Here is a 57,671-nt window from a genome sequence, read left to right on the forward strand (position 1 = left end):
TTTAAATCGTTTACTTCGTTGAAATAATTGATTTTGTCTTTCTTCAAGACTTTTACAAGTTTATCATTTCTTTTATATTTTGTCAAGAAGTTTTCTATAATTTCTTAACATTCAATATTTTGAAATGTTTGATTGTTCGCCTTCTTCTTGAGAAGACTTTTACTATTTTATCATCTGTTTTAAAGCTTGTCAATAGTTTTTATATTTTTTCAAAAACTATTTTACATAGTTTATTTTGATGAAATTATCTTTACAAGACAGTAATCATTTTAGCATTTCTATTATCTTTTGTCAAGCTTTTTCTTAACATTAGTTATTTAGAAACTCTTTATTGTTCGTCTTCTCTATCAAAAGACTTTTATTATTCTATCATCACTTTCATATTATGTCAACAAAATTTTTAATTTATTTTCATTTTATTTTTCCACACCATCTAATACGCTAATTAAACCTTTATATAAGTAAGAAAGAGAGAATAGTTCCCTATCCTCTCCTTCTATTATTTCTACTATATATTGTAAAAATCAAACACAGTAACTGGTAAGTTTCTCTTATGTTCTGATCTTAAATAATGTCCTTCTATTATTTCTTTTACATTATTAGGAACTTCTTTTCCTTCTAAGTAATCATCTATATCATTATAAGTTACTCCAAGTGCAACTTCATCTTCTAAAGCAGGACGATCTTCTTCTAAATCTGCAGTTGGTTGTTTCAGATATAAGTGTTCTGGACAATCTAACATTTTTAATAATGCTTTCCCTTGTCTTTTATTTAATCTATATAGAGGTACTATATCTGCTCCACCGTCTCCATGTTTTGTAAAGAATCCAGTGATAGCTTCTGCTGCATGGTCAGTACCAACTACTATACCTTTATTCATAGTAGCAATAGAATACTGAGCTTTCATTCTTTCTCGTGCTTTCTCATTACCTTTCGCAAAATCAGTAATTTCCACACCTGCTACTTTTAAAGAATTTACACTAGCGTCTACTGCGTCTTTTATATTAACAGTAAATACTTTGTCCGGATTAATAAATTTTAATGCGTCGTTACAGTCATCTTCATCAAATTGTTGTCCATACGGTAGTCTAACGGCGATAAAATTATACTCTTCACCTGTCTCTTCCCTTAATTCAGTAATCGCCATTTGACATAGTTTACCGCAAAGCGTAGAATCTTGCCCACCTGATATACCTAATACTAAACTCTTTATGAAGTTGTTTTTCTTTATATAATCTTTTAGAAAATTGATTGTTAATCTTACTTCCTCTTCTACATTAATTTCAGGTTTACATCTTAATTTTTTTATTACTTCCTGTTGTAATGTCATATTATCACCTAATTATCTTGATTTTTTTGTTACTCTTTCCAATATTTCTTTTCTATTTTCCCAACACTTAGTACTTAAGTCTACTGGATAGAATTCTGGATTTAGTAAACGAAGATACTCACTCCATAATAATTCTTTATTTTGTTGGAAGTACTTAGCACTTTCTTGTACTGTTGGAACTTCATATACTTGCTTACCATTAACAAAAATATCTTCATGGATATCTATTGCTTTAAAGTTCTCCACTTCCTTAGCTAAATATGTATGAGTCGGATGGAAAAGTTTTATACTCTGTTCTGCATTCACATTTTCATTCTCCAATGCAATGTAATCCCCTGCTGCCATACCTGTGTCTGTATTTATTATTCTATAAACTCTTTTTACACCTGGAACAGTTAATTTTGCAGGATTTTCCGAGACTTTTAGCCTGTCAATCATCTCACCTTTATCATTTTCTAAACATGCAAGTTTATAAACAGCACCTAATGCAGGATTATCAAAAGCAGTTATAAGCTTTGTACCTACACCCCACGCATCAATACATGCACCCTCTTGTTTTAAGTGAGTAATTGTATCTTCATCTAAATCATTTGAAGCTACTATTTTCGCATTAGGATAACCCGCTTCATCTAACATTTTTCTTGCTTCTTTTGATAGATATGCTATATCTCCTGAATCCAATCTAATACCATGGAAATTAATCTCATCTTTTAATTCATCCGCTACTTTAATAGCAGTAGGAATTCCAGAGCGCAATGTATCATAAGTATCAACTAAGAAATAACAATCTTTATGCGCAGCTGCATATTTCTTAAATGCAACTTCTTCATCTTCATAAGCCTGAACAAATGAGTGAGCATGCGTTCCGCTACATGGAATGTTAAACAATTTTGCAGCTTTTACGTTACTAGTAGCATCAAATCCACCGATAATAGAAGCTCGCGTTCCCCATATTGCCGCATCAAATTCATGAGCACGACGAGTACCAAATTCCATACAAACTTCATCTGGACATAAGTGCTTGATTCTAGCAGCCTTCGTAGCTATTAATATTTGATAGTTAACAATATTCAAAATAGCCGTTTCCATTATTTGCGCTTGAATAAGTGGAGCTTCAATTCTCAAGAGTGGCTCATTAGCAAAAATAATTTCTCCCTCTTTTACAGAACGAATATTACCTGTAAATTTCATAGCACTTAGATATTCTAAAAAGTCTTCTTCATATCCTAATTCACGTAAAAATTCTATATCAGAGTTTGAAAATTTAAATGAATTTACATAATCTATAATTTTGGCTAGTCCAGCGAATACTGCATATCCTCCACCAAAAGGAATTTTTCTAAAATACACATCAAAATATGACTTTCTTTCATGTATTCCGTCTTTAAAATATGCATATCCCATATTAATTTGATAAAGGTCGGTATGCAAAGCATCACCTAGATATTTATTCATAATCTCCTCCGATTTATGTATATAATTAAATTTATTACCTATTATATTAACATTTTAATACATTTTTAACAAATATTTAAACTTAAGTATTGTAAATTTAATACTAAAATCCCATTTCGCTATACATTATCTTTTCTTTTATATTAATCATTTCTTATATTAATAGTCAGAAGTATTTTTTTATATAATAACATTTCAGAAATCTGTATCATATAAAAGTCTGAAAAAAGAAGCAACAGAACGTTATCCTCTGTTACTTCTCTGATTATTAGTGTTTGAATTTTTATTATTAGTTGCTCTTTGAGGTTGATTTCCCTCTTCTTTATCATCTTCCTTTTCAGATGAATTATCTTCTGTTCTTCTATCACTAGTTTTCTTAGCATTTTGTTTATCAGTATTTTTCTCTGATTCTTTTGTAGAAGCTGATTTTTTATCATCTTTTTTTGCTAGTTCAGGGATTTTACTATCATCAATTCTACCATTATTATCTCCAGATTTTTCTAAATTTCCATCCATTATAGATTTTATCGTCGCTTGCAAGAAATTATCTTGTAATGGAATATTGAAAATCAACTCACCTTGATAGCTTAACCCATACTCCTGTCTTACCAAGTCCGTTATAAAGTATGGATCTTTTAGTTTATCTATAACTAACTCATTTACTTTATTTTCTTTATCAAGATTTTCAATCGTCTGATTTTGTTCAGCTAATTGAGCATTGATTTGTTTCTTATCTCGGATATATAAAAATGTTTGCAGTAAAGTTACAGCTAAAGCAAAGGTCATTATAGCTAATATAATAAACTTACGACGTTTTCTATACTTAGCTTTTGCTTTTAAGACGTCTTTTTTGAATTGACTATTCTGCTCTCTCATCTTCTACTTCTCTTGATTTTTCAGATAAGATTTTAAACATTTTGGTTGCATCTTCTTTCTTAGTACTGTCTTTTAATTCTAATACTTCATATACAACTTCTTTCTTAGCAAAGTAAATAGTAATCTTATCTCCTATTTTTAAAGTGCTAGATGGCTTTGCCTTTTTATCATTAATCGCTATATGCCCTTCTGATGATATTTCATTAGCAACTGTTCTTCTTTTTATAATTCTTGATACTTTTAAAAATTTATCCAAACGCATTTAATCACCCCTAAATATTAGTACAATCTATTATCACATATTTAGCCTCTTTTCGCAAATAAAATCCACGATAATCTATGAAATTTTGAAAACTTCTACCAAATAAAACAAAAGATATACAATCGAAATTTTTTTCAACCGTATATCTTATATATTACTAAGCCCAGTTTCCGTCTTTGAAAATCGCTACTTCTTTACCATCTGCTGTATACCCAGTGATATTTGTTGTTGCTTCTCCAATCATAAAATCAACGTGAACTAAACTATCATTAGCACCAACTTCCGCTAATTGTTCATCAGTCATTTCTGGTCCACCTTGAACACATGTTGGATATGCTTTACCAAGAGCAATGTGGCATGCTGCGTTCTCATCAAATAATGTTTCTAAGAATAGAATTTTTGTATTTGAGATTGGTGAATCATAAGGTACTAATGCCATTTCCCCTATTCTTCTTGAACCCTCATCAGTTTCTAATAAGTTTTTAAGAACATCATAACCACGATCAGCTCCGAAGTCTACGACTTTACCATCTTCAAATTTCAACCAGAAATTATCAATTAATACCCCACTATAGTTCAGAGGCTTAGCATTATAAACAATACCACTTGTCTCATCTTTATGAGGCATTGTAAATACCTCCTCTGTAGGGATGTTAGCTACGAAACGATCAGCTTTTTTAGCATAACTTCCTGCACTTTGCCAAATATGATTTTTAGGTAATCCTACATACAAATCAGTTCCTAAGTCATTTGTGATATGCAATTTAACTAATTCATTTTCGTGTAAGAATTTTGCTTTTTCATCTAAAACTTTAATGTGTTCTTCCCATTCAGCTACAGGATCATCTCCAGTTGAACGACAAGCACTTAAGATTTGATCCCAAAGTTTTAAGTAAGCCGCTTCATCGTTTAATTCAGGATATAATCTCTTCGCCCATCCAACAGTTGAAGCACTGACTACACACCATGGACATTCGTCACTCATAATTGATTTCATGTAGTTACGCATAGCTTTTGAACGACCTACCATAGACGCTTTTAATTTCGCACTATCTGCACCTGCTAATCCATCTGGATCATCTCCGATAATAGATAAGAATGCTGCACCTTCATCTAATTCGTCTTGATACTTATCAATGTACCATTGACCAATCGTACTTAGAGTTTCTTCAGTTTGATATTTTAAATGTAGTTTAGTTAATTCTTGATCACGCCACTCTACTGATACTCTTTTTGCTCCTAATTCATAGCAAGCTTCTACAACTTTCGCTACAAACTCACGTGTTTCAGTACTAGCACGAACTAATACAGGTTGACCTTCTTGAACATTTAATCCAACTTTCGCGATAAGTTGGGCATATTTTTTTAATTGTATATTTAAATCCATTTGATTTCCCTCAACTTCTTTTCTTTATTTACTAATTATTTCTTTAATTGCACATAATCTATTATATCACTTTTTCTTAGAGAATATTAGTAGGGAGTGACTCAAAGATCATGATTTCTTAAGAAACAAGATTTTGTTGAGTCACCCTGCACAGTGTATTGATATCTAAAGCAAATTTAGATATCAATACACTGCGTCCATGAGTTCTCATATAAACTTTATTAAATTTTAGGACTTTTAGATTAGCCTCATGAAAATTAAACTTCTCTAGTTGCTTGTTTTAACCATTCTAACTCATCACCTTCAAAGTGTGGAGCTAATACTTCGAATACTTTCGCATGATATTTATTCAATTCATATTTATCTTCAATTGTAAGCATATCTAGATTAATAGCATCTAAATCCCATGGTACAAATGTCATTACTTCAAATTCCATAAATTGACCATATTCATTTTTTACTGTTTTTCTAACAATAAGTTCATTCTCCAAACGAATACCATGAGAACCCGAGATATATAATCCCGGTTCATTAGTAACTACCATTCCGTGTTTAAATGGTTCAGCTGCACGATAGATTCCCCAGTGAATACCATGAGGTCCTTCATGAATATTACCTAAGTAACCTACACCATGACCTGTTCCATGGTTGAAGTTCTCATAATCTTGCCATAATGGAGCACGAGCGAATAAGTCCACATTAGCTCCAGAAACACCTTCCATGAATTTTAATCTTGATAAACGAAGGTGACATTGAAGTACTCGTGTATAATCGTATTTTAATTTATCACTAACTTCTCCCATTGCTGTAGTACGCGTAATATCAGTTGAACCTTCTTCAAAGTGTGCACCAGTATCTGTTAAGAAGAAAGTACCCGTACGTAACGGAATAGAAGTTTCTTTAGAAGATGAATAGTGCACAATAGCTCCATTTTCACCATGACCGCAAATCGGAGAAAAACTTGGACAGATAAAGCCACCTTGCTCTTTTCTAAATTCTACAAGTTTCGCAGATGCCGAAAGTTCATCTTCTTGTTCACTCGTACCTTGTTTTACCAGTTGTTTTAACCAATAAATAAACTTCGTATGAGCAATACCATCTTTCACATGAGCTTTAATAGTATGCTGTAATTCAACCTCATTTTTTATAGCTTTCATTAAAATTGTCGGGTTACGTCTCTCCACTAGTGTTATCTCTTTTGGAATATTGTTAAACACTGCATAGTTTAAGCACTCTGGATCGACTAATACTACATCGTTACCTGAAAATTGTTTCACTTCTTCATAAATATCATTATATGGCTTAATGTGTACATTATGGTCTGCCAAGTGTTTTTTGATTTCATCAGATAGTTTTCTCTCATCTACATATAAGTCAACACTATCTTCATAAACAACTGCATAACTTAATAATACCGGTACATAATCAACATCCATACCACGAATATTTAATAACCATCCAATATCATCAAGCGTAGTTATAACATGGATATTTGCTCCTACTTCATGCATTTCTTTACGAACTCTCTCAAGCTTACTAGCTACAGATTCTCCAGCTCTTTCTAAACTCATATAAAATGCTGGTTCTTCTGATAGCGCCGGACGATTTTCCCAAACCTCATCAACTAAATCAACATCATATTTTACCGTAGCATTTTTACGTTTTAGTTTAGTAGCTAAGTCTTTCCCTTCACCAAAAGTCACAACACGACCATCAAATCCTAATACCCCATTCTCAGGTGTATTTTCGACAACAAACTCCTCAATAGTCGGAACTCCAGGTTCACGCATTTTTTGCAACTCTATACCAGTTCCTTCTAATTGTTTTTCTCCTTGTAAGAAATATCTCCCATCTGTCCATAAACCTGCAAAATCCTTAGTAACAATTAATGTCCCTGCAGAACCAGTAAATCCACTCATAAATGCACGAGCTTTAAAATGTTCTCCTACATATTCACTATTGTGAAAATCTGCTGTTGGAACCATATAGATATCAATTCCATTTCTTTCCATTAATGCTCTTAACTTAGAAACTCTTTCTTTTATCTCCATTATCCTAACTCCTTCGTTATTTCATATATAACTTCTTTATGAATTTTCTAACTAATCGTGAAAAACCTCATCGATAAATAATCCTCACAATTATCATACTTATCATTCTATCACATTATAATATACATTTCACTAGGGAGTGACTCAAAAATCATGATTTCGGAGAAATCGATTTTGTCGAGTCACCCCCGCACAGTTTATTAGATATCTAAAAAGCTTTTCTAAAGCGATTTTAGATATCAATAAACCACTGCGTCTATGAGTTCTCATATGCACTTTATTAAAATTTAGGTCTTTTTTTGCCCCCTAGATTTTTAAAATTAGTTAATTTTTCAATAAAATAATGTAGACTATAGAATCAACATCTATAGTCTACATTATTTTATTATTATTATTATTTTAATAAATCTTTGAAATAATCAGTTGCTTTTACCAATGAATCCACTATCGCTGGTTCCCCTCCTGAGTGGCCAGCCACAACAATATCCAATTTACAATTATTTAACTTTTTACTTAATTCGTAAGCACCTACAACGCGACAGTCAACATCATAGCGCCCATGAGTTATTGTTGTAGGAATATCTTTTATAACATCGATATTATTTAATATCCAATCATCGTCATTCCAGAACATATTATTCATCCAAAAGTGGCATTCAATAGTCGCCATTGAAACGGCATAGTGGATATCACCAAAACTTTGTTCCAAGTTAGGGTCTGGATGAAGTGTAACAAGACTTCCTTCCCACATGCTCCACTCTCTTGCCGCGATTTCTCTCGTTTCCCTATCTTCACTTGTTAGACGGTTATAATACGCACGGACCATATCACGACGTTCATCTCTAGGGATTATACTTTCATATCTCTCGAATGCTTCCGGTTGTATATTACTCGCACCACCTTTTTCATAAATCCATAATATATCCTCTCTACGCCCTAAGAAAATACCACGTAGTACTAAACCTAACACACGCTCTGGATGTTTAATAGCATAACAAAGAGCTAAGGTAGAACCCCAACTTCCACCAAATACTAGCCATTTATCAACGTTTAAATCCTCCCTTATTTTCTCCATGTCATCAATAATATGCCAAGTATCATTATTCTCTAAGCATGCATGAGGCGTAGACTTTCCGCTTCCTCTTTGATCAAATAATATAATTCGATAAAATTCCGGATCAAAATATTGTCTACCACTTGCTGATGTTCCACAGCCTGGTCCACCATGTAAAAAAACTACCGGAACACCTTGAGGATTCCCACTCTCCTCATAATAAATAGTATGAGTCTCATCAACCTTTAACATTTTAGAGAAATTTTCTTTAATCTCAGGATATAAACTCCTTAATTCCCCCATAATAATACCTCCTGTTGTGTATTTGTTTACATTTTTTTGTATCGCATAACAGTGTTATTTTTCACTTCTTAAAATAACTTAATTCACGATATTTATAATCCTCTTCTATTATATCTCAATATTTTTTAATATTCAATTACTTTCTTAAAATCTATAATAATCATCTATATAACAATTTTGCAATCGATTAATATTAGTGATATAATTATATTAAAGATTATAATATAGTTAAAGGAGTCGAGAAAAGTGAAACTTTCAAGAACTAACAAGATTTTAGAAAAAATGAAACAACAAGGAATCAACCAAGCTTTAATTAGCAATCCTTATTCAATTTTCTATCTAACGGAATACTTAGAGCATCCAGGTGAAAGATTTTTTGCAGTGCTACTTGATGAAAATGGTGATCACAAACTATTCATCAATGCTCTTTTCCCACTTGAAAAAGATTTAGGATTAGAAAAAGTAGTTTATTCTGATACTGATAATCCTATTGAACTGCTAGCAAAAACCATACCAAATGGTTCTGTTATAGGTATAGATAAAGTCCTTCCTGCTCGATTCCTATTACCTCTTATGAATCATCTACCAGAAAACAAATTTGTAGATGTATCTCAAATCGTCGATCGTGTTCGCATGATTAAAGATGATGAAGAAAAAGAACTTATGCGCCGTGCTTCTATTCTAAACGACGCGGCCTGCCAAAGAGTTATAAATAGTATTTCTGAAGAAAAATCAGAAAAAGATGTAGCTAAAGATTTACTTGCTATTCATGAAGAATTAAAAGTCGACGGATTATCATTCGATCCTATTATCGCTTATGGAGCTAACGGAGCTAATCCTCACGGTACTGTAGGAGATAGATATGTAAAGCCAGGAGACGCTATAATTATCGATATGGGTGGAATTAAAGACAATTATTGTTCAGATATGACACGTACTGTATTTTGGAAACAACCAAGCGAAAAAGCACGTGAAGTATTTGAAATAGTATTAGAAGCTCAAAAACGAGGAGTTGCTGCTGTTAAACCAGGTCTTAGATTCTGCGATATAGACGCGGCTTGTCGTGATTACATTACAGAAAAAGGATATGGAGAATTCTTTACACATCGTACAGGCCATCACATCGGATTAGAATGTCATGAATATGGAGATATCTCTAGCATCAATGAAACTAAATGTGAGCCGGGTATGATTTTCTCTATCGAACCAGGTATTTATCTTCCAGGAGAATTCGGTGTTCGTATCGAAGACCTAGTTCTTGTTACGGAAGATGGTTGTGAAGTTTTAAACAAACTTAACAAAGAATTAGTTATTATCGGTGAATAACTAATTATATTAAATTAATATGTTCATATTTACTCTTTCTTTATAAAAACAGACGATTGAAATTATGGTCAATCGTCTGTTTTGTTTTTATTCAAAATGTTTCTTTAGAAACTCTCCTACAATATTCCAATATTGTTCTCTGAATTTTCTTTCAGCCTGAACATGTTTCATTCCTGGAAAACTATGAAATTCTTTATCTGAAGTTATTAGATCATAAGCAGCTTTCCCATGTTCTAACGGAACAAAACCATCTTCTTCACCATGTAGTACTAAGGCTGGAAGTTTAGTTTCTTTCAAAGCTTTTGTTGCATCTACATCACCAAAGAAATATCCAGCTCTTATCTTCGTCACCGTATTTGCCGCCGGAATTACAGGGAAACTCGGTAAATTAAATAATTTTTTCAACTGATATGTGAATTCTACTTTTAAATTCACATAACCACTATCTTCAATAAAAGTTTTTACGTTAGATGGTAAATCCTTACCTACTGCGTTCATTACTGTAGCTGCCCCCATGCTGATTCCGAATAATGCAGTATCAGCATTATTATTTTCTGATGATATTTTCTTTACCCAATTAACTAAATCATCAGAGTCGTAACCACCCATAGAAATAAACTCACCTTCACTATTACCGTGAGCTATTAAATCTGGTGCGAAAACACTATAACCCATATCATAGAATTTCTTGATATAATTAACCATTTTCTTAGCATCACTAGTGTATCCGTGTACTACAAATATCCATTTTTTAGCATCCGGATTAACGAATTTATATCCTACAAGTTTATTTTTAGTAACAGACTCCATCTCAACAGTTTGCTTCATTTCATCAAACCACTTGTTTAAAGCTGTTTTATCTTCTTTACTTCCATCACTATCTTGATTAACAATCGCACTCTTATCTACCTTCGGATTCAATCCAAAGTTATAAAAATAATTTCCAACAAAACCAAACGCAACAACTACTAAAATCAGCAGTGTCGCTAATATTTTTTTAAAATGTTTTTTCACTTTTCTTTACCTTTCATCTTTAAATTCAATAAAACTATTATACTATCACTTTTAATAAAAGTAAACAAAAAATAACACTAATAGAGACTTAAGATATCTCTATTAGTGTTATTTTTAATTATTAATTTGTACCAAAACCTTGTCTCCAATATTAAATCTTTCTGCTGTTGACATCGTTAAGACTTTTAAAGTATTCCCATCTGGAGTCTCAACTAAATATTCAACTGTAGCTCCTAGATAAGTTACATCAACAACTTTACTCTCTCCCGAGTTATCTAATTTTATGGATATTTCTTCTGGTCTAATTACCAGGCTTTCATCGATAATATTATTTTCACCTATAAAACTCGAGATAAAGCTGTTCTTAGGCTCTTTATAGAGTTCTTCTGGAGTACCTACTTGCTCTATATGTCCTTCATTTATTACGATTACTCGATTAGCAAGCTTAAAGGCATCCTCTTGATCATGAGTAACTATAATCATTGTAACTCCAAATTGTTTTTGAATTCTTTTAATCTCTTTTCTCATTACATCCCTAAGATGCACATCTAGGTTCGATAAAGGTTCATCTAGTAACAACAATTTCGGATTCAGCACCATACTTCTTGCTATAGCAACGCGTTGCTGTTCTCCTCCAGACAACTCTTTAATCTTTTTCTTTTCATAGCCCGCTAACCCTACTTTTTCTAGCATATCTCGTGCTCTTTTTTTCCTCATATGCTTATCAATTTTCAATAGTTTCAGACCATAACTTACATTGTCTATGACATTTTTATGAGTAAATAAGCCATAAGATTGGAATACGGTAGCAATCTCTCTTTTTTCAGGTGGTATATTATTAATATTCTCATCGGATAACAATACATCACCTGAAAAATCTGATACGAAGCCTCCTATAATATTTAACAGCGTAGTTTTCCCACATCCAGAGGGCCCTAGTATACAAATCAACTCTCCCTCTTTTATATCAAAACTAATATTCTTTAGAATTTCTTTATCTTTATATTTTTTTGAGATATTTTTTAAACTTAAGTACATACTCTATCTCCTTCTATTTACTATCAGGTAATACGATATATTTATCACTAAGCATATCATAATTATGTAAAACGCAATAACCGAACCTATGTCGTATTTTCCACTTTCTATTACATCAAACATAACTATAGTCGCCACTTTTTGACTAGGATATATTAAGAAAATAATAGACCCAATTGTTGTCATCGTTGCCGTAAAACCATTAATAAAGCTTATATAAAAACCTTCATAACTCATAGGAAACACAACATCCTTAATCTCATTGAACCTACTTCCTCCTAAGTCCCTCACTGATTTCAACTGGTCTTCAGACACTTGACTTATAGAGCTATAACCTATTTTTGTGGCAAATGGCATCTGCTTAAACACCAAATTCAATATTACTATTAATGCTGTTCCTGTTAATTTCAAAGGATATGAGTTAAAAGCTAATACGTAACCTAGCCCAAAGAATGTACCAGGTAGTATATAAGGTAAAGTCGCTACGAAATCAATCATTTTTAAGACTTTGACATTTCTTATGTAAATGTAATATTGAAGAACATGACCTACTACCGAAGAAATCAATCCAGCAATAAGTGAATAAATCACACTTCTTACAAAAACATCAGTTATATAATCATTAGCATCTATAAAATTCTGCAATGTAAATATTAATTTCCCATATTCCATAGTTGAAAATGCCGAAATAACTATCGCGCTATATAAACTAGCTAACATCAACACAATAATTACAGTAACTATTAAAGAAATATAGTAAATAATACCCGATTTCTTAATATTAGCCTCTAATACACCAACATTTTTACTACCTAGTGTAGTATTTCTAAAACTCTTAAAGAATATCAAAAATATAAGAAGTGAGGGGATTAGAATAATTAAATTCATTACTACAGCTTTACTAATATTTCCTTCAGCAATAAATGATAAATAACCTTCAGTGGCAAGAACATTATACTTACCTCCTATTATAGCCGGTGTTGCAAAATCAGCCATACTCCTTAAGAATGTCAGCAGAATAACTACTTTAATAACAGGTCTCATTAGCGGAAGAAGAATATCGAGTATTATTCTATTCGTATTTGCACCTAAAGACCTAGCTGAGTTAATCACACCTTTATCAATCCCTTTTAAAAATCCAACTAAAAGTAAGACATTTATAGAAATATGCGTCACACTTTGCATACTGACAATTCCGAAGAAACCATAAGGATCATAATTTAATTTCAGCAGATTGTAACTTATTAAGCCGCGTCTTCCAAATAAATTAATATACGATAATGAAGTTACAAAAGGTGGTGAAATCATAGAAATCATAAATATAAACACTATTATATTTTTGAATTTCGATGTTCCGATAAAATAATAAAGTGAAACAGCAACCGATATAAAGACAGTAACTATAGTAGTTGCTGATGCTACTTTAACAGTATTTAATAGTAAATGAGAATAACTAGGAAGATTAGTTAGTAACTCAGAAAACAACTCACCTTTATACCCATAATTAAAAACAGCAACAAACGGATATAGTACAAAAAGTATAAAAGAAGTAATAATGAGTCCTATGACAATACTGTCAAATAAATTTATTTTTTTAAACATACTATCTCCTTTAATATTTTTAAAATGGGAGTGACTCAAAAATCGTGATTTCGTAGAAATCAATTTTGTCGAGTCACCCCCACACAGCTTATTAGTAAAAAGCTTTTTGAAGCGAATTTAGATATCAATAAACCCACTGCGTCTATGAGTTTTCATGTAAACTATTTTAAAATCTAGTGCTTTTTGGTCAGTCTCAATCCAATTTTATTTATCTCCCACTAATTCTTTCCATTTTTTAAGAATAGCGCTACGTTCATTACCAAATGAAGCTAAATCTTCTTTAAGAAGTCTATCTTTAGGTAATCCTAAATCTGCTCCTTTAGAACCATCGATTACCATTTGAGCTCCATCTTTACCATCAAGTTCAGCAATTAGTTGTTGGTTTTCAGGTTTTAAGATAAAGTCTTCAAATGCTTTAGCTATATCAGTAGCTTGAGAATTTTTAAACATTGCTACACCTTCAGGAATCCAAGGAATACCATCTTCAGGATAAACAACTGTTAAATTGTGTTTTTTAGCTGCATCAAATGCTGATTTATCAACAGGAATAATACCAATTCCGAATTCCCCTGCAGCTGTTTTTTCTTGTGGATCTTTACCACGTTTACTGTAGAAATCAACATTTTTATTGAATGCAGTCCAGTATTCCCAGCCTTTTTCGTTACCTTTTTGTCCTAAAATTCCTGCTACAGCACCGAAGTTAGTACCAGAAATTGCCGGGTTACTCATTATGATAGTACCTTTGTATTTTGGATCAGTTAAATCTGACCATTTTTTAGGAACTTCTAATCCTTTTTCTTTTAAGACTTTTTCATTAACTAAAAATCCAACTACAGTAATACCTTTTGATAGCCAGTAATTTTCACTATCTTTGAATCCTTCTTTGATTTTGTCAGAACCTTTAGCTTCATATTGCTCTAAAAGACCATCTTTTTTAGCAGCCATAAAAGCATCAATTCCTCCACCAAACCAAAGATCTGCCATCGGTTTACCTTCTGCTTTTGTTCTTGAGATTACCTCTCCACTTGACATAGATAAAAATTCAACTTTACTATTTGTTTCAGCTGCGAATTTATCAAAAAGTTTTTTGTATTTTTCAGAAGTTGCCACAACATTCATTGTTTTACCACCGAAATCAATTTTACTAGCTTCTTTTTTACTTTCAGTCGCTTGTTTTTGACCACAACCTAATAAAATTAGGGAAATTGATAAAATAATAGTTAATACTTTTAATATTCTTTTCATATTTATTGTATCCTTTCTTTAACTATAAGTTTATACAAAAATTATACTAAGAAATAAAGATACTTTCAACCTGTCCAGGCTCACTTGATTTTTATTATTTTAACATTTTTATATAAACATTCTAATTATCTTTTAAAGTGTTATATAACTATTTTTACAATATTTGTATAATTAGAATAATAAAAATTTTTTATTCTATTCCGTACTTCTCTTTAATTGCATCTGCCACAATCATCCCTGTGAACCAGGCAACCATAAGATTATAACCTCCAATTTCTCCATGTAAATCTAGAATTTCTCCTGCAAAATATAAATTCTCTATTTTTTTATGACTACATGTCTTCGGATTTACTACTTTAAGATCTACTCCACCTGCTGTAGTAAAGGCATATTCTAATGGCATCGTCATAACATCAACCAATTCATAGCGCTTGATTTTCGTTACAAATTTTCTTAACTCTTTTTTACTAACATTTTCTGGGAAATATTTTTCAATCATGAAGTTATAAAAACTCTTTGGCAATTTTCCTTGTAAGAATTTGTTATCTTCCCATAGCTTCGCAAAAAGTTCTTCCTCATTAAGGTCAGGATAAAAGTCTAGATAAAATTTATCTTCTAGATAACGAGCCACAAATTCTCCCATAGAAATTGATAAAGGTCCACTTAATCCTTTATGCGTGAATAGAAGGTCCCCGCTTCTTTCATTTTTCTTATGGAACATTCTTACATTTTGCAATGCAACTCCAGATAATTCTCTAAAGTCTTCAAAAACTAAGGCTACTTCACTAGGGTATATTTTAGTAATCTTCACACCATGTTTTTTCAGAATTCTATGTAATGAACCATCACTTCCACTCTGAGGGTATGTTTTCCCTCCAGCACAGACTACGATATTCTTTCCGTAATACGTATCAACATTTGTTTTTACACCAACTAGTTTATCATCTTCGAATACCAAGTCTTCCACTTTTTCTTTATAGTTAATCTTCGCGTGATCTATTTTAAACGCATTAACAACATCCCTAGACTTTTCACTAGCTGGATATAATCTTCTATTTTCTTGTTTTAATTTCAAATTATGTTTATCAAAGAACTTCTTAACATTGTATTTATGATATGCACTTCTTAAAAATCTACCATTATGCACTGCCGCGACAAAATCTTCAGCATTGTCGCTACTCATAACATTACAACGACCATTCCCTGTTAAAAGAAGTTTTATTCCTGCACGTCTATTTTGCTCAAGAACTAATACTTTCAAACCACTATCATTAAGTCTATCCGCTATCATAAGCCCTGCACTACCAAGACCTATCACAATCACATCGTATTTCATCTTAAACCTCAACTTTCTCTTAATTTAATCAAATATCATCTAAATTATAACATGTAATCAGATACTTTCAAATTTTTCTACGTCGAACTTAATCTCACACCTCATAATTTCAATGAAAATTCAGGGGAATTCCCAACTTAAATTCCAGTTTTTTATTTGAGCTGGAATTTACTTTAGGAAGTAACAGAAAAATTAGTTGCAACTTAAATCCCAATTTTTGCTTTGCGCTGGAGTTTACTTTGGGAAGCAACACAATTAAAAATTCTAAAATTTGCTTCCTTCTTATTGGAATTTTTCCTTATTTTGTAATATACTAAAAGGTATGTGTTTAAATGGAATTTTAATTTTATGTTAATATTCTAAATTAGACAATTTTAAAATAAAGGATTTTAAATAATGAGATTGAAAAAAATTAGCATTTTGATTTTACTTCTTGTATTTTTAGTTCCAAACTTCACAAAAGCTGATGATGTCTTTTTAGATAATAACGCAGTAACAAATTTAAGCGATGTTAATGCTCATCTTGTAGTTTCGGAATTAAACACGGGGAAAATCATTTCTAAACGTGGAGAAAATGAAAAAGTATCTGTAGGTAAATTACCAAACTATCTTGCACTTTACCTGCTTACTGATAATTTGAAAAATAAAAAAATAACTTTAGACGAAAAAATTAATATTACAACCAGCGATGACATTCTTTCTAAATACAAAATAGAATCATCAATTACAGTTAAAGATGCAATCTTCCTATTAGAAAATGAAAATTCTAATAGTCTTAATCAAGCTATATTCGCTCACTTTAACATAACTCTTGATAAAGCTAAGGACATATTAGCTTCTATGTCACTAAATGACACAAAATTAGAATCACTAGATAACAACGGAAATAATACTAGTACTGCGAAGAATATCTCTTACATTACTAGTTTAATTCTAAAAAATTATCCTGAGATTACAGAAATTACAAAAAATCCAGAACATACTTTAGCATCTGGAGAAAAAATTAACAATAGTATTGAGTTTAAAGAATCAGATAAGTTTAGAGTTTTAGGTTTAGATTACTCTGATAAAAATAGCGTAACTTACGCGTACAGTGGTAATACTAAATTAATTATCACCGTATTAAACCAAAGCGATGATAAAGCTACTTATTTTGATAAGCTTCAAAAAACTTACGATTACCTATTCTCAAACTACAACTACAAACTTGCCCTTAAAGCAGGAACATATACTATAAACAATGAACGTATTACTTTTAACGAAGATATTTACGACTTATTCTATGAGAAACATTCTATTAAGGATGTAACATATCTTCTTATGAATAAAAAAATACTTTTATTCCAAAAATACGGAACAATATCAGCAAACGAAGGGACAGTTTTCTCTGAATTCACTTCTAATGATAATATAGGAAATCTAGCAAAAATCAAATCAAACTTCATCAATGATTATAACTTTGATAAAAAAAATAATTATGAAAAAACTACTATCGTTATAGATCGTACGAAGTACTTCGCTACGGGTATACTTGCAATATATACACTTGTTTTTGCAGCGCTATACGTTATGAGACAAGTTGTTAGAAAGGATTAAATATGGAGCAAAACAATTTAGTTTTCGAAGTTGAAGGAACTATTTATGAGCTTATCTACAACTTTAAAGATGCATTCCAAAAAGAAACATTTGAAGAAAAACTAGTAGATGTGTTAAAAAATAAACCATATATCGTAGGAGATATTTCTCACGAAAAACTACGACTAACAGGATTTATTTTAACAAAAGATAGCAACAATCCGAAGAATATCAATAATCTTGAAGATTATATATTAGAATACATTAATTTCGGAGCACCTTTCTTCGTCGTTAAAAAACGAAATTCATAATAACAAAACCTAAGATGAGTCGATGCTATGCATCCTTTTACTGGCTTGCCCAGAATTTCGGTGCACATTGCATCCTCACCTTAGGTTTTCTTTTATATAAACTTAGCACAAACCGCCTCAGGTACAACTACCTCAGAAGCAACAACAGTTAGCTCTCCTGTTTTCTTGTCAACAGTGTACACAGTAATTGTTCCACTATTTTCATTTGTCGCAATTGCTAAAGTATTATCTTTTGATAGGTCAAAATCTCTTGGGCCTTGCCCTTCAGTACTAATAGTTTGAAGTTGTTTTAAGCCTGATTCTGTATTTTCAAAAACAACTATCGCATCTTGTCCTCTATTAGAAACATAGATAAATCTATTATCATTTGAAATTTTTATCGCACTTCCTTTATTTTCTAATGAAAAACCTTCAGGTAATGTAGAATAATATGTTGGATTTGTTAAGTTCCCCTCTCCATCATAATCAAAAGCAATTACCTCACTAGTAAGTTCTGTCATAACAAAAGCTTGTTTTTGATCACTACTAAATACTATGTGACGAACTCCACTTCCATCTTTAGCTTTAAAAGTAGCTACTTTTTCTAAAACTCCTTCATTAAGCTTATACGATGTAATTTCATCAGTCCCTAAATCACATGAGAAGACATATTTTTCACTTGGGGTAAATCCTGAAAAATGCACATGAGGTTTCTCTTGTCTTTCGTGTACTCCACTTCCTTCGTGATGATCTGTTGACAAGAGTTTTACAAGCTCACCATTTTCAACAGCATAACTATCAATCGTACCTAAATGATAGTTCGCTGATAGTAAAGTATTTTTATCCGAATTTAACTCTACGTAACAAGGAGGATTCCCTTCTTGAGCAACTGATGTTAATTCTTTCAAAGTTCCATTTTCTTCAACTTCAAAGCTTGTAACAGCACCTTTTCCATCTACTCTTGATACACTATATAAATATTTATTATCATTAGACAATGCTAAATACGTTGGATTGTCAACTTTTGCTACATTTCTAACTTCTAGTACTTTCCCTTCTTCAGATAACTCAACTAAGTATATTCCTTCGCTAGTTACTTTGGTATATGTTCCAATATATGCTCCTACCATTATTTTTCCTCCTACTTTCTATAAACTTATTATAACATTTTCAAAAAAAATTTAATAAAATTTTCTCTCACCTATAATTCGTATAAATCAAAATTTTCATTTTTTTTGAAAAACTAAAATCTTATTTCGCGAATTTTTTATCCTTTTTGTAAACTTAAAGTTCGTTTTTAACTATTTTTTCGTTAAAATATCAATATTCTGTCAAAAAAATCCACGAAATTTCTAACATTTAAGATTTTACATATCTTCAACTTCTTGATATAATAATTTATATTAATAAAAGTATATTTTAGGAGGAAAAACGTGAAACACGAATTTATATTAGTTCTTGACTTCGGTAGTCAATATAACCAACTTATCACTCGTCGTGTACGTGAACTTGGTGTTTATTCTGAGCTACATGACAATGAAATTTCTATTGAAGAAATTAAAAAAATGAACCCTAAAGGGATTATCCTTTCAGGTGGACCTAACTCAGTATATGAAGAAAACTCTCTTACAATTGATGACGAGATTTTCAACCTAGGTATTCCTGTATTAGGAATTTGTTACGGAATGCAACTTATGCAACACAAACTAGGAGGAAAAGTAGAATCTGCTACAAGTAGAGAATACGGAGCTCACAATGTTGATGTAGTTTCAGGAGCTAAATTATTCGAGGGTACTCCTACAACTCAACAAGTATTAATGAGTCACTCTGATAAAGTTGTTGAACTTGCTGAAGGATTCAAAGTAGTAGCGACAAGCGATAACTGTCCAATCGCTGCTGCTGAAAACGTAGAAAAAGACTTTTACTGCTTCCAATTCCATCCAGAAGTACGTCACTCAGAATACGGTTATGACTTAATTAAAAACTTCATTCGTAATGTATGTAAATGTACTGAAAACTGGACTATCCAAAACTTCATCGATGAAAAAATTGAGGAAATCCGTGCAGAAGTTGGAGATCAAAAAGTTCTTTGTGCATTATCTGGTGGTGTAGACTCATCAGTTGTTGCAGCCCTATTAGATAAAGCAATCGGAGATCAACTAATCTGTATGTTTATCGATCACGGTTTACTTCGTAAAGGTGAAGCTGAAGCTGTAATGAACACATTCAGTAAAGAAATCGAAGGTGGATTCAACATGAATCTAATCAAAGTCGATGCCAAAGATAGATTCCTTGGAAAACTTAAAGGTGTAAGTGATCCAGAACAAAAACGTAAAATCATCGGTAATGAATTCGTTTATGTATTTGATGAAGAATGTGCTAAACTTCACGACGTACCATTCTTAGCTCAAGGTACTCTTTACACTGACGTTATCGAATCAGGAACTAAGAATGCACAAACAATCAAATCACACCACAACGTAGGTGGATTACCAGAAGACATGCGTTTTTCTCTAATCGAGCCACTTAATACTTTATTCAAAGATGAGGTTCGTGCATTAGGTGAAGCTCTTGGTCTTCCTCACGAAATCGTTTGGCGTCAACCATTCCCAGGACCAGGACTTGGTATTCGTGTTCTTGGAGAAGTAACAGAAGAAAAACTTCAAATCGTTCGTGACAGTGACTTCATCTTACGTGATGTTATCGCTAAACGTGGATTAGAAGGAGAAATCTGGCAATACTTCACATGTCTTCCAGATATTCGCTCAGTAGGAGTTATGGGAGATGTTCGTACATATGATTACACAGTTGCAGTTCGTGCCGTAACAAGTATCGACGGTATGACAGCAAGCTGGGCTCACATTCCATTTGAAGTACTTGAAGAAATCTCAGCTCGTATCGTAAACGAAGTTGCTCACGTTAACCGCGTAGTCTATGATATTACAAGTAAGCCTCCGGCAACAATTGAGTGGGAATAGATTACAAATATAATTTGAATGGAGAATCCTAATTTAACTGCGTTTTTAGTTGTTATAAATGTTGCAAATCTATTTAATTCAATTAGGTTCCCCACCAAAAACCCCACCAAAAATTATTGGTGGGGTCTTTTTATTAAAATCTTTGATTTCTTACCTTATCTATGCTAAAATATAAATATAAAAAAGAGAGAGCCGTTTTAAAGACGGTGGCTCTGGTTTAGTTATTATATAACCATCTTACCTTGCCAAAGTATAAAGATGGTTATTTTTTATTGTCTTTTTTTAATGCTACAATACATGCACTAACTACTGAAACAATCAATAGATTTATTCCAATAATCGTCTGTACAATTTCGTAAGCTGACAACTTGCTACTCCTTTCATCAAGATTTTAGTGTATGCGAGCATAGCACCATCCCCTTTCTTATTAAAGTAGCCACCATCTTTATCGGAAGTTTTACACTCCCTAACTTCTCTCTCCAGCTCTGATTATATCAAATTAAACTGAGATAATCAACAACTTATGAGGGATAACAATTTAACAAGTTCTCTTATTTTCCCAGGTGATAAACTTAGTTACGGAACAGTTGTTGCGAAGGCTGAGGAAGCCAAGTCAAATGGTTATTATACTGTAACATTAGGTGATACATTAGGTAAGATTTCTAGAAATCTTGGGGTATCAGTTAATGATTTAGTTCAGTACAATTCAATATCAAATCCTAACTTGATTTTCGTAGGGCAAGTTCTTAAGACGCAATCGGAACAAGTTAAGGTGGATAATAAAGTAGTAGAAACACCTGAGGTTAAACCGGTGTCTCTTGATGTGGTTAAAGAAGAAAGTAAACCTAAACCAACGGTTATGAATGCAACAGTTGCACCTAAACCTGTACCGGAAGTTGTGCAAAAAGAGGTTAAAAAAGAAGAGGTAAAACCTGTAGAGACTAAAAAGGTTGAAAAGGAAGTACCTAAAAAGAAAGTAGAAGAAGTTCAAGTTAAGAAAGATGAACCGAAATCGGTTGCACCTGTAGCTGGTGATAAAGCTAGTGCTATTTATAATGCAGCCTTAGCTCAAATTGGTAAAATCCAAGATTGCACAATGCTTGTAACAAATGCACTTAAATCTGTAGGTATTAACTTCCATGATTGGCCGGCTGGTTACATGAGTTTAGGTACTGTTGTTCCTGCTTCGGAGGCAGTACCTGGTGACTTAATTTATTATCCAGATGGTGGACTAGGTGTTGCTCATATTGGTGTATATGCTGGTAATGGACAAGCTGTTCACGGCGGATGGCAGGGTAACCAGACTGTTCTTAATACGGCTAATGTTGGGCATGGTGCAACGTACATCAGAGTAAGATAAAATGATGAGATTACCAACAAAAGAAACATTGGTTTACCTTGAGAAAGTAAATGATTGGATAGCATCGGAAGAAATAACAGATAATGGAGTTATTCTGGTGTTTAAACGAGATGTTCCAAGTGATGTAATTGAACTATTTGAGAAAATAAAGGATAAGATGGATTTCAAGGTAAAAGAATATAGAAAAGAAGACTAGCCTTTTGGTTAGTCTTTTTGTTTCAGTTGGTTTTGACAAATACGCTTTAAAATTGGAAAATTAAAGCGTAAATGTTGGGGTATTTTATGGTATAATTAAGCAAGAATAACGCAGGGTAGAGGTGATACAGTGAATGGTAATTTATGTTTTAGAATTGAGGGTATTGAACTATATTTAGAACAAGTATTAGTTGATTATATGGATATTCCTATATTTTTCTTATGCAAGGGTGAAAGTAATCATTATCTTGTTTTGTGTACAAATATAGATGAACTGAATTATATTATTGTAAGGTTATCTATGAATGACTTATATGAATTGTTACATGGTGAGGGGTCTATGCGAAATGCTATTTTGAAACAAAATGAATATTGGAATGTAATTTCTGGTGAGGAAATTTCATTAGATAAGGTTGGGAAATTAAGTATTTCCGAACTAGATGTAAGACTATTACCGAAAGAAGATGTTTATTTTGAAATTGTGAGTATGAAACTTGAAAATTATGTTAAAAAGTTTGATACGGAATATTTTGTGTGATATAATATGGGTAGTCGAAAACCTTGTTCGTCAAGGATAAGATATTTTATTAAAAGCCTTATAAGTTAAGGATACGCACAGGATGTGCCTTTGGTGCATCTTAATAAAAAAATAAGACTAACCTTTTTGGTTAGTCTTTTGTTTTGCTTTATGATCTGTGATAACTTTTTAATACCACACTAAACTTTCTTCATCAGGCATTTTCCCAGAATCGAACAGTCTTTTAACATACGCTTTGGCTTTGTTTGCATAAATAGGGTATCCTAGTTCTTGATCCAGAGTAGATTCAACAATTACATTGACATCTCCTGTTTTCTCGTTTATTTCTATCATTCCAGGTGTGTTATTGTTTTCTGGATAATACCAATACCCCTTACTTTTTGAATTAGAAATTTTAACAAATTTTATCATGATTTGATACCTCCTTTTATTTTCATTATACATCTTTTTACATTTATCTTCAATCATTTTCCTTGGTAAGACTTTCAGTTACCTTTTTGTTTCTAGTAGGTTGACAAATACGTTTTAAATTTTAGAAATTAAAGCATAAATGTTGGATATTTTGTGATATAATGAAAATAGAGAAGGTTTATCAATCAAAAACAGGAGAGGAGTTACAAAAATGGCAGTAGTATCATTGGAAAATAATATTAAAATATATAGTTCAGAATTATCTCATGCACTATTAAAAGTCTCTAATTATAAATTGGATGAGCGTATTGCTCAGACTGTTGCGGAAATTTATGCTCGTAATCTAGATTATTCTGATCCGGAATTGATGCATGTTGGGGTAACTTCGGTTGCTAAAAATCTGATTACAAAAATTAAACAAGAGTATTTTAATGCTTAGTAATAAAGAATTATATTAAAAAAAGAAAACCACCTCTGAAAAGAGGTGGTTATTATTTATGTCTTAAGGGCGCTCTGTACGAACTTCTCCAGTTTTTGTATTCACCCATACAGTGTAAGTTTCTTGTTTTTGCACTTTACGAACTTTAGTTACGGGTACAGTTTTTGTACCAACTTTAACTTTTTTAGTTTCACGAACTTTACGTTCAGTGTCTACTGATACTTTGATACCTTTTTCTGTAAAGATTTTAAGTTGTAAATCTCCTAGTACATTTCCTGGGAAATCATCGTACCAACCTAGTTCTTGGTAACGAACACCATTGTTAGATAGGTATAACCAATCGTCGAATAGTTGTTTAGTTTCGTAAACATCTTCAGTTGTATTTTCTGTATATTCTTCATCTACAGTCACTGTACGAGTACGAGTTTCTTCTTTCCAAGTTCCATTATCTCCTTTTGGAGTAGTTGGAGTAGTTGGTTCATCTTTTGGTTGTGTTCCTACTGGAGTAGTTGGTTTTTCAACTGGTTTAGCTGGGTCTGTTGGTTTTGTAGTATCTACAGGTTTAACAGGCTCAGATGGTTTAGTTACATCTACTGGTTTTGTTGGTTCAGTTGGTTTTACTGTGTCAACTGGTTTAGTAGGTGTAACAGGTTTAGTTGTATCAACGGGTTTTACAGGTTTAACGCTGTCAGTTGGTTTAGTAGGAACTGTAGGTGTTACAACAGGTGTAGTTGGTGCTACTTCCGCAGTTTCATATTCAAAGCTTACAGAACCTTTGATAGCGTGAGATTTCACAGTTTTAGCGAATTCCACACGGTCGCTAACAACAGCTGTGTTAGGTAATGTTTTTACTGTTTTAACAGCTGACTTCTGTGCTCCAAAGTTTACTTGAATGTCTTTTACTTGTCCTTTAGTTAAATTACCAAAGTTCACAGTTTTAGCTTGTGTTCCGTCAACTGTATATGTTGTTTTAACTTTTTGAACATCTTCATTAGCAGTAACACGGATTACAGCACCTTGTTTAGTTTCTAGTACAACAGCACTTACTTTACCAGTTTCTTGTTTTGGCTCAGTAGTTACTTTCACGTCGTTTTCAGCTTTAACATTTTGATTAACACTAGCTGTTGTTACTGTAGTTAATGCAGCCGCTGCTAGTAGGTAAGATAAGATTAATTTAGATTTTTTCATTTTATTGTTTCTCCTGTTTATGTGATTTATTTATTTGCTATAGTTTTATTATACCATAGTCTTTCTATGTTTTACAATTAATAATCTAGAGGTTATCACGGGTTGTGACAACCTCTATTATTTTATTCTCTTTATTATGGACGTGTAGTTCTCTCAGTACCTGAATCTACGTTCACCCATACAGTGTAAGTTTCTTGTTTTTGCACTTTACGAACTTTAGTTACGGGTACAGTTTTTGTACCAACTTTAACTTTTTTAGTTTCACGAACTTTACGTTCAGTGTCTACTGATACTTTGATACCTTTTTCTGTAAAGATTTTAAGTTGTAAATCTCCTAGTACATTTCCTGGGAAATCATCGTACCAACCTAGTTCTTGGTAACGAACACCATTGTTAGATAGGTATAACCAATCGTCGAATAGTTGTTTAGTTTCGTAAACATCTTCAGTTGTATTTTCTGTATATTCTTCATCTACAGTCACTGTACGAGTACGAGTTTCTTCTTTCCAAGTTCCATTATCTCCTTTTGGAGTAGTTGGAGTAGTTGGTTCATCTTTTGGTTGTGTTCCTACTGGAGTAGTTGGTTTTTCAACTGGTTTAGCTGGGTCTGTTGGTTTTGTAGTATCTACAGGTTTAACAGGCTCAGATGGTTTAGTTACATCTACTGGTTTTGTTGGTTCAGTTGGTTTTACTGTGTCAACTGGTTTAGTAGGTGTAACAGGTTTAGTTGTATCAACGGGTTTTACAGGTTTAACGCTGTCAGTTGGTTTAGTAGGAACTGTAGGTGTTACAACAGGTGTAGTTGGTGCTACTTCCGCAGTTTCATATTCAAAGCTTACAGAACCTTTGATAGCGTGAGATTTCACAGTTTTAGCGAATTCCACACGGTCGCTAACAACAGCTGTGTTAGGTAATGTTTTTACTGTTTTAACAGCTGACTTCTGTGCTCCAAAGTTTACTTGAATGTCTTTTACTTGTCCTTTAGTTAAATTACCAAAGTTAACAGTTTTAGCTTGAGTTCCGTCAACCGTATATGTTGTTTTAACTTTCTGAACATCTTCATGAGCAGTAACACGGATTACAGCACCTTGCTCATTTTCTAATACAACAGTACTTACTTTACCAGTTTCTTGTTTAGGTTCAGTAGTTACTTTTACGTCATTTTCTGCTTTAACGTTTTGATTGACACTAGCTGTTGTTACTGTAGTTAATGCAGCCGCTGCTAGTAGGTAAGATACGGCTTTTTTCGATTTTTCCATAATATCCTCCAAATTTCTATAATTTGTCTTCCTATGAAAATAGGAAAAAATTTAATTTATATAATTTAATTAAGACCATTATATCAAAAAAAAAAAACGCAAGCTTTTTTTACATGAAAATAATAAGATTATTATGAATTATTTTAGGTAATTTTAGAAATGATAACTAACTATTTTCTGTGCACACAAAAAGCACTTTTCTAAATTTTTTAGAATAGTGCTTTTCTTAATATCTTTAAAGCTAACATTAATGAAATTATTGTTAGCTTAATATTGTATTTTATCTATTGTATAACTAAATTTCTCCCTCTTTATTCAGCTTATCTAAAATTTGATTTCTTTTTCTATAAGTATATTTTAGAAAGTCTATATACATTTCTCCTGCTTCGATTATTTTACGCTGAAAATTAAGGTCTGCTTCTAAAATCTCATCTTTACTATAAGCAGAATATACTGTATCATATACTAACTCTCGTTCTATTAAAGAATCTAATTTAGATATATCTTTTTTCACGATTGAGTACACTCTGAATCCTATAGATTCTTCTGTTGGTATTTTATGATTTTTAACTATGTCTAGAAAAATCTCAACAATATTATCAGTATCGAACTGATTTTTAAATGTGATACCTTTATCAATATACACATTCTTTCCATTTTCTTTTGTTCGCACTATATTAGCAGAATCAAGAAATTTTATAAATTTTTCTAAGAATTCATCTTTTATATTTTCAAGTAACTCTTTTTCTGCTAAATATCTGGAAACAGGTATATCCTCAGATTCTAATTCTTCTATATTAATACCTATACGCGGAGCATTAATTTCATTCACTATCTCCTTATATGCTTTAGTCTCTGCAAAATATATATCATCTATTAATGTATCATCTAGTATTTCCTGCTGTTCTTCTGTCAGATTTTTACATATACATTTCATTAAATCGTAAATATACTCTGAGATTTCTTCATTATCTCCCCAGTAAAGCATTCTACTAATCCTTTTTCGCTCTAACTCTGATAATCCTTGTCCATATAAACTTTCTAATATTTTATTAGTGGATGTTTCAGTTAATAAATATGGATTTCTCTTTGTTCGCTCCCCTCTTACAATCCATGTTATAAGGGTAGCGTTATCCTCATAGACTTTAAAAGAATTCAAATTCTTTTTCTTAATAAGTTTTCCTATCCTATTTGATGCCTTCTCACAAAAAAAATCTTGCAAAGCTATCTCCATAATTCTTCACTCCTCAATTTTAGTATTTTGTTATTTAATATTTTAACATAATATGTTTTTTTACACAAGTGAAATGTAATATATTATTTACGGATAAGATAACTATAATGCCATTTACATGCTATTAGTATAAAACTATAAGGTTGTGTATTTACTCACTTAAAATTATACTACAATACCTTTGCAATACATAATATATTGAACTATAATAATATGTAAGGAGGTAACCTAGTGTTATTCAAATAACACTCATGATAATATCAAGCAATAGAAAGGAGTTGAAAATAAATGCTTAATTATAATCTTGAACGTTTTCAAGCACATATACTAGCTAATTATGGGAATGTTGCTTATCAAAGAATTTCAAAAGATACATATTTTAAAACTGTTCCTAACGAACTCTATGAAATATGGTATTCACCATACAAATTTTCCTTTAGGAGTTTTAAAGATGTTAAGGATTTGCCTTATTTGAAAGGGGAAGCACTTATAATATATTACTATAATATTATTATGACACATATACAACTAAAAATAATATTTAATAAATTGAAAGGAGGGCTTAGCAATGGCTAAACCTAATTGGAATAAAACACTATCAGAGGTGTTAAAACACCCTACAGTACAAGTTGTACTAACAAGTAAGACAACTGGTAAGGAGTATACAGCAGATGTAATTCGTCAACTTCCTGTATTTTCAACAGGGGGAATAGATGAAGTCGAAGGTGGATTTAAATATTCCATTGTAGATACAAAAAACAACTTAGAGTACACAATTAAAGCACCTCAAAAAGTAGATGTTAAATTTAGTACAGTTCTGGTATTTAAAAATGTACGTGGAGGTGCTACATCGACTGGAAATGGCTGGTACTCTGCGGAATCTGTCGAAGTAGCTCAACGAAATGAGTAAGTACCGTAGGATTATCAAGAAGAAGGATAGTAAATATCAAAACCATCAGATTATATCGGTGGTTTTGATAATAACTATTTTCCTTTCATTGGTACTTACATTTATAATATATAACTTCTTTAAAAAGTACTTACTTTACAATTTTATTTTATCTATAAGTCTATTATCATTAATTATTTTCTGCTTAGTAATTTCACTTAACCACAGAGAACAGGTTTCTGTATTAGAGATAGATAAAATGAATAAGGAAGCAAATAAATTAGCTACTAGAATAAATAAGTTATTTAATGATAAAACAATTACTGATGTGCTAAAACTTAGTAATTCTACTAGATACGGTGAAGAGATGCCAGAAATATACGTATTTCTTGATAGTTCTTTAAAAGAAGGTTTTATAGCTATAGAAAATATTTCAAATTTTGACAGGGCGGACCGTGATAAATTTGAACAAAAGATATCTGGAGTATTGTCTGGGAAATATCAAAAATATTCCGTTGTAAGCTCTGAGTTAACACTTGATGATAGTTTTATTCTATTTTATTTTGAAGACAGCATAACATCAGAAAGATTAATTATTGATAATACTGGTGATATAAAAGAAAATATCTCTGAATGTGAACACCATATTAGGCTAGCTAAAAATCTTGTATGGCAATGCAATATTACCGCTCATTTGTCAATAATAGCACGCACACGTGCAGGTAAGTCAGTTCTTGCTGGTGAATATATGGCTAGATTAATGCTCTTACAGAACTGGATTGTTGAATATAATTCAGCAAAATACGACAGATACGTCAAAGAATTCAACGGGAAAAGTGACCCTATTGAAATTGTTGAACGTGCTGAATATTGGTGTTCTGTAATGGATAATAGACTACAAGAAATCAATAATGCTGGGAAGGATAAATACCTAGATATGAAAGATATGCCTAATATAGCCATTTTCTTTGATGAACTCGGTAATTTAAACGCTTCTCTTGAATCACTTGATAAAACAGATAAAACACTAAAAATTACATCCAGATGGATAACAGCAATTAACAGACTTTCAGCTACAGGAGCAAGTGCTGGGATACATATAATTGCAATATCGCAATTTGCAACTAAAGAAGGATTTTTACCATCCTTAGCTAGAGTAAACTGTTCTGATGCTGTAATTATGCTTGGTGGGGCTGCTGATTCTCCAACGGAGAGACAATATCTAATGAGTGGGTTCGCAGACCTACCTAAACGAAGTTACAAGAAAGGGCAAGGAATTGCCAGAATACAAGGATCGGGAAGGAAATGGGAAACACCCCATTTTTATGAAACCCCGTTTTTTAAAAAATTTTAAGATATAAGATAGGAGAATAAGAAATGAGAAGAATAAAACAATATAATTTTGTTTTAAATGAAAAAATTTTAAGAGAATATGCACGATTATACGATGAATCACTTCGTGCACTTACGCGAGAAGAGGATTATAACAATGATAAAATCAGTGAAATAGAAGAATGGATATTTAATGAATATCTATTCCTTGTGGATATTGCCAAAAGTACGTTTGATGTGGAATTATTATCTAATGCTTTTATTAACTTATATATTTCTTCAGAGAGATTTTACGATGAAATTATGGAATATTTCTATGATACAAGGAGTTTGGAAGAGAAACAAATTCAAATGTCCGAATTTGAACATCGTTTCAAAATCAAATATAATTTTGCGAAATCATTAATGGATAGTTATGAATGTTACGACACTTTCTTCGCATAATTTACTATTTTAAAATTATGGAGTTAATTATTAATTAATTCCTAACGCCTGCGTGGAACAGGGCTTGTCAATGTTCCACGCAGTAAAAAACCAATAAAATCAATGCTTTAAGTCGATTTTCAAAAAAATAAAATCAAGAAAAATCAAGAGAATAATTAAAAGAATAATTAAAAATCGATTTTAAATATTCTCAGAATAGGAGATAATCCATGATAAAAAAAGAAGCAATTTTAAAAACAATAATGCTAGTTCAACAGTTAGACCCTGCTTATTGGGATTTATGGGAAAATAAAGACTCAATAACAACAGCAAATAATGGTGATTTAAGACCACTTTTAGATGAAATCATTTCAAAATTAAAAAGTAATGATATTATACCATCTGAAGTATATTCCATACTTCATGATGAAGACTTATACGAAGATAACAGTACACTTAAACCAAAACATATACATATACTATTTAAATTTGAAAAAGGTGCAACGCTTAACAATATAGCATTAGCTATTGGTATAAATCCACAATATTTAGAAAAGCTTAAATCTGGAAGGTATGGTTACGATAATTGCTTGGCATACTTGATTCACGCTAAAGATGAAAATAAACATCAATATAAACCAGAAGAAGTATTAACTATTCTTGGTGAAAACTATATGGATATATACAAAAAAAGAATTAATACTTGGTTTAAAGGAAGAGCAACGAAAACAGCTAAAGAAACAAATTTGAGTGTCGACTGGCTTATCTCTAAAATTGCAAATGGTGAGATAAATAAAGATAAAATATTGCTTACCAATGAATACTATACTATATATTTACATCATAAAAGAAAAGTTAATGAGGCGATAGACACATACAACGAAAAGAAAACTATAAAGACTATTAATGACTTAGAAGATGGACAATTTAAAAAGACTATTATTTATATACAAGGTCATAGTGGTATTGGTAAAACTAGATTTGCAAAAGAGTTAATAAAAACAATTAAACATCTTGCATTACACTATTCTGGAGAAATCTGGGAACACTGCATTACAGCATCAACTAACGCATTTGATGAGTTTAACTCACAAGAAATATTATTGCTTGATGACATACGAGGTAGTAGTATGAATGTTTCAAATTGGCTTAAACTCTTAGACCCTTTCTCTATTTCACCCATTTCTGCACGCTACCACAATAAGCAGGGAATTTCTAAAGTTATCATCTTAACAGCGCCTCACGCTCCCGGTAAGTTCTTTTACGAAGCTGAAGATTCAGCGGGCGAAGATTCTGACCAATTTTATAGAAGAATAGATTTACAAATAGAGGTTACTGACAAATTCCTATTATCTACCCCATATAAACGAGTAATTCCAAAAGAAGAACGGAAAGGAATATGGTATAGAAAAAATACAGAGTATCTATATATTTTCTCAAATCCAAAATCATACAAGAAAGATGAGCTAAAAAAAATTATAATTAAAAAAATTATAAGAAATATGAATTGGATAGAAAAAGATTATCCTTCCGCCGACCAAAGCAAAAAAGGATAACCAAAAGATTAAATAGCAATATTACTATTTATTGTTATTATCTCAAATTTAAAAATAAATATCAAGGAGATTATAATAAACATGTTAAATAATTGTACAATAAGTAAAACGGAATTAATGAAATTAGGTTATAAAGAACATACTTCAATATCAATTATTAGACAAGCGAAGCAAATTATGGTAAAACAAGGGTATGCATTTTATAACAATAAAAGATTAGGACGTGTTCCTAAATCAGTAGTTGAAAATATATTAGGAATTTCTATTCAAGTAAATAATACTTCGGAGGGAAATTCTAATGGCACAAACTAAAACTAAATATACAGGAGTATACAAGGATGAAAAAGGTAACTTCTTCTATCAGACTGAGCTTGGAATTGATAAAATAACTGGGAAAAGAATCAGAAAAAAAGGAAGAAAAGATAAGAATGGAAAACTATTTTCGTCAGCAGTTGAAGCATACAAAGAACTTACTAGAATAAAAAATGAGTATCATGAGGCACAAGGCTACTCTAACTATAGAATGTCTTATAAACAATATATGGATTCTATCTATATTCCCTATTATCAATCTACAGTTGATAAAAGCACTTTTAGTATAAAAAAGAAAATTCTAGAGGATATAAGAGATAGATTTTCTAATACTTTATTACGTTCTATATCATTAGAACAAGTTCAAAATTATAGAATTTGGCTTTTAACTTCAGAGGAATCGGGTGGTCCTGGATATTCTCAAAGTTACGCAAGCCTAATATTCGGAGCTTTTAGAAAATCATTAGATTTTGCATTAACAATGGGATATGTAGAACAAAATATATCAAAGCGTGTAAAAGCAATACCTAAAGGAAAAGCTACTGTTCCATACTGGACAAAATCAGAATTTGAAGCTGTAATATCTAAAATATATATAGAAAATACTTATGAGCATTTGAACTTTATTATGTTATGGATTTATTTCATGACGGGTATTAGAGTTAATGAAGGCTGTGCCTTAAGGTGGAATGATGTAGATTTTAAAAATAAAAAGTTACGTATTCACAATATGCTAATAATACAATCTAAAGAGGAGTGGACAATAAACCCCTACACAAAAACTAAAAATGGTAGACGAACTATAAGTCTAGACTCAGACACGATTTCAATTTTAAAAAAATGGAAAAAAACTCAAAAAACTATTGGTTTAGGCAATGAAGATAATTTTATTTTCTCTTATGATGGTTTACCTATGATTAAATCTACCATATCAAGAATAATTGCTAGATATTCTAAACTAGCTGGAGTCAAAAAAATTCAAGCTAAAGGATTAAGACATAGTCACGCTAGTTATCTCATAAATGAATTTAATATATCTATATTGATATTATGTAAGAGACTTGGTCACTCATCACCAGAAATAACATTAAAACACTATTCGCATTTGTGGACTGGTGCAGATGAACATATCGCACTAGAAATGGAAGGAAATATAGTATATAATAGACCTAAGAAAAGCCTTATAAATTTTAATGGTAATCAAGTATTAAAATCAATTTAAGGCAACCCCACCAATTACCCCACCAAAACTAGCTTTTTTATCTTTAAAAGTTGATATACGGGGGCTCACGGGTAAGAATCTACTATTGAGTGGGAATAATGCGGTGTACATTTGAATTATTAGGAGTATAACGACGACATAATTCTTAGGTACAGCGTATGCAACAAGAACTTTAATCTTAACGAACAAAGTAAGGAAATGATTATTAGTTCTAACTGATATTACAACTATAATTTGAATGAAAAATCCTAATTTAACTACGTTTTTAGTTGTTATAAATGTTGCAAATCTATTTAATTCAATTAGGTTCCTCACTTGAAATCCCTTTAATAAAAAATCAATAATCCTCCAAAATTCAGATAAATTTGAAGGCCTATTACCTTTTTTATGATAGGTAATATGTAAATAAAACTCTATAAATTACTTATTCTTTCCAAATAATCTTTGGAAAAAGCCAATTTTCTCCTCTGTATCTTCAGGTTTTTCTTCTTCTACAATATTTTCTTTCTTATCATCTGATTTTAGTGGAACATTTATCCATTCGTGGAAAGAATCTTGGAAAATTTCAACAAATAGATCTGCATTTGTTTTACTTGAACTCAAAACCTTATTCTCTAATGCTTCCGAATAAACTTTTGATGGTTTAGTATTATCCACTCCATACCTAGAACTTTGGAAATTATGATCAAGTTCGCTCATCTTAATCATGTAAATATTTCTCTCCTCTTGCTCCCCTTTAACTTCTTTAAACAATTCTGGAGAACCTATATACAGTTTTCGCCACATCAACATATTATTTTTCGTAGCATCATCTACACGCGAAAGTAGGAAAAAGTCAGGCAATTCAATTCCTGCGATTTCAAAATATTCTTTAAATATTTCACGAGTATAGTATAAGAAATCTAATTTATTTCCACTATAATGTTTCCAATTCAAATCATCTTGCATAAGTTTTTTAGAAAATCTCAAAACAAAATCTCTAAACAATCCTGAATTAATTTTCTCGTAAACTTCTATATATCTATCTGTCGTTTCTGCTCATCTTTGCGAATCAAATTTACGATCATTTAATAAATAATATATTCTTCTACTAAGGGCCTCTGATTTAGAACCAATTGCTTCTGCATTAGTCGTACAAATAAATGCAGGAGTTAAATGTATTTGATTTTCCGCTTGATTAGAAATATCTTTAATCAAATCTTCACCTTTTCCATTAAAGAAATCACTTGGCAACTCATCAACAAGTAAAGGTGCGACATTATCCTCATTAAGCATCCAATAACGGATTTGTTGGCGCGTTGCAGAATCCTTTCTCGTATCATTGTCAACCAACTCATTGTACGTTGGTATTTTATTATCCGTTGTCAGCCCTAACATCTTATTTAATATATTAAGTAAATTAGACTTACCAGAGCCCCCTGTTCCACCGACAATAGCAAATAAAGGTATATCCAAAGCTTCATTTCCTAATGTAAATTTTTCTCTAATCTCACCTATAAATGGTGAGGTAAATGTATATAATATTGTCTCCATTACACGTTTCCCATATTCAGGAGTATAATTAGGGACAAAATCTTCGTAATTTTTTAATAATTTACAAATAATCCCAATATTTTCCTTAATTTCTGCATCAGTTAACCTCTCACTTATTGGATAATAAGAAAAACGTTCTTCTAAAGCTTTCGTCTCTGGATTTATCGTACTCTCTATTTTTATCCCCTGTGATAATCCACTATTGTTCTCTGTTCTAAGTGCAGGTTTATTTATAATAAGCTCCCTTGGGGCAGTTTCCGATTTTACTTTTTTAGCCTGAATTTGAAGTTGTAAATATTTTTTAATATTCGTACGCATCTTAGCCTTATCTAAAAGTTTCGTATCACTATTAGCAGTATTTCCGGTTCTTCTATTAACCACACTATTAGTGATTCTCAAAGCAAATTCTAGCTCATTAGCTTTTTGTTGAAATTCCTCTGCACGGATTTGTTCGAATTCTTTTTCCTCTTTCAAATCTTCTATTAACTCTTGTTTTATCTCACCAATCGTAACTTTTTTCTGAACTTCATCATAAAAATCACTAATAGTATTCACTTTCAACTCAGAAGTTTCCTCTGGTGTGAAATTAATATTTAAATCAGGATTTTTGTCTTTTTTCTTAGTTATTTTATCTAAAACAGACTTCGTGAATAAGTTTTGAGTAGCAGGAATTATTGTATTCTCATAATATTCATTATATATTTCAAAAATAGCATCATTATCTCTAATTTCTACTATTTCCAATTGATTAGTACTGTTTGAAAATGCTTGTGTAGATAAATTTGCAGAACCTATAATAACCCTTGTTTCTTTTGTCTGAGTATTTTCTAATAGATACACCTTACTATGAATGGTTTTGTCTATTGGTATTCTTATATTAAACTTATTTTTAGTAACTTTTTCTTGAAGTTCTGAATTTAATTCTTCTATAAGTCTCATAGGCGTGCCATCATTTAATATTTTTGTACTATTTATCAATTGATGAATAGCTTGCTTCCTTGAACCTAATGCTCTTTCTTGAACTTCACTATCTTGAATACCTACTGTTATTGTTGTCTCTTCAAAGTTTTCCAAGTACTTATTGTAAAAGTTCGAATCAATTGAAAAAGTTACAGCTTTTAACACATTGTATTTACTAGAATCAAATATTTCACTTATCTCTAAGCTTTTCTTCTCACTATTTAATACAGTTAATAACGTCGTCATCCCTTTACCATATTTCTTTTTAATATTCTATCACTCTATATTTTCTTTTCTACGCAGTCTTCACTTCAGCAACGTAGTATTTAGATTTACTGTGCCCACCTGTATAATTTTTTTTATTTAATTTCAATGTTATTGTTGAAATTTTTGTTTTTGTCATAGCATCTAGTACATCAATTTTAATGCTATCTCCTTCTGTTTTCCAGTTTTCTTTTTTATCTAATTCTTGTGGATAATTATGCCCTCTTACTACAGACACAAATACAAGTGTATTGTCTTCTTTGTAGTAGTATATCTCACTATCTTTAGGAAATGCATTCGCTCCTAAAGATTTTCCAGCAAGCTCGCTGAAAGCAGGACTTTGTAATAGCTCTAACGCTTCTTCTTTAGAATATGTTTTATCTGAAAATTCATTAACTACATCTACAAAATCCTGTACTGAAACTTTTGCTAATGGCACTCCTTCTGGAGAATTGAATTTTGTAGATCTATCTTGAGTAATCCACGCCAATAGGTTTGTTTGTTCATTTAATCTTGATAAATCATTTCCTGAAATAGCAACTAAGTGAGCTAATTTTTCTGCAGCAGCTAAATCATGTTTAACTTCTGTTTTTTCTTTTGAAGTTGTTTCTTTATTCTCTGTCTTACTTTCTTTTTGCTCTGTATTTTTCTTATCCGAAGTTTTTAAACTATCTTTTCCTGCACAACCTGTTATAACTAGTGCTCCTGCTGCAAGTAACATTAATAACTTTTTATTCATATATCTATCTCCTTTTATTTGCTTACTTATATTATATCATAATTTGATAACAAAAAAGTAGTCCCTGAAACTTATAAATTTCAAAGACTACCATATTTATTATCTTAAACCTTTATCGTATGGAATACCAAGTGCTTCTGGAGTAGCAGTTTTCTTAGAAAATACGATAAGTGCAATTATTGTAGCTACGAATGGGAACATGTTCCAGAATGATACCGGAATTGGTAGGTCTGGTGCTAAGATAGAAACTTTCTCAGCAAATACTTTAGTTCCTCCGAAGAATAACGAAGCTAATGTAATTGTAATTGGGTTATACTTACCGAAGATTAATGCTGCTAATGCTAAGTATCCGAATCCGTATACTGTGATTGCTGCGTTAAATCCTTGAGAGAATGTAGTAGCAATAATAGCTCCAGCTAATCCTGCTAAACATCCTGAAATAAATACCCCAATGTAACGATATTTAAATACGTTTAATCCTAGTGAATCACTGGCTTGTGGGTTTTCCCCTACAGAACGTAAACGTAATCCGAACGGACGTTTATAAATTACATAATATGTTACAATTACTAAGATTACAGCTATAAATACTGTTGGATAAATAGTAAATTTACCAAATACTGTATATCTTGGGAAACCACTTGCTAATAATAATTCATATGTACCATTAAAGTGGTTAACTAAGAATAATGCTATAGCTGGTGTAATTAAGTTAATCGCCGTACCTGAGATAACTTGATCAGCTTTTAAATTAATACTGATATATGCGTGGATTAATGACATTAACCCACCTGCAAGTGTTGCAACAACTAAACAAATTACTAATTGGAATAATGTTGGAGATCCATCGAACACTGATAATGCTAATAGTGAGGCGATGAATGATCCAAAGATTACGAAACCGTCAAGGGCAATGTTAACAACCCCACTTTTTTCTGAATAGAAACCACCGATGGCAGCTATAAGAATTGGTGCAGTATATTGTAACATTGAGTCTAATAGTGATAATACTGTATCCATCTATTTGTCTCCTTTCTGTTTCTTACTACTAAATAATTTATCAAGCAACTTGTTATCAAAGATAGCTTTAGCTGCAACGAATAATACGATTAATCCGATTAAAATATTCGCGATATCTTTTGGAATACCGATGAATGATAATTGTGGAGTTAATACTCCTAGGAATCCGAATAATAATGCTCCTAATAATGATCCTAAAGCAGTATTAGCACCGATTAAAGCAACCGCGATTCCCATGTATCCAAATCCTTGGAATGTTGAACCTGCAACTACTTGCCCTACAGGTCCCATGTTGTAAAGAGCACCACCTAGACCGGCGAAAGCTCCTGAAATAGCCATAGATAACACAGTGTTTCTGTTAACTTTCATACCTACGAATTTTGATGCATTCGGGTTAAAACCTACAGAACGTAATTCATATCCGAACACTGTTTTTTCCATAACAATATAGAAAATGATAACACTAAAGATAGCTAAGAATAAATCTGTTCCTAAACGATAGTTGTTGAAAATACCTTCAACTAAACTATTTTGTAAATACCCAGTTCCATCTGCTGAAACAATTGGTTTAGAAATAATATCATTAGTTCCTTTAATATATTTAGGCACTGCAAATTGTACAAAATATAAAGCTGTGTAGTTTAACATAATTGTTACAACTACTTCACTGATATTGAATCTAGCTTTCAAGTAACCTGCAATAGCTGCCCAAAGACCACCTACTACAATCCCAACTAAAATACTAGTAATTAATACTAAATAGAAGTTCATACCTTCCATTTTAATCGCAACAAGTCCAGCGAAAAGTCCACCCATAATGAATTGACCTTCTGCACCGATGTTGAATAAACCTGTTCTAAATGCAAACGCGACAGATAATCCAGTACAAATTAATGGAATTGTTGATACAAAAATTTCAGCTATACTGTTTGAGTCTGAGAAAATATCTCCAATTACTCCAAACACATCTCCTGGTGCTGCCCCTATCGCTGAAATAAGAATCGCCCCAATAATAAATGAAGCTAATATTGGTAGCACCGCATTAGTTAAAACTTTTTTTAACATACGTTCTCCTCTCTACTTCTTAACCCCTGCCATAAGCAGACCAAGTTGTTCTTTTGTTACATTTTCATCATTATCCACGACATCAATGATGTTACCATTGTGAATAACTGCAATTCTATCAGATAATGTTAAGATTTCATCTAAGTCAAATGAAATTAATAATACACCGTTACCTTTATCACGATAGTCGATTAACATTTTATGAATACCATTAATAGCCCCAACGTCAAGTCCACGAGTAGGTTGTGTTGTAACTAATAATTTCGGATTTAATTCTAAAGCACGTCCGATAATAAGTTTTTGTTGGTTACCCCCACTCATACTACGTGCAGAAATTTTCTCATCTCCAGCTTTACGAACATCATATTTTTCACAAATTTCTTTCGCAAATTTTGAGATAACATTTTTCTTCAAGAATCCACGATTTGAGAATTTTTCTGTGTAATAGTTTTCTAAAACTGAGTTTTCTTCAACACTGAAGTCTAGTACAAGACCATCTTTGTGTCTATCTTCTGCAATAATCTCAAGTCCAAGCTCTTTACGTTTTGCAGTAGATAATGAATTGATTTCTTTTCCGTCGAAAATAATTTTCCCTTTTGTTTCTTTAAGTAAAGCATTTAGTACTTCTACAAATTGTTGTTGACCATTTCCATCAACCCCTGCGATACCTAGAATTTCACGTTCACGTACATTTAAGTTGAAATCGTGAAGGATGTCTTTTTTCTCAGCAGTATCTGCATATACCCCTGAAACTTCAAGAATATTTTTCTTACCTTCTCTAGAGCGCTCATATTTAATAATTTCTAAATCTTTACCAATCATTAAACTAGCTAATTGTTCTTTAGTTGTTTCTGCTATTTCTACAGTTCCAAAGTACTCACCACGGCGAATAATACTACAACGATTAGCAACAGCCATAATTTCGTTAAGTTTGTGAGTGATTAATAAGATAGTTTTCCCTTCTGCTTGAAGATTTTTAAGAATAGCTAAGAATTCTTTAATCTCAGCAGGAGTTAACACTGCCGTAGGTTCGTCAAAAATTAAGATGTTTGCATCTCTATATAACATTTTTAGGATTTCTACCCTTTGTTGCATCCCTACACTAATATCCCCAACTAATGCTCTAGGATCAACTTCTAAACCATACTTTTTAGATAAATCACTGATTTTTTCAGCCGCGCTATCTAAATCAATTTTCCCACCTTTTACTTCTTCCATCCCTAAAATAATGTTTTCAGCAACAGTAAAGTTTTTAATAAGTTTAAAGTGTTGGTGAACCATACCTATCCCTAGTTTGTTAGCATGCTTAGGATCTTTAATATCAACTTCCGTACCATTCAATTTAATAACACCGGCTTCTTGATGGTACATACCAAAAAGAACCGACATCAACGTAGATTTTCCAGCACCATTTTCACCAAGTAAGGCATGAATTTCATTGTTCTTTACTTGAATAGTGATATCTTTATTTGCGTAGAAGTCGCCAAACTTTTTAGTTATGTTTAGCATTTCTATAGCGTACATATCTTTACCTCTCTTTTATATATTCTTACATACTATATATTATAATATATTTCGACAAACTAGTATAGCTTTTTAAGGTATTTTTTTATTTATATTTAATATTAATTTTCTGCATGGTAAATTAATTAAAATCTATACTGTATTCGTTTTAATATTTTATAATAAAATACGGTTTTTCTAACTTAAATTATCCTCAATTCAATATAAATTTTTTAATACTATTTAAGAAATATAAAAATAATTCCTTACAAAAAAAGACCTAGCATTTGCTAGGCCTTTTTACTATAAACTTTTTAAAATTAAAGTTCTCCGTCGATATTAGCTTTGTCAGCTACACCAGCTGCATCAGCTGCAACTGTTGCTTTTCCAGCTTTAAGATCTTCAACAACTGTTTTAATTTTAGCTTTGATATCATTGCTTAAGTTAGGGTTTTCTGCTGGAAGTCCAACACCATCTTCTTTAATAGTGAAGACTTTAGCTGTTCCACCTTCAAATTTGTTAGCTTTGATAGCATCTAAGATGTTAGCAACTGCTACGTCGATACGTTTAACAGCTGAAGTTAAGATAACTGATTTTTCAACATCTTTTCCGTCTTTATCTTTGGCTTTGAATACACCTTCAGAATATTGGTCTTTATCTACACCAACGATCCAGTGTTTAACTTCTCCGCTTTCTTTAAGATCTTTAGTAGCTCTTTCTTGAGCTTCTTTAATAGACCCGCTACCAGTACCACCAGCTGCTACGAAGATTACGTCAGCACCAGCATCAAACATAGTTGCTGCTAAAGTTTTACCTTTGTTAGTGTCATTGAATGAACCACTGTAGTTGTAAACAACTTTGATGTCTTTTTTAGCTGCTTTAGCACCTTGAACGAATCCAACACCAAATTTAACTACTGCAGGAATTTTAGCTCCACCAATGTATCCAACTTTACCAGTTTTTGATTGTAAAGCTGCTGCATATCCAGCTAAGTATCCGGCTTCGTGTTCTGAGAATGTTACAGAAGCAACGTTTTTGTTTTGAACTACACCATCGATGAAAATGAATTTTTTATCTGCAAATGAATCTGCAACTTTTGGTAATTCTTTTTCAAAGTAGAAACCAGCTAATGAAATTACGTCAGAAGCTTTTGCTGCATTTTGTAAGTTAGCTGCAATGTCACTTTGGTTTTTAGTTTCGATTGGGTTAAGTGCTTTCCCACCATTTTTCTCTGCCCAAGCTTTTACAGTTTCAACGTTACTTTGGTTAAAACTTTTATCTTTTGCTCCACCTTCGTCAGTTACAACACCGATTTTTAATCCAGAGTTGTTAGAAGATGAATTTCCGTTAGATGATTTAGAAGAACATCCAACAATAATTAATGCTGCTGATAAAACAACTGCTATTAACGAAAATACCTTTTTCATAAATAAAAAGTCTCCTTTATTTGTATATTGTTTATATCTAAATAATACCACATTATCTTTGAAACTTCAATAATTTATTTTTGAAATATTAACATTTTTTTATAATGTTCGTTTTATAATTATAAAAAGCTATAAAAACAACATTCATAGCCTATATCATATCTATTCTCCTTTGTTTCCATAGAATTATTTTAGAATTATAAAGCATTTTCAAAACATTAATAACGTTTTCATATTTATACGAATTTTTACACATTATTAATTATTACACATTAATTAAATAAATTAAAATAACACTGTAAAAAAGGATTTATTAAAGAATTAGAACTTTACGAACATTAAAATAAAGTACTCTTATTATAAATAATTAACACATATTAATAGTTGTAGATAAATAAAAAAATCTCTATAAAACTAAAAGTTCTATAGAGATTCCAACATTAAATTTTTTTATAGTTCTCCTTCGATATTTGTAGCTGCTCCTTTAGCTTTAAGCTCATCTCCAGTAGCTACTACTTCAACTTTACCTGATTTTAGTTCTTCGATAGCACTAGCAACTTTTGTTTTAACTTCATCACTTAAGTTAGGATTTTCTTTTGGAATTCCTACACCATTTTCTTTAATACCAAAGACATGTTCACCTTTTGTAAATTTACCTTCTTTGATTTCATTTAATATTTTAGTAACTGCTACTTCAATATTTTTGACAGCAGAAGTTAAGATAGCAGATTTTTGATATTCTTTTCCGTCTTTATCTTTCCCTTTAAAAATACCTTCTTCGTATTGATCTTTATCTACTCCTACAACCCAGTGTTTAATCTCTCCACTCTTAGACATATCGATAATACCGCGTTCTTTAGCTTCTGAGATTACACCATTACCTGTATTCCCTGCAGCAACGAAAATTACATCCGCACCTGAGTCATACATAGTAGCTGCTAATGTTTTACCTTTGTTTGTATCTGAAAAAGTTCCGCTATAATTATACATTACTTTAATATCACTTTTAGCCGCTTTAGCACCTTGTACAAACCCAATACCAAATCGCTCTACTGGTGGAATTTTAGTTCCTCCAATATATCCAACTTTTCCTGTTTTAGATTGTAAAGCTGCAATATATCCAGCTAAATAACCAGCTTCTTGTTCCTTAAAGATTAATGAAGCAATATTAGGCGCATCAACAAAAGTATCAACATACATGAATTTTTTATCTTTATATTGTTCCGCTACTTTTGGAATTTCTTTTTCAAATTCATAACCAGCTAAAGAAATAATATCAGATACTTTTGCTGCATTTTGTAAATTAGAAGTTAAATCCGATTGAGTTTTCGTTTCTAAAACAACTGGCTCTTTTGCACCATTAGCTTTCGTCCACGCTTGAATTGCCTCTACGTTAGCTTGGTTAAAACTCTTATCTTTTGCTCCACCTTCGCCAGTTACGACACCAATTTTATATCCGCTCTTTCCGTCAGATTTAGTGTCATTCTTAGCATTCTTTGAAGAACAACCAACAACAATTAATGATAATGCAACTAGAATTGCAAAAATAGTACGTAATTTTTTCATAATACCCTCCTTAAAAATTTATGTACTAAGTACATAATACAATATCTTTAAAACGCTTGCAAATGTTTTTTGAACTTTTTTTAAATTTTTTAAACACAACTAAATTTTTGATTAAATAAATCATAGTCTTATAGCACTTATTGATGTTCATTTTTATATTTCAATCGCATCATTAAAAATTACATAAACTCATTTATATTAATAATATAAACGTTGATAATTATTAATATAAAATTATATATTTTCTGAATTTTTTATGCTATAATAACTTTGATAAAGCATTTTCAGGAGGAATTTATATTATGACATATTATGAAAATATTGTAGAGACGGCAAACTACATCAAAAAATATTTTGGAGAACAAATTGACTACGCAGTAGTATTAGGAAGTGGGATCACTTTAGAATTAGAAGATCAACAAGAACTTGGCTACGAAGCTATTCCACTTTTTCCAGGAAACAAACACGCTAACCGTGTTAAAGGACATGCAAATAAACTAACTTTCGGAAAAATTTCTGGGAAAAATGTATTAGTATTAAACGGACGTCTTCACTATTACGAAGGATACAGCATGAAAGATGTCGCCTTTATGACATACGTTGTTAAATATCTTGGAGTAAAAGGATTATTCATCACAAATGCTTGTGGTGCTATCAACACAGACTTCAGCGAAGGAGATATTGTTTGTCTTGACGACTTCATCTCACTTGTTAGCAATAATCCATTAATGGGAGAAAACGAACCACGTCTTGGAGAAAGATTCGTTGATATGACTACGCCATTCGATCCATTCTTAGTAGAAAATTTACACAATTCTGCAAAAAAATTAGATATTACATTATACACTGGTGTTTACGGATTCTTCCAAGGTCCTTACTTCGAAACACGTGCAGAAATTCGTGCATTTAAAACTATGGGATGTGACCTTGTAGGTATGTCTACAGTACCAGAAGTAATCGCTGCAAACCACGCATCACTTCCAGTTGCAGTATTAGCTTGTGCAACTAATATGGCTACAGGAATTCAAGAGAAAAAACACGACCACGAACACGTACTACAAACTGCACAAAAAATTAGCGAAAACCTGAAAAAACTTTTAATTGAAACACTACAAAATTTAAAATAATAAGGAGTCAAATTATGGAAAAAACTATTTTCGAAAAAATTATTGATGGAGAAATCCCAAGTTATAAAGTATATGAAGATGAGCATGTATACAGCTTTCTAGATGTGTTCCCTATTACAAAAGGACACACTTTAGTAATTCCGAAAAAACACAGCAGAAATATTCTTGACTGTGATCCTGAAACAGCTGCTAACATTGGACGTGTTCTTCCGAAAATTGCTAATGCTGTAAAAGAAGCATATGGTTGTGACGGAGTAAATATCTTCCAAAATAACGAAGAATATGCTGGACAAAGTGTCTTCCACCTTCACTTCCACATCGTACCAAGATATAAAGATAAAGATGTAAACTTCGACAATTTAGAAGTTAAATGGCCACCTCAAAAAGTTGAGCCTGCTGAATTCGAAGAAATTAGAAAAGCAATCGCTGATAGACTATAGAAATAAAAAACGGTGCTGACCCAAAAGTCCTAAATTTTAACAAGGTTTATATGAAAATTCATAGACGCAGTGGTTTATTGATATCTAAATTCGCTTTTTAAACGCTTTTTAGATATCTAGTAAACTACTGCAGGAAGTGACTCTAGAAAATCGATTTCTTAGAAATCGAAATTTTTGAGTCACTCTTTTTTATGTTGTATTCTGTTTTTTGAAATTGAGTAATTTCTAATATAGAATTATTTTACATAAAGAAAACCGAGGCTAAAGAGATATTTCTCCATGCCTCGATTCCATCATATATCATCTATACTACTTATTTCCTTCTTTTGAAGCGAATAAAGAAACGATAGAATCTAGAGTTGTTTTTGGTTTTTCCTCAACTTCCTCTTCTAATTCTTCATGTACTTCTTCTGCTTTTTCAATAACTGGAGCTACAGCCTCATGAATTTCTTCAAAAGTCGGCTCCACTTTTTCTTCGTATTGCTCTACTGCCGCTTCTTTTACATTCTCCACAACTTCTTCCGTTTTCTCAAAAACAGGTTCTGTAGCTGGTACTACAGTCTCTTCTGCATTCTCAACTACTGGTACAACAACTTCTTCTACTTTTTCTACAACTGGAGCAGCTACTTCTTCTACTGCAGGTTGTACAGCTTCTCTCACATCTTCTACTGTTTCAGTTACTTCTGCTACTACTTCTTCTTTAACCTCTTCAGCCTTAGCTCCTAATTCTACGAAGTTTTCTTCTACTTCTACAACTTCTTCAGATGTTGTTAATTCTTCTAATTTTTCTTTAGCAAGATCTTTTTCTTCCTGCGCTTGTGCTTCTAGTTCCTGAATTTTATCATTAACAATTTCTGTTAATCTATCAATACCATTTCTAGCATTTTCTTTTAATAACTCTTTGTGTTTTTCTAACTCTTTAGGATTTTTATAATAATAAGCTCCTATTGCACTTACCGCTCCTAATAAAGCACCTTTAAATATTTTACCCATGTGTAAACTCCTCCTAATTTCTTATCAGTATTGATTTTATCAAAAAAATTGAATAATGTAAAGGATTTAAAGGTTTTTAATTAAGTTTTTTTGCTGATAATAATAAAAAATAATAGAAGCAACATCTAGATATATAATTCAGTATCACTTCTATTAAGATTATTTTTATTTTAAATGTTTTACCCTTGCTACAATTTCTTTATGACGACCTTTAATCATAGGACGAGCTTGAGGATTTCCTAAGTATCCACATGTTCTCTTAACAACATCGCAACTTTTCGGATCTCTATTCCCACATTCTGGGCATTTAAATCCTTTTTTAGTAGGTTCAAATTCACCCTCATATCCGCATTTATAGCATCTATCTATCGGCGTATTGGTTCCCAAATATCCAACCTTATCGTAAGCATAATCCCATACCGCTTCTAGTGCTTTTGGATTTTGTTTTAACACTGGATACTCGCAATAATGTATGAATCCACCACTTGCATAATATGGATAATCTTTTTCAAAATCTAATTTTTCAAATGGAGTCGGGTTCTTTCTTACATCATAATGATATGAGTTTGTATAATATTCTTTGTCTGTAATATTTTCTACAATACCAAACTTCTCAGTATCCATTCGACAGAATCTATCAGTTAGAGACTCACTAGGTGTTGAATAAATACTATACCAATAGTCTCCCTCTTCTGTCCATTTATCTACACACTCTTTCATATAACGCATGATATCAAGAGTAAATTCTTTTGCTTCGGAATTTTCCTCCCATTTCCCGCCATAAAAGACACTTGCCACTTCATATAAACCTATATATCCCAATGATAATGTAGAACGTTTATTGTCAAATAATTGTTTTACCCTATCCTCAGGTTTAAGTCGTTTACCGAAAGCTCCGTGCATGTAAAGAATAGGTGCATTTTGAGGTTTTGCCTCACCACAGCGTTTTGCTCTGTAATCAAGTGCATCTTTACAAATTTCTAATCTCTCTTTAAAAATTTCCCAGAACTCGTTCTTATTACCTTTTGATTCTAAAGCTATTCTAGGAAGATTTAACGTTACTACCCCAAGATTCATACGCCCACTTTCCACAAGTTCTCCTTGTTCATTTCTCCACGCAGGTAAGAATGATCTACATCCCATAGGAGTTTTACAACTACCAGTAATCTTCGTAATAGTATCATACATAAGTACATCTGGATACATTCTTTGAGTTGCGCATGACAACGCAAGTTGTTTTACATCATAGTTAGGATCTGTTGGTTTTAAATTTAAGCCATCTTTAATAACAAAAATTAACTTAGGGAAAATAGCCGTTCTTTTCTCTTTTCCTAATCCTTCTATTCTTACCTTAAGTATCGCTTTTTGAATTTCTTTTTCAAAATAGCCCTCACCTAACCCAAAACCTAATGATGTAAATGGTGTTTGTCCTTGTGAAGAGTATAGAGTATTAATTTCATATTCTAAAGATTGCATTGCATCAAAAATATCTTTTTTAGTCTTTTGTTTAGCAAATTCCTTTTGTTTTTCCTCATCATCAATCCACTCTTGAGCCATTTTTAAATTCTTTTCATAGTTCAATTCTGCAAACGGTGCAAGTACTTCGTCTATTCTATCAGCACTACATCCCCCATATTGACTTGAGGCAACATTAGCAATAATCTGAGCCATTTGAGCTGTAGCTGTTTGAATACTTTTTGGACTATCTACATCAGCATTACCGATTTTAAATCCTTTTGTCAACATTTCTTTGAAATCAATTAAGCAACAATTAGTTAAAGGCTGATAAGGAGAATAATCTAAGTCATGATAGTGAATATCTCCTTTTTGATGAGCATTAGCCACATGCTTTGGTAGCATTTTAAGTCCAATTGCCTTAGCAACAATTCCACTAGTTAAATCACGGTGTGTATTAAACACTAAACTATCCTTGTTCGCATTTTCATTCACCACATTCTCATCACGATTAACTAATTTTTCAATCGCTACATTTATATCTAAACTACGCTCACGTTCAATATCACGCATACTTCTATATCCAACGTACTCTTCATAAATAGCTTCTTCACCTAAAGTAAGTAGTGTGTGCTCAACAATATTTTGAAGCTCATAAATTTTAATATTACCTTTAAATCTATTAGCAATCTCCAAAATAACATTATCCACAATACCATTAATATTAACACTATGGTTTTTACCAAATACTGAATGTACCGCTTTTTCTATCGCCTTATAGATTTTTTCAGCATCAAACCTAACTATACGTCCATCCCTTTTTATAACTAGTAAATTTTTAGTTAAATTATCTACTTTTGCCTTTGTATAAGAATATAAATTATTATTTTGCATGTTATCCCTCATTTCCATATAAATTTTTTCTTAAATAAAAATATTACAATACTATCTTATCTCAAAAATTTCTTCCTGTCTACAACATTTATTTCCGGGAAATCTAGAAAGCTTATTAGCTAGCCTTTTTCTCTAATTGTGAATTTTTTTAGCTATTCTGTTTTCTATAAATATATCTCAAAAAGCTATTATATCAACTCTAGTCAAGGTTAACGTATACTACTGTACTATTTTCTAATAAAGACTATTTATAATACAGCTTCCCACTTCCCTTATTTAACACTAATTGAAAATGACATTCAAAAAGTTCACTAATACATAAAAAATTTATTTTTTTATTACTTAAACTGTATTTTAATATAGCAATTTATGATAAAATTATAATAAATAATAAAGCGAGAAATGTATATGAAAAAAACACAAATTGAAAAACTAACCGATCAATTATTTTCTATGGAAAATGATAGTTCACTATTAATAAATGAATTAGAGCCCTATGTAGAATTATTTATGCACTACGAATGTGCTATGCTAGAAATTGAAACAAAATTAAATGTTTTTGATAAGGAATTTTCTTTGCACGGAGAAAGCAACCCAATCGAATCTGTAAATACTAGATTGAAGACACCCATGAGTTTAATGAACAAACTTAAACGTTTAGACTTACCTTTTGACATAAATACAATAAAAGAAAATATCTATGATGTTGCCGGCGTACGTGTTATATGTTCATTTAAAAATGATGTTTATAAACTTGTAGATGCCTTAAAACAACAAGATGACCTAACGGTTATAGCTGAAAAAGACTATATTAAAAATCATAAAGATAATGGATATAGAAGTTATCACCTTATCGTAAAAGTTCCCATTTTCCTATCAGATAAAGTAGAACACATTGCGGTGGAAGTCCAGTTCAGAACAATCGCCATGGATTTTTGGGCAAGCTTAGAACATAAACTTAGATACAAGAAAAATTTAAGTGAAGAGAAAGAAAAAGAAATAGCGCGTCGTCTTCAGCTCTGTGCTGAAATAAGCGCCAAACTTGATAATCAAATGCAAAAGGTTAAAGAAATAATAGAAGATAACTCACAATTTCTATAAAGTAAATCCTCTAAGTATTAGTATCATACTAACATTAGAGGATTTATCATTTAAACTTATTTCTCTTCACTATTTTTCACAGAGTAAACAAAGTATATTACTAAAACAACTAAAATCCAGCATCCAAAAATTATCCGTGTTGATAATTGAATTCCATATAATAACATGAAGATAATTTAAGCAAATTTTTCTTTTATTATATTTTTTCAAATAATTAATATAACGATTTTACTTTAATACATTCACAAAATTTTGTAATCTCATATTACTAACTACATAAAAAAACCTTTATATTGGAAATAGTTTTATCCAATATAAAGGTTTTTTATTAATTGTTTAAACCTTACGGCTTTTCCTTCTCTAAGAAACCAATCTGCCTATCTTTAGATTATGAAATAAGCCCTTCATTTTTAAGAATTTCTTCTGCTGAATCTTTCTTATCAGGATTTACTAAAACTATCGGTCCAGTACATCCCATTCCACTCTCAGCATATATTCCATTTTTCCAAAGTAGTTTAGTTGCATCTTCAAGATCTAGAATATCTATACCTGAAATTTGTGCAGTAACTACTTCTTTATCTGGCATTTTTACCTCTTCAGTAGTTGCTGAGCCTTCTTTTTTAACTTTCAATTTAGAAATGAATTCATCAAGTTTAGCTTTATTAGCTTTTTCAAATTCTTGTCTTGCTATTTCGTTTACTTTACCTTTGGCTACTTCATAAGCATATTTCAATGCATTGGCAACAACAGGTGAACCAGATGCTCTTGATAAGATTAAAATTCTTCTATCGTAATCTTCTCCTACACCAGGTCCATATCCAAATCCACTAGCTTCATAATCTCCACCAGTAGTGAACGCTGAGAATACTTTCATGAATAAGTTACCAGTTAATGAATCAACAACCATAACATCAGGAGTTCCCATAAGTAAATCATTACCTCTCATTACAGAACCACCATCCGCTCTTTGAGATGTTGCAAATTCAAATTCATAACCATTCTCTTTAAGGTCTAATAAAATTTTTTCAACTTGTCTAGCACCTTCAACATTCGCTATACCAACAGTAGGATTAGATTTTCCAAGTGATTTAGCAGTTGCAATACCGTAAAGTGTATTTCTTACCATTGCTTCAACTCTGTTAGTAGCTGAAGTCCCTGTTGTTGTTGCAAGAAGCATTTCATTACCTCTTCCAGGTGTAACAACTCTACCAACTGTTGATACACCAATAGGGAAATTATAATGCATAGTTACACAAGAAGCTATTTCCCCTTTATCTAATAGGTCTTCCATAATTTTGTGAGCTTCGTCTTCATCTTTAGCTTCATAAGATTCGAAATCTTCATGTCCCTTACCTATTAAAACTATGTCGAATACAGGATTTTTAGCTAATATTGCACCTTGTAGTAAATTCTCGAAACCATGTTCACTTCCTAAAGTTGTTAAACCAACTTTTAATTTCTTACCAAAGTTACCTGTTTCAATGGCATTAGCTACTTCTAGCAATACTTCTGATATAACTTGTTTACTCATAGTATCACCCCTATTCTTCTAACATTTCTTGGGAAATTTTTCTCATTGATTCTGCAATAATTTTTCTTATTTCATCTTTAGAAATTCCTGCAGATTCTCCTTCTACATTACCGCTGTTTCTTTCAACTACAATAGATACTCCATCAAATAAGTTTGTCATTCTTCCTAAGAATAGACTACCTTTACCTACGATCATAGCACGGTTTTTATCACCTTTTGTTAAGTCATCAATTAAGAATCCTACATAAGGTACTCCTGAAGGAATGTGTCCTTGTGTTGGAGCCCAACCAGGTAAACCTTTAGCTTCGATAAATGTTTTAAGTTCTTTTTTCTCAATATCTCCACGCATTGCAGCTAATGCCGCAATCATTTTGTAGTTAGCTTCTGGAACGTTACCTGCTCCAGCAGCTTTTGTGATGTCTGGGTTTTGCATCTCTACAGAGAATACATCAACATCTGTAATTTTCAATTTAGCTTTATCTAATGGATCAGCTACTAAAGCTCCCATTACAGCTTGTGGTGAAGATCCTGTTCCTACGTTGTGTTTTCCGACCATATCAGTTCTAATGATTGGATTTACTCCATCATTTTCACTAATAAGAACAGCAAATCCACCTAGAACATCTTCTAGAACTGGAAGACCTTTTTTAACGTGGTCTTTACCATTCATACCTAATTTAGCACTTGCTCCACCAGCAACTACTAATACATTTTTGTATACTCCAGCTTTTACTAAAGATGAAGCACTGATTAATGCGTGAGTTGGTGCAGCACAGAAACCTCTTAAGTCAGATCCAGTAGCGTTAACTAAACCTACAACTTCTGCAATTGCTTTAGCGAAGTTACCACCACCACGCTGGTTAATATCCCCACAAGCTTCTTCAGAACATTCTACAACATAGTCAATATCAGCTGGGTTTACACCAGAATTACGTAGTAATTCTAATGCAGCAACAACTCCAGAAGCTTTAACTACTAGATTTTCGAATATAACGTGAGCATTTAAGTTCACATCAACATCGTGAGCTTTTTTAACATAACCAACTACTTTGCCTTCATGAACTAAATCTTCGAATGATTCTTCATTATCACTTAAGTCAGATCCTTCTAATTTTTCGAATAAAGGAGCTAGCTCTTTGAAGTTTTCCTCTATTTTAGGACGAACAGCGGCTACAAACTCTTCTGATAGTTTAACTAAGTCAAAAGCATCACAAAGTTTCATTAATGCTAAAAACTCATCTTGTGGGACAATTTGTCCAAATTTACCGTGTCGTTCACCTTTTTCATCTTTAATATCATACCAAGGCATTGGATATGTATTTAATTGTTCAGGTGTTTTATTACCAATATACACTTGGTTAGGTAAATAGTTAACCACTTCTTCATATGTACGAATATGGTTATTTACTTCTTTTAAAAACTCTGAATCTGGATTCGTAACTCTTTCTACAGAAGCAGTCGATCCATTTCTTACTATCATATCTGGTGTATGAACAAGAATGTATCCTGCTCCCTTAAATACTGGATAATTCATAGCTATATTGTGCTGAGGGTATAAACATACCCTCAGCTCCCCTTTCTTTTTTATTATTCGAATACTGTTTGTCCGTCAACTTCTACAGTTAAAGCATGTAATGCTTTTTCTACAAGTCCACGTCTTAATTTTTTCTCTTCATCCGCTTCTAGTTTTGGATTTCCTAGTGGGTGAGGGATTGCGATAGTTGGAACGATTCTGTTAGCTCCAACTGTTAGAGAAATCGGTACTACTGTACACATGTGAACCACAGGTATACCCGCTCTCTCAATTTCTTTTACCATCGTTGCACCGCAACGAGTACAAGTTCCTCAAGTAGAAGTTAAGATTACAGCATCTACTCCGTCGGCTACTAATTTTTGTGCATATTCTTTAGCGAATCCTACAGCACTAGCTACGGCAGTACCGTTACCTACTGTAGTATAGAATTTTTCATGTAAGCTTCCTACTTTACCTTCTTTAACGAATTCTCTCATTACGTCTACAGGTAATACACGGTCAGCATCTTCGTTAGCGTATACTGGGTCGTATCCACCGTGAGCTGTTTCATGAGTTGCATCAGTTAAATCAGTGAATCCTTCTAATGAATATTCACCATATTTAGATGCAGAAGATGATTCGATGTGGTCTGGGTTTCCTTTTGGAACAATACCACCAGAAGTAACTAAAGCGATTTTAGCTTTGCTTAAATCTTTAACAGCTGGGTTTGGCTCAACTCTGTCAAAGTTAGGCATTGGATATTCTGTTTCGAATTCTTCACCTTTAATTTTCTTAACAAGCATTTCAACAGCACGTTCTGATCCACGTTTATCGCTGAAGAAGTTAACACGGATTCCTCTTTCATGGTATCCTTCTTCTTTTGGAGAAAGGATTTCTTCACCTTTAGCTAATTTTGCTGCAAATTTAGCTAATTTTGGTAAAGCTTTTCTCATACCAGCTGCACTGTCAGCTGTTTCAAGAATATAAACTTCTTTTCTGAACATGTCTGTTCCTGGGTTTTCTACGTACATTGCTGTTACAGCTGGAATTCCTAATTCATCTTGAACAGCTTTAGTAATTGTACCAGCTGCTACCCCGTAACGCCCTGCATTGAATGCTGGACCAGCGATGAATAATTGTGGTTCGCATCCTTTAATCATTTCTAAAAGTTCTGCTTGAACTTTTTCTAAGTTTTCGTTGAAGTAACTATCACCACAAACTACTGCAGCTACTACTTCAAATTCTTCTCCCAATTGCCCTTGTAACTGAACACTAATTGGTGGTAATTCAGTTCTTAATTCTGGTGCAATGTGGGCTTGTTCTTCTCCACCTACTCCAGCGAAGAATTGGTTTATATAATGTACTACTCTTATTTTAGACATTTTTATTTCCCCCTATAACTATTATTTAGATCTTTAATTACTCTCCACGAACATCTTTCATTTCGCTTGCGATTTCATCAATATCTAATACCATTTCCATCATTCCAACTTGATCTTCATAGATAGCTTCATCTATTTGAGATTTAATTTCTTCTTCTACAATGTGATATACAGCAAGATTTAATGCTACACCTGCAAGTGGTCCTGCAAATGTTGGGTCACCTGCTGTTACTGTTTCAGCTGCTAGACCAGCAGCTTCGGCTTCAGATGCACCTAGTAAAACAACAACGTTTTCGTTACCAAATTTTTCGGCAGCTTCTTTAACACGTTTTTGGTTTTCTAAGTCCATAGCCCCTGCAGCTGTTCAGACAAAACATTCAGTAGATGAGAATACTACTTCTAATCCTTCAATTGGTTTTACACACTCTTCAATAGCTAACCCTGGGATACCATCACGGTCACCAATGATAACTACTTTTTTATTAATAAGACTTACCATTATCTTATTTCCTCCTTGTTAAAATCTATAACATTTATTTTTATTTTGCTTACTAGAAAGTTTTAGTACTTAAGTAACCGAAACCTGTTTCGTTAGTAGCACCTGTAATAGCTTGAATTTCAACTTCGATAGTTCCATCTTCTCTTAATGAGTCTTGGTTACCACCAGCGATTACATTTACTACATCGATGTGTCCGATAACTTTATCTAATTTTGGTAATACAACCACTTGGTTAGCATTTCCTCCAGTTACTACTGCATCAGCAGCTACGTCAGCATCAGCTAAACTTTGGCTGGCTCCGTCACGTCCTGCATATTCATCAGTTACGATAACTGTTTTAACTTTTTCAGCTTCAATTTTTTTACAGTTCATGATTAAGTCAGTATCTGGGTTACCGAATCCTTCTTGAGATACGATTACAGCATCTAAGTTTAAGTAACGGCAAAGTTTTGCAGTCCAGTTAGATGAACGTTCTTTATCCATTAAATAAACATTTTCGTTAGTGATGATTACACCTAAGAAGTTAATTTCTTTACCATGTTTTTTGTATAAATCTTCAATAACACCGTTGTTTAAGTGCACATATGTTGGGTTTTTATCACATGCTGATACACAGTTACCACTTACAATTGCACCATCCATGATTTCTGTTGGATATAGAATAGTTGGTACGATTTGTTTAGCATCAACACCATATACATAAGTATCGTGTAATAAACCTTGAGTTTGAAGCATATATACATATCCTACTTTTGGTAGATCTGGATATTCAGCAATTTGTTCCAATAAAGGTTTAGTTTCAAATACTTCTACTTCTTCTGGTTCTAATGAACGAGCTAATTCTGCAATGTAACGAGCAGCTTTGAATCCGATATAGCGAACTGCTTTTTCGTGTTCGTGTTGTTTAACTCCTTCTTTAGGCTCAGCAATAACGATTAAGTTATTTGTTTTAGAGAATGGAGTATAGTCAGCTCCAACTCCAGTCATGTCGATAATACCTTCTTGGAATCCTACGATTTTACCAGTAGTTACAACAGCCATACCTTTAAGAGCAATTGTACGACCTTCACCAACAGTATCTACTTTTGAAAGGATACCTGGGAATATTCCTCCACGACCTTCAACTTTTACACGAGGTTCAATTACATCCTTAACTGGTGTAATACGAACACTCTCACCTGGACGAGCAATTTCTAAATCAACAGATTCAATTGCATCATCCTCGAAAACAGCTTTTACAAGCTCTTCTTTATTTACATATAATACGTTTGCCTCGATTTTTGATTCTGCAGCAAATTGTATATCTTTAATATGGATCTTTCCTAATTCAAGACGCATACCTAATACCTCCCCATTGAGTTTATTTTTTTTATAAATATTTGTTAATCATAGCTTCAATATTCGGAACAGTAGCTTCATCTTTAGTTACTTCTTCGACTTTGCTTCCATCTTTATATATGGCTATTGTTGGTAACCCTAAAACTTTTTGTTTGATTGCAAGTCTTCTTGCTTTTGTTGTATCTAGAGCAGCAAACTTAAGTTTGTCTCCGTATTTGTCTGCTAATTCATGTACACTTGGCATAAGTGCTTTACATGGTTCGCATCCTTGGCTCCAAAAGTCTACTAACACGTATCCTTCAGCTTCCAATACTTCACTCTCAAAGTTTTCTTTGTTTAGTTCTAACATTGCCTTTGTCTCCTTTTTTTATTTTTTTAAATTTTATTCAAATTTCTCAGCAATATATTTTTCTGCAGTGATTGCTGCTACAGCACCATCACATACAGCTGTTACTACTTGACGAATTTCTTTTTGACGACAGTCACCAGCTACATATACACCTTCAACATTTGTTTTAGTGTCTTCTCCAGCTTTAACATAACCACCTTCAGTAAGTTCAACTTTTCCTTCAAATAGTTTAGTTTGAGGAACATATCCAATGAAGAAGAATAATCCCATAGTTCCGTCTTCTTCGTCAGCTTCTACCACATATTCTTCACCTGTAGCTACATTTTTCAATTTGATAGCTTCTAGAATTCCATCACCAATTGCTTCAAGAACAACTGTTTCAGTTCTAATTTCGATTTGTGGGTGATTTCTTGCTTTTTCAGCTGTAATTTTTTCACAGTGAATATCTTCTTCAAAGTGAATGATTGTTACTTTACGAGCAAATTTAGTTAAGAATAGAGCTTCTTCTACAGCACTATTTCCTCCCCCAACTACGAACACTTCAAGTCCATCGAAGAAGTCACCATCACAAGTAGCACAGTAAGAAATACCTTTACTTTCTAATTCTCTAACCCCTGGAATATCTAATTTTCTTGGAGATGCTCCAGTTGCAATTACTACTGCTTTAGCTGTGTAATCACCACTTGTACAAGTAACTATTTTTTCGTCCCCTTCAAGATTAACATCTAGTACTTCTTCTTGTTTGAATTCAGTACCGAAGTTTTTCGCTTGTTCTGCCATTCTCGCTGTTAAACGTGGCCCAGTTGGATCTTCAATCGCACCAGGATAGTTTTCTATCATGTGAGTGATTGCTGCTTGTCCCCCATTTTTTGATTTTTCTAGAACCAAAACATTTAATTTAGCACGAGAAGCGTATAACGCTGCTGATAAACCTGCAGGTCCAGAACCGATAATAATTACATCATAATGTCTACTCATAATTATTCTCCTTTATTTATTTTTTTATAAAATTCTTTTTATCGCATTTAATAGTAAATCGTGATCGATAACACTGAAATCATCTTTTACTCTATCCGTCCACTGAGGAACTTCTTTATTTTTTCTAAATTTTTCAAAAGTTCCTACCGCTTCAGAAATTAAATTAATAGAAGCAACATCTAATTCAGTATTTTTTCTAATAACTACTGACCTGTAAATTGTTTCATTTGGTTTAACACTTCCATATAAAGGATGTGTTACAACTTCCCAATTTTCATGAACGTAGTCTCTAACTTTTTTTAATATATCTAAGTATTCAACTTCATGGTATTCTACTTCGATATCTCTAAAATTTTCTTTCAAAAATCTTGGATTATTTGTTATCAATTTCATAGCATCCCACCTAAAATAAAAACAACACAAAGAAAGCTAGTTAGCTCTCTCTCTGTTGACTTGCTTCAGAGTTCTGTCATAGTACAGTCTTTTTACCTGAGAATTTCATTAACATCCGCC

At 32.1% G+C, this 57,671-nt stretch carries 55 protein-coding genes and 1 riboswitch (1 of these 56 running past the window's edge); of the genes, 18 read left to right on the plus strand and 37 right to left on the minus strand.

The window, feature by feature from the left end; all coding sequences use genetic code 11:
- Positions 1 to 508: 508 nt before the first annotated feature.
- From nadE to pip, 7 genes are all read right to left on the minus strand, one after another.
- Entirely contained in the window at positions 509 to 1,330 is an 822-nt protein-coding gene (gene nadE, locus RWQ74_RS01610) for an ammonia-dependent NAD(+) synthetase (protein ID WP_314396168.1), read from the minus strand.
- 12 nt (positions 1,331 to 1,342) lie between these two features.
- Entirely contained in the window at positions 1,343 to 2,785 is a 1,443-nt protein-coding gene (locus RWQ74_RS01615) for a nicotinate phosphoribosyltransferase (RefSeq protein WP_314396170.1), read from the minus strand.
- Positions 2,786 to 3,028: 243 nt separating this feature from the next.
- The gene (locus RWQ74_RS01620; protein WP_314396172.1) at positions 3,029 to 3,661 is read right to left on the minus strand and encodes a septum formation initiator family protein; all 633 of its coding nucleotides are present in this window, start codon (positions 3,659 to 3,661) and stop codon (positions 3,029 to 3,031) included.
- Positions 3,645 to 3,923 (minus strand): RNA-binding S4 domain-containing protein, encoded by a 279-nt coding sequence (locus tag RWQ74_RS01625; RefSeq protein WP_314159828.1) that lies wholly within the window; start codon positions 3,921 to 3,923, stop codon positions 3,645 to 3,647. Before RWQ74_RS01625 ends, RWQ74_RS01620 begins: the two co-directional genes overlap by 17 nt.
- A gap of 157 nt (positions 3,924 to 4,080) precedes the next feature.
- Positions 4,081 to 5,310, minus strand: coding sequence for an aminopeptidase (locus RWQ74_RS01630; RefSeq protein WP_314396175.1), 1,230 nt, complete (start codon positions 5,308 to 5,310; stop codon positions 4,081 to 4,083).
- A 257-nt stretch (positions 5,311 to 5,567) separates the two neighbouring features.
- Positions 5,568 to 7,361 (minus strand): aminopeptidase P family N-terminal domain-containing protein, encoded by a 1,794-nt coding sequence (locus RWQ74_RS01635; RefSeq protein WP_314396177.1) that lies wholly within the window; start codon positions 7,359 to 7,361, stop codon positions 5,568 to 5,570.
- A 394-nt stretch (positions 7,362 to 7,755) separates the two neighbouring features.
- Positions 7,756 to 8,718 carry a prolyl aminopeptidase gene (gene pip / locus RWQ74_RS01640; protein WP_314396178.1) on the minus strand — a complete coding sequence of 321 codons (963 nt, stop codon included), beginning with the start codon at positions 8,716 to 8,718 and terminating at the stop codon, positions 7,756 to 7,758.
- 246 nt (positions 8,719 to 8,964) lie between these two features.
- Here pip and RWQ74_RS01645 point away from each other — a divergent pair, with 246 nt between their 5' ends.
- A complete protein-coding gene (locus tag RWQ74_RS01645; protein WP_314396180.1) occupies positions 8,965 to 10,044 on the plus strand; it encodes a Xaa-Pro peptidase family protein in 1,080 nt (359 codons plus the stop codon).
- Between the two features lie 87 nt (positions 10,045 to 10,131).
- Here RWQ74_RS01645 and RWQ74_RS01650 read toward each other — a convergent pair whose 3' ends face one another.
- The 5 genes from RWQ74_RS01650 to RWQ74_RS01670 form a co-directional block, all read right to left on the minus strand.
- Complete coding sequence (locus RWQ74_RS01650) at positions 10,132 to 11,058, minus strand: alpha/beta fold hydrolase (protein ID WP_314396182.1); 927 nt, start codon at positions 11,056 to 11,058, stop codon at positions 10,132 to 10,134.
- A gap of 114 nt (positions 11,059 to 11,172) precedes the next feature.
- Positions 11,173 to 12,096 carry an ABC transporter ATP-binding protein gene (locus RWQ74_RS01655; protein WP_314396183.1) on the minus strand — a complete coding sequence of 308 codons (924 nt, stop codon included), beginning with the start codon at positions 12,094 to 12,096 and terminating at the stop codon, positions 11,173 to 11,175.
- 3 nt (positions 12,097 to 12,099) lie between these two features.
- Complete coding sequence (locus tag RWQ74_RS01660) at positions 12,100 to 13,698, minus strand: ABC transporter permease subunit (protein ID WP_314396184.1); 1,599 nt, start codon at positions 13,696 to 13,698, stop codon at positions 12,100 to 12,102.
- Between the two features lie 204 nt (positions 13,699 to 13,902).
- Positions 13,903 to 14,943: an ABC transporter substrate-binding protein gene (locus RWQ74_RS01665; RefSeq protein WP_314396187.1), complete on the minus strand. Its 1,041-nt coding sequence runs from the start codon at positions 14,941 to 14,943 to the stop codon at positions 13,903 to 13,905.
- Between the two features lie 190 nt (positions 14,944 to 15,133).
- Entirely contained in the window at positions 15,134 to 16,279 is a 1,146-nt protein-coding gene (locus RWQ74_RS01670) for an aminoacetone oxidase family FAD-binding enzyme (RefSeq protein WP_314396189.1), read from the minus strand.
- A gap of 396 nt (positions 16,280 to 16,675) precedes the next feature.
- Between RWQ74_RS01670 and RWQ74_RS01675 the strand changes: the two genes are divergently transcribed.
- Entirely contained in the window at positions 16,676 to 17,875 is a 1,200-nt protein-coding gene (locus RWQ74_RS01675) for a hypothetical protein (RefSeq protein WP_314396191.1), read from the plus strand.
- 2 nt (positions 17,876 to 17,877) lie between these two features.
- Positions 17,878 to 18,165 carry a YutD-like domain-containing protein gene (locus RWQ74_RS01680; RefSeq protein WP_314159839.1) on the plus strand — a complete coding sequence of 96 codons (288 nt, stop codon included), beginning with the start codon at positions 17,878 to 17,880 and terminating at the stop codon, positions 18,163 to 18,165.
- Between the two features lie 92 nt (positions 18,166 to 18,257).
- Here RWQ74_RS01680 and RWQ74_RS01685 read toward each other — a convergent pair whose 3' ends face one another.
- Positions 18,258 to 19,274 (minus strand): lactonase family protein, encoded by a 1,017-nt coding sequence (locus RWQ74_RS01685; RefSeq protein WP_314396194.1) that lies wholly within the window; start codon positions 19,272 to 19,274, stop codon positions 18,258 to 18,260.
- A 303-nt stretch (positions 19,275 to 19,577) separates the two neighbouring features.
- On the opposite strand from RWQ74_RS01685, the gene guaA reads away from it, so the two are divergent.
- Positions 19,578 to 21,122 carry a glutamine-hydrolyzing GMP synthase gene (gene guaA, locus RWQ74_RS01690; RefSeq protein WP_314396196.1) on the plus strand — a complete coding sequence of 515 codons (1,545 nt, stop codon included), beginning with the start codon at positions 19,578 to 19,580 and terminating at the stop codon, positions 21,120 to 21,122.
- A gap of 262 nt (positions 21,123 to 21,384) precedes the next feature.
- Here guaA and RWQ74_RS01695 read toward each other — a convergent pair whose 3' ends face one another.
- Positions 21,385 to 21,489, minus strand: coding sequence for a putative holin-like toxin (locus RWQ74_RS01695; RefSeq protein ID WP_081450717.1), 105 nt, complete (start codon positions 21,487 to 21,489; stop codon positions 21,385 to 21,387).
- Positions 21,490 to 21,645: 156 nt separating this feature from the next.
- Between RWQ74_RS01695 and RWQ74_RS01700 the strand changes: the two genes are divergently transcribed.
- From RWQ74_RS01700 to RWQ74_RS01710, 3 genes are all read left to right on the plus strand, one after another.
- On the plus strand, positions 21,646 to 22,482 hold the full coding sequence (locus RWQ74_RS01700) for a LysM peptidoglycan-binding domain-containing protein (RefSeq protein ID WP_314396198.1): 837 nt from the start codon (positions 21,646 to 21,648) through the stop codon (positions 22,480 to 22,482).
- 4 nt (positions 22,483 to 22,486) lie between these two features.
- A complete protein-coding gene (locus tag RWQ74_RS01705; protein WP_314396200.1) occupies positions 22,487 to 22,678 on the plus strand; it encodes a hypothetical protein in 192 nt (63 codons plus the stop codon).
- 129 nt (positions 22,679 to 22,807) lie between these two features.
- Complete coding sequence (locus tag RWQ74_RS01710; RefSeq protein WP_314396202.1) at positions 22,808 to 23,215, plus strand: hypothetical protein; 408 nt, start codon at positions 22,808 to 22,810, stop codon at positions 23,213 to 23,215.
- Between the two features lie 168 nt (positions 23,216 to 23,383).
- Here the strand turns inward: RWQ74_RS01710 and RWQ74_RS01715 are convergent, their stop codons facing one another.
- Complete coding sequence (locus tag RWQ74_RS01715; protein WP_314396203.1) at positions 23,384 to 23,626, minus strand: hypothetical protein; 243 nt, start codon at positions 23,624 to 23,626, stop codon at positions 23,384 to 23,386.
- A gap of 211 nt (positions 23,627 to 23,837) precedes the next feature.
- On the opposite strand from RWQ74_RS01715, the gene RWQ74_RS01720 reads away from it, so the two are divergent.
- Positions 23,838 to 24,065, plus strand: a complete 228-nt coding sequence (locus RWQ74_RS01720; RefSeq protein ID WP_314396205.1) for a hypothetical protein — start codon at positions 23,838 to 23,840, stop codon at positions 24,063 to 24,065.
- A 63-nt stretch (positions 24,066 to 24,128) separates the two neighbouring features.
- Here the strand turns inward: RWQ74_RS01720 and RWQ74_RS01725 are convergent, their stop codons facing one another.
- The 3 genes from RWQ74_RS01725 to RWQ74_RS01735 form a co-directional block, all read right to left on the minus strand.
- Complete coding sequence (locus RWQ74_RS01725; RefSeq protein ID WP_314396208.1) at positions 24,129 to 25,253, minus strand: hypothetical protein; 1,125 nt, start codon at positions 25,251 to 25,253, stop codon at positions 24,129 to 24,131.
- 134 nt (positions 25,254 to 25,387) lie between these two features.
- The gene (locus RWQ74_RS01730; RefSeq protein WP_314396210.1) at positions 25,388 to 26,512 is read right to left on the minus strand and encodes a hypothetical protein; all 1,125 of its coding nucleotides are present in this window, start codon (positions 26,510 to 26,512) and stop codon (positions 25,388 to 25,390) included.
- 295 nt (positions 26,513 to 26,807) lie between these two features.
- Positions 26,808 to 27,746 carry a hypothetical protein gene (locus tag RWQ74_RS01735; protein ID WP_314396212.1) on the minus strand — a complete coding sequence of 313 codons (939 nt, stop codon included), beginning with the start codon at positions 27,744 to 27,746 and terminating at the stop codon, positions 26,808 to 26,810.
- Positions 27,747 to 28,034: 288 nt separating this feature from the next.
- Here RWQ74_RS01735 and RWQ74_RS01740 point away from each other — a divergent pair, with 288 nt between their 5' ends.
- The 7 genes from RWQ74_RS01740 to RWQ74_RS01770 all read left to right on the plus strand — a co-directional run bounded on the left by RWQ74_RS01740 (position 28,035) and on the right by RWQ74_RS01770 (position 33,480).
- Positions 28,035 to 28,322, plus strand: a complete 288-nt coding sequence (locus RWQ74_RS01740; protein WP_314159845.1) for a hypothetical protein — start codon at positions 28,035 to 28,037, stop codon at positions 28,320 to 28,322.
- Complete coding sequence (locus RWQ74_RS01745) at positions 28,315 to 28,656, plus strand: hypothetical protein (RefSeq protein ID WP_314396215.1); 342 nt, start codon at positions 28,315 to 28,317, stop codon at positions 28,654 to 28,656. The genes RWQ74_RS01740 and RWQ74_RS01745 overlap by 8 nt, the downstream gene beginning before the upstream one ends.
- Positions 28,657 to 28,894: 238 nt before the next feature.
- A complete protein-coding gene (locus RWQ74_RS01750) occupies positions 28,895 to 29,989 on the plus strand; it encodes a cell division protein FtsK (protein WP_314396217.1) in 1,095 nt (364 codons plus the stop codon).
- A 23-nt stretch (positions 29,990 to 30,012) separates the two neighbouring features.
- The gene (locus RWQ74_RS01755) at positions 30,013 to 30,411 is read left to right on the plus strand and encodes a hypothetical protein (protein WP_314396218.1); all 399 of its coding nucleotides are present in this window, start codon (positions 30,013 to 30,015) and stop codon (positions 30,409 to 30,411) included.
- Positions 30,412 to 30,653: 242 nt separating this feature from the next.
- The gene (locus RWQ74_RS01760; protein ID WP_314396220.1) at positions 30,654 to 31,946 is read left to right on the plus strand and encodes a Rep family protein; all 1,293 of its coding nucleotides are present in this window, start codon (positions 30,654 to 30,656) and stop codon (positions 31,944 to 31,946) included.
- A gap of 81 nt (positions 31,947 to 32,027) precedes the next feature.
- The gene (locus RWQ74_RS01765) at positions 32,028 to 32,258 is read left to right on the plus strand and encodes a DUF3173 domain-containing protein (RefSeq protein WP_314396222.1); all 231 of its coding nucleotides are present in this window, start codon (positions 32,028 to 32,030) and stop codon (positions 32,256 to 32,258) included.
- Entirely contained in the window at positions 32,245 to 33,480 is a 1,236-nt protein-coding gene (locus tag RWQ74_RS01770; protein WP_314396224.1) for a site-specific integrase, read from the plus strand. Before RWQ74_RS01765 ends, RWQ74_RS01770 begins: the two co-directional genes overlap by 14 nt.
- On the opposite strand, the gene RWQ74_RS01775 is transcribed toward RWQ74_RS01770, so the two are convergent.
- From RWQ74_RS01775 to RWQ74_RS01815, 9 genes are all read right to left on the minus strand, one after another.
- Positions 33,472 to 33,795 (minus strand): hypothetical protein, encoded by a 324-nt coding sequence (locus RWQ74_RS01775; protein WP_314396226.1) that lies wholly within the window; start codon positions 33,793 to 33,795, stop codon positions 33,472 to 33,474. The two genes, RWQ74_RS01770 and RWQ74_RS01775, sit on opposite strands and share 9 nt — an antisense overlap.
- Positions 33,796 to 33,900: 105 nt before the next feature.
- Positions 33,901 to 34,449 carry a hypothetical protein gene (locus RWQ74_RS01780; RefSeq protein WP_314396228.1) on the minus strand — a complete coding sequence of 183 codons (549 nt, stop codon included), beginning with the start codon at positions 34,447 to 34,449 and terminating at the stop codon, positions 33,901 to 33,903.
- Between the two features lie 69 nt (positions 34,450 to 34,518).
- Entirely contained in the window at positions 34,519 to 36,219 is a 1,701-nt protein-coding gene (locus RWQ74_RS01785; protein WP_314396230.1) for a phospholipase D family protein, read from the minus strand.
- A 49-nt stretch (positions 36,220 to 36,268) separates the two neighbouring features.
- Positions 36,269 to 36,976, minus strand: coding sequence for a hypothetical protein (locus tag RWQ74_RS01790; protein WP_314396233.1), 708 nt, complete (start codon positions 36,974 to 36,976; stop codon positions 36,269 to 36,271).
- A 99-nt stretch (positions 36,977 to 37,075) separates the two neighbouring features.
- Positions 37,076 to 37,996 carry an ABC transporter permease gene (locus RWQ74_RS01795; protein WP_048801993.1) on the minus strand — a complete coding sequence of 307 codons (921 nt, stop codon included), beginning with the start codon at positions 37,994 to 37,996 and terminating at the stop codon, positions 37,076 to 37,078.
- Positions 37,997 to 39,061 carry an ABC transporter permease gene (locus tag RWQ74_RS01800; protein WP_294683653.1) on the minus strand — a complete coding sequence of 355 codons (1,065 nt, stop codon included), beginning with the start codon at positions 39,059 to 39,061 and terminating at the stop codon, positions 37,997 to 37,999.
- A gap of 12 nt (positions 39,062 to 39,073) precedes the next feature.
- Positions 39,074 to 40,585, minus strand: coding sequence for an ABC transporter ATP-binding protein (locus RWQ74_RS01805; protein ID WP_314396237.1), 1,512 nt, complete (start codon positions 40,583 to 40,585; stop codon positions 39,074 to 39,076).
- A 299-nt stretch (positions 40,586 to 40,884) separates the two neighbouring features.
- Complete coding sequence (locus RWQ74_RS01810) at positions 40,885 to 41,991, minus strand: BMP family ABC transporter substrate-binding protein (protein WP_314159869.1); 1,107 nt, start codon at positions 41,989 to 41,991, stop codon at positions 40,885 to 40,887.
- 450 nt (positions 41,992 to 42,441) lie between these two features.
- On the minus strand, positions 42,442 to 43,557 hold the full coding sequence (locus RWQ74_RS01815) for a BMP family protein (protein ID WP_003144540.1): 1,116 nt from the start codon (positions 43,555 to 43,557) through the stop codon (positions 42,442 to 42,444).
- A 302-nt stretch (positions 43,558 to 43,859) separates the two neighbouring features.
- Between RWQ74_RS01815 and RWQ74_RS01820 the strand changes: the two genes are divergently transcribed.
- The gene (locus RWQ74_RS01820) at positions 43,860 to 44,684 is read left to right on the plus strand and encodes a purine-nucleoside phosphorylase (protein WP_314396238.1); all 825 of its coding nucleotides are present in this window, start codon (positions 43,860 to 43,862) and stop codon (positions 44,682 to 44,684) included.
- Between the two features lie 14 nt (positions 44,685 to 44,698).
- Entirely contained in the window at positions 44,699 to 45,124 is a 426-nt protein-coding gene (locus tag RWQ74_RS01825; RefSeq protein ID WP_314396240.1) for an HIT family protein, read from the plus strand.
- Between the two features lie 309 nt (positions 45,125 to 45,433).
- On the opposite strand, the gene RWQ74_RS01830 is transcribed toward RWQ74_RS01825, so the two are convergent.
- Positions 45,434 to 46,117: a hypothetical protein gene (locus tag RWQ74_RS01830; RefSeq protein ID WP_314396242.1), complete on the minus strand. Its 684-nt coding sequence runs from the start codon at positions 46,115 to 46,117 to the stop codon at positions 45,434 to 45,436.
- A 165-nt stretch (positions 46,118 to 46,282) separates the two neighbouring features.
- Positions 46,283 to 48,466, minus strand: coding sequence for an anaerobic ribonucleoside-triphosphate reductase (nrdD, locus tag RWQ74_RS01835; protein WP_314396244.1), 2,184 nt, complete (start codon positions 48,464 to 48,466; stop codon positions 46,283 to 46,285).
- Positions 48,467 to 48,874: 408 nt separating this feature from the next.
- Here nrdD and RWQ74_RS01840 point away from each other — a divergent pair, with 408 nt between their 5' ends.
- Positions 48,875 to 49,567, plus strand: a complete 693-nt coding sequence (locus tag RWQ74_RS01840) for a GTP pyrophosphokinase family protein (protein WP_314396246.1) — start codon at positions 48,875 to 48,877, stop codon at positions 49,565 to 49,567.
- A gap of 388 nt (positions 49,568 to 49,955) precedes the next feature.
- On the opposite strand, the gene grdD is transcribed toward RWQ74_RS01840, so the two are convergent.
- From grdD to RWQ74_RS01880, 8 genes are read right to left on the minus strand one after another with little or no spacing between them, the layout of a single operon-like run.
- Positions 49,956 to 51,098: a glycine/sarcosine/betaine reductase complex component C subunit alpha gene (gene grdD, locus RWQ74_RS01845; protein ID WP_314396248.1), complete on the minus strand. Its 1,143-nt coding sequence runs from the start codon at positions 51,096 to 51,098 to the stop codon at positions 49,956 to 49,958.
- Positions 51,099 to 51,108: 10 nt separating this feature from the next.
- Positions 51,109 to 52,632, minus strand: coding sequence for a glycine/sarcosine/betaine reductase complex component C subunit beta (gene grdC / locus RWQ74_RS01850; RefSeq protein WP_314159879.1), 1,524 nt, complete (start codon positions 52,630 to 52,632; stop codon positions 51,109 to 51,111).
- A 53-nt stretch (positions 52,633 to 52,685) separates the two neighbouring features.
- Positions 52,686 to 53,993 (minus strand): glycine reductase complex selenoprotein B, encoded by a 1,308-nt coding sequence (gene grdB / locus RWQ74_RS01855; RefSeq protein ID WP_314396250.1) that lies wholly within the window; start codon positions 53,991 to 53,993, stop codon positions 52,686 to 52,688.
- A 37-nt stretch (positions 53,994 to 54,030) separates the two neighbouring features.
- Positions 54,031 to 54,492, minus strand: coding sequence for a glycine/sarcosine/betaine reductase complex selenoprotein A (gene grdA / locus RWQ74_RS01860; RefSeq protein ID WP_314092437.1), 462 nt, complete (start codon positions 54,490 to 54,492; stop codon positions 54,031 to 54,033).
- Between the two features lie 52 nt (positions 54,493 to 54,544).
- Complete coding sequence (locus RWQ74_RS01865) at positions 54,545 to 55,831, minus strand: glycine/sarcosine/betaine reductase component B subunit (RefSeq protein ID WP_314159882.1); 1,287 nt, start codon at positions 55,829 to 55,831, stop codon at positions 54,545 to 54,547.
- A gap of 31 nt (positions 55,832 to 55,862) precedes the next feature.
- Positions 55,863 to 56,180: a thioredoxin TrxA gene (locus tag RWQ74_RS01870; protein ID WP_314396252.1), complete on the minus strand. Its 318-nt coding sequence runs from the start codon at positions 56,178 to 56,180 to the stop codon at positions 55,863 to 55,865.
- A 33-nt stretch (positions 56,181 to 56,213) separates the two neighbouring features.
- On the minus strand, positions 56,214 to 57,158 hold the full coding sequence (locus RWQ74_RS01875) for an FAD-dependent oxidoreductase (protein ID WP_314396253.1): 945 nt from the start codon (positions 57,156 to 57,158) through the stop codon (positions 56,214 to 56,216).
- A gap of 24 nt (positions 57,159 to 57,182) precedes the next feature.
- Complete coding sequence (locus RWQ74_RS01880) at positions 57,183 to 57,551, minus strand: GrdX family protein (protein ID WP_314396256.1); 369 nt, start codon at positions 57,549 to 57,551, stop codon at positions 57,183 to 57,185.
- 74 nt (positions 57,552 to 57,625) lie between these two features.
- Positions 57,626 to 57,671, minus strand: a riboswitch (glycine riboswitch); it runs 51 nt beyond the window's last position.

This window comes from uncultured Gemella sp. (genome assembly GCF_963525165.1).
Lineage (GTDB): Bacteria > Bacillota > Bacilli > Staphylococcales > Gemellaceae > Gemella.

Bases quoted from the DNA above. Each gene is read 5' to 3' on its own strand.
- RWQ74_RS01760 (WP_314396220.1), top strand. From the start codon at position 30,654: ATGCTAGTTCAACAGTTAGACCCTGCTTATTGGGATTTATGGGAAAAT.
- RWQ74_RS01730 (WP_314396210.1), bottom strand. From the start codon at position 26,512: ATGGAAAAATCGAAAAAAGCCGTATCTTACCTACTAGCAGCGGCTGCA.
- RWQ74_RS01805 (WP_314396237.1), bottom strand. From the start codon at position 40,585: ATGTACGCTATAGAAATGCTAAACATAACTAAAAAGTTTGGCGACTTC.
- RWQ74_RS01785 (WP_314396230.1), bottom strand. From the start codon at position 36,219: ATGACGACGTTATTAACTGTATTAAATAGTGAGAAGAAAAGCTTAGAG.
- RWQ74_RS01800 (WP_294683653.1), bottom strand. From the start codon at position 39,061: ATGTTAAAAAAAGTTTTAACTAATGCGGTGCTACCAATATTAGCTTCA.
- RWQ74_RS01685 (WP_314396194.1), bottom strand. From the start codon at position 19,274: ATGGTAGGAGCATATATTGGAACATATACCAAAGTAACTAGCGAAGGA.
- RWQ74_RS01740 (WP_314159845.1), top strand. From the start codon at position 28,035: ATGCTTAATTATAATCTTGAACGTTTTCAAGCACATATACTAGCTAAT.
- RWQ74_RS01680 (WP_314159839.1), top strand. From the start codon at position 17,878: ATGGAGCAAAACAATTTAGTTTTCGAAGTTGAAGGAACTATTTATGAG.
- pip (WP_314396178.1), bottom strand. From the start codon at position 8,718: ATGGGGGAATTAAGGAGTTTATATCCTGAGATTAAAGAAAATTTCTCT.
- RWQ74_RS01790 (WP_314396233.1), bottom strand. From the start codon at position 36,976: ATGAATAAAAAGTTATTAATGTTACTTGCAGCAGGAGCACTAGTTATA.
- RWQ74_RS01770 (WP_314396224.1), top strand. From the start codon at position 32,245: ATGGCACAAACTAAAACTAAATATACAGGAGTATACAAGGATGAAAAA.
- RWQ74_RS01880 (WP_314396256.1), bottom strand. From the start codon at position 57,551: ATGAAATTGATAACAAATAATCCAAGATTTTTGAAAGAAAATTTTAGA.
- nrdD (WP_314396244.1), bottom strand. From the start codon at position 48,466: ATGCAAAATAATAATTTATATTCTTATACAAAGGCAAAAGTAGATAAT.
- RWQ74_RS01725 (WP_314396208.1), bottom strand. From the start codon at position 25,253: ATGAAAAAATCTAAATTAATCTTATCTTACCTACTAGCAGCGGCTGCA.
- RWQ74_RS01625 (WP_314159828.1), bottom strand. From the start codon at position 3,923: ATGCGTTTGGATAAATTTTTAAAAGTATCAAGAATTATAAAAAGAAGA.
- RWQ74_RS01705 (WP_314396200.1), top strand. From the start codon at position 22,487: ATGAGATTACCAACAAAAGAAACATTGGTTTACCTTGAGAAAGTAAAT.
- RWQ74_RS01630 (WP_314396175.1), bottom strand. From the start codon at position 5,310: ATGGATTTAAATATACAATTAAAAAAATATGCCCAACTTATCGCGAAA.
- nadE (WP_314396168.1), bottom strand. From the start codon at position 1,330: ATGACATTACAACAGGAAGTAATAAAAAAATTAAGATGTAAACCTGAA.
- RWQ74_RS01765 (WP_314396222.1), top strand. From the start codon at position 32,028: ATGTTAAATAATTGTACAATAAGTAAAACGGAATTAATGAAATTAGGT.
- RWQ74_RS01795 (WP_048801993.1), bottom strand. From the start codon at position 37,996: ATGGATACAGTATTATCACTATTAGACTCAATGTTACAATATACTGCA.
- RWQ74_RS01750 (WP_314396217.1), top strand. From the start codon at position 28,895: ATGAATAAGGAAGCAAATAAATTAGCTACTAGAATAAATAAGTTATTT.
- RWQ74_RS01665 (WP_314396187.1), bottom strand. From the start codon at position 14,943: ATGAAAAGAATATTAAAAGTATTAACTATTATTTTATCAATTTCCCTA.
- RWQ74_RS01840 (WP_314396246.1), top strand. From the start codon at position 48,875: ATGAAAAAAACACAAATTGAAAAACTAACCGATCAATTATTTTCTATG.
- RWQ74_RS01670 (WP_314396189.1), bottom strand. From the start codon at position 16,279: ATGAAATACGATGTGATTGTGATAGGTCTTGGTAGTGCAGGGCTTATG.
- RWQ74_RS01660 (WP_314396184.1), bottom strand. From the start codon at position 13,698: ATGTTTAAAAAAATAAATTTATTTGACAGTATTGTCATAGGACTCATT.
- grdC (WP_314159879.1), bottom strand. From the start codon at position 52,632: ATGAATTATCCAGTATTTAAGGGAGCAGGATACATTCTTGTTCATACA.
- RWQ74_RS01875 (WP_314396253.1), bottom strand. From the start codon at position 57,158: ATGAGTAGACATTATGATGTAATTATTATCGGTTCTGGACCTGCAGGT.
- RWQ74_RS01810 (WP_314159869.1), bottom strand. From the start codon at position 41,991: ATGAAAAAGGTATTTTCGTTAATAGCAGTTGTTTTATCAGCAGCATTA.
- RWQ74_RS01830 (WP_314396242.1), bottom strand. From the start codon at position 46,117: ATGGGTAAAATATTTAAAGGTGCTTTATTAGGAGCGGTAAGTGCAATA.
- RWQ74_RS01715 (WP_314396203.1), bottom strand. From the start codon at position 23,626: ATGATAAAATTTGTTAAAATTTCTAATTCAAAAAGTAAGGGGTATTGG.
- RWQ74_RS01870 (WP_314396252.1), bottom strand. From the start codon at position 56,180: ATGTTAGAACTAAACAAAGAAAACTTTGAGAGTGAAGTATTGGAAGCT.
- RWQ74_RS01825 (WP_314396240.1), top strand. From the start codon at position 44,699: ATGGAAAAAACTATTTTCGAAAAAATTATTGATGGAGAAATCCCAAGT.
- RWQ74_RS01815 (WP_003144540.1), bottom strand. From the start codon at position 43,557: ATGAAAAAATTACGTACTATTTTTGCAATTCTAGTTGCATTATCATTA.
- RWQ74_RS01635 (WP_314396177.1), bottom strand. From the start codon at position 7,361: ATGGAGATAAAAGAAAGAGTTTCTAAGTTAAGAGCATTAATGGAAAGA.
- RWQ74_RS01745 (WP_314396215.1), top strand. From the start codon at position 28,315: ATGGCTAAACCTAATTGGAATAAAACACTATCAGAGGTGTTAAAACAC.
- RWQ74_RS01865 (WP_314159882.1), bottom strand. From the start codon at position 55,831: ATGCGTCTTGAATTAGGAAAGATCCATATTAAAGATATACAATTTGCT.
- RWQ74_RS01675 (WP_314396191.1), top strand. From the start codon at position 16,676: ATGAGATTGAAAAAAATTAGCATTTTGATTTTACTTCTTGTATTTTTA.
- grdD (WP_314396248.1), bottom strand. From the start codon at position 51,098: ATGAGTAAACAAGTTATATCAGAAGTATTGCTAGAAGTAGCTAATGCC.
- RWQ74_RS01720 (WP_314396205.1), top strand. From the start codon at position 23,838: ATGGCAGTAGTATCATTGGAAAATAATATTAAAATATATAGTTCAGAA.
- RWQ74_RS01700 (WP_314396198.1), top strand. From the start codon at position 21,646: ATGAGGGATAACAATTTAACAAGTTCTCTTATTTTCCCAGGTGATAAA.
- RWQ74_RS01615 (WP_314396170.1), bottom strand. From the start codon at position 2,785: ATGAATAAATATCTAGGTGATGCTTTGCATACCGACCTTTATCAAATT.
- RWQ74_RS01735 (WP_314396212.1), bottom strand. From the start codon at position 27,746: ATGGAGATAGCTTTGCAAGATTTTTTTTGTGAGAAGGCATCAAATAGG.
- RWQ74_RS01755 (WP_314396218.1), top strand. From the start codon at position 30,013: ATGAGAAGAATAAAACAATATAATTTTGTTTTAAATGAAAAAATTTTA.
- RWQ74_RS01620 (WP_314396172.1), bottom strand. From the start codon at position 3,661: ATGAGAGAGCAGAATAGTCAATTCAAAAAAGACGTCTTAAAAGCAAAA.
- RWQ74_RS01655 (WP_314396183.1), bottom strand. From the start codon at position 12,096: ATGTACTTAAGTTTAAAAAATATCTCAAAAAAATATAAAGATAAAGAA.
- RWQ74_RS01820 (WP_314396238.1), top strand. From the start codon at position 43,860: ATGACATATTATGAAAATATTGTAGAGACGGCAAACTACATCAAAAAA.